This window comes from Streptomyces echinoruber (assembly GCF_014651135.1).
Taxonomy (GTDB): Bacteria; Actinomycetota; Actinomycetes; order Streptomycetales; family Streptomycetaceae; genus Streptomyces; species Streptomyces echinoruber.
The window spans coordinates 115,344-173,014 of the sequence record NZ_BMWH01000007.1 but is presented as its reverse complement, the minus strand read 5'-3'; the positions used below and the strand labels follow the sequence as shown (position 1 = coordinate 173,014).

47 protein-coding genes and 2 pseudogenes (1 of these 49 only partly in view) are annotated in these 57,671 nt (G+C 71.7%); 30 read left to right on the top strand and 19 right to left on the bottom strand.

Going from position 1 to position 57,671, the window contains the following annotated elements:
• The 6 genes from IE225_RS12380 to IE225_RS12355 form a co-directional block, all read left to right on the top strand.
• On the top strand, positions 1–562 hold the final stretch of the coding sequence (locus tag IE225_RS12380; protein ID WP_190057489.1) for a TIGR02677 family protein. It extends 1,067 nt beyond the left edge of the window; 562 of the gene's 1,629 nt are visible here — the last part of the coding sequence; its start codon lies off the left edge, out of view; its stop codon occupies positions 560–562.
• Positions 559–1,884 (top strand): TIGR02678 family protein, encoded by a 1,326-nt coding sequence (locus IE225_RS12375; RefSeq protein ID WP_190057488.1) that lies wholly within the window; start codon positions 559–561, stop codon positions 1,882–1,884. Before IE225_RS12380 ends, IE225_RS12375 begins: the two co-directional genes overlap by 4 nt.
• Positions 1,881–6,119 carry a TIGR02680 family protein gene (locus IE225_RS12370; RefSeq protein WP_190057487.1) on the top strand — a complete coding sequence of 1,413 codons (4,239 nt, stop codon included), beginning with the start codon at positions 1,881–1,883 and terminating at the stop codon, positions 6,117–6,119. Before IE225_RS12375 ends, IE225_RS12370 begins: the two co-directional genes overlap by 4 nt.
• Positions 6,116–7,387, top strand: a complete 1,272-nt coding sequence (locus IE225_RS12365) for a TIGR02679 family protein (RefSeq protein WP_190057486.1) — start codon at positions 6,116–6,118, stop codon at positions 7,385–7,387. Before IE225_RS12370 ends, IE225_RS12365 begins: the two co-directional genes overlap by 4 nt.
• Before the next feature lie 149 nt (positions 7,388–7,536).
• Complete coding sequence (locus IE225_RS12360; RefSeq protein ID WP_190057485.1) at positions 7,537–8,367, top strand: IS5 family transposase; 831 nt, start codon at positions 7,537–7,539, stop codon at positions 8,365–8,367.
• Positions 8,364–8,786, top strand: coding sequence for a hypothetical protein (locus tag IE225_RS12355; RefSeq protein ID WP_190057484.1), 423 nt, complete (start codon positions 8,364–8,366; stop codon positions 8,784–8,786). Before IE225_RS12360 ends, IE225_RS12355 begins: the two co-directional genes overlap by 4 nt.
• Positions 8,787–8,890: 104 nt before the next feature.
• On the opposite strand, the gene IE225_RS12350 is transcribed toward IE225_RS12355, so the two are convergent.
• The 3 genes from IE225_RS12350 to IE225_RS12340 form a co-directional block, all read right to left on the bottom strand.
• On the bottom strand, positions 8,891–10,042 hold the full coding sequence (locus IE225_RS12350) for a hypothetical protein (RefSeq protein ID WP_190057483.1): 1,152 nt from the start codon (positions 10,040–10,042) through the stop codon (positions 8,891–8,893).
• A 287-nt stretch (positions 10,043–10,329) separates the two neighbouring features.
• On the bottom strand, positions 10,330–10,782 hold the full coding sequence (locus IE225_RS12345; RefSeq protein WP_190057482.1) for a DUF5615 family PIN-like protein: 453 nt from the start codon (positions 10,780–10,782) through the stop codon (positions 10,330–10,332).
• Positions 10,779–11,420 carry a DUF433 domain-containing protein gene (locus IE225_RS12340; RefSeq protein WP_190057481.1) on the bottom strand — a complete coding sequence of 214 codons (642 nt, stop codon included), beginning with the start codon at positions 11,418–11,420 and terminating at the stop codon, positions 10,779–10,781. The genes IE225_RS12345 and IE225_RS12340 overlap by 4 nt, the downstream gene beginning before the upstream one ends.
• 322 nt (positions 11,421–11,742) lie before the next feature.
• On the opposite strand from IE225_RS12340, the pseudogene IE225_RS12335 reads away from it, so the two are divergent.
• From IE225_RS12335 to IE225_RS12330, 3 genes and pseudogenes are all read left to right on the top strand, one after another.
• A pseudogene (locus tag IE225_RS12335) lies at positions 11,743–11,937 on the top strand (IS1380 family transposase); the annotation flags it as partial.
• Between the two features lie 281 nt (positions 11,938–12,218).
• Positions 12,219–12,338, top strand: a pseudogene (locus IE225_RS33065) (IS5/IS1182 family transposase); the annotation flags it as partial.
• 370 nt (positions 12,339–12,708) lie between these two features.
• Positions 12,709–13,578: a hypothetical protein gene (locus tag IE225_RS12330; protein ID WP_190057480.1), complete on the top strand. Its 870-nt coding sequence runs from the start codon at positions 12,709–12,711 to the stop codon at positions 13,576–13,578.
• Positions 13,579–13,875: 297 nt separating this feature from the next.
• Here IE225_RS12330 and IE225_RS12325 read toward each other — a convergent pair whose 3' ends face one another.
• Both IE225_RS12325 and IE225_RS12320 read right to left on the bottom strand, forming a co-directional pair.
• Positions 13,876–15,228, bottom strand: a complete 1,353-nt coding sequence (locus IE225_RS12325) for a COG1361 family protein (protein ID WP_229879475.1) — start codon at positions 15,226–15,228, stop codon at positions 13,876–13,878.
• Between the two features lie 113 nt (positions 15,229–15,341).
• Positions 15,342–15,824, bottom strand: coding sequence for an ATP-binding protein (locus tag IE225_RS12320; RefSeq protein WP_229879474.1), 483 nt, complete (start codon positions 15,822–15,824; stop codon positions 15,342–15,344).
• Between the two features lie 246 nt (positions 15,825–16,070).
• Here IE225_RS12320 and IE225_RS12315 point away from each other — a divergent pair, with 246 nt between their 5' ends.
• The 4 genes from IE225_RS12315 to IE225_RS12305 all read left to right on the top strand — a co-directional run bounded on the left by IE225_RS12315 (position 16,071) and on the right by IE225_RS12305 (position 19,056).
• The gene (locus IE225_RS12315) at positions 16,071–16,985 is read left to right on the top strand and encodes a helix-turn-helix domain-containing protein (RefSeq protein ID WP_190057543.1); all 915 of its coding nucleotides are present in this window, start codon (positions 16,071–16,073) and stop codon (positions 16,983–16,985) included.
• Positions 16,948–17,079 carry a DUF397 domain-containing protein gene (locus IE225_RS33060; protein ID WP_229879473.1) on the top strand — a complete coding sequence of 44 codons (132 nt, stop codon included), beginning with the start codon at positions 16,948–16,950 and terminating at the stop codon, positions 17,077–17,079. The genes IE225_RS12315 and IE225_RS33060 overlap by 38 nt, the downstream gene beginning before the upstream one ends.
• A 97-nt stretch (positions 17,080–17,176) precedes the next feature.
• On the top strand, positions 17,177–18,265 hold the full coding sequence (locus tag IE225_RS12310) for an ATP-binding cassette domain-containing protein (RefSeq protein WP_229879471.1): 1,089 nt from the start codon (positions 17,177–17,179) through the stop codon (positions 18,263–18,265).
• The gene (locus tag IE225_RS12305; RefSeq protein ID WP_190057478.1) at positions 18,262–19,056 is read left to right on the top strand and encodes an ABC transporter permease; all 795 of its coding nucleotides are present in this window, start codon (positions 18,262–18,264) and stop codon (positions 19,054–19,056) included. The genes IE225_RS12310 and IE225_RS12305 overlap by 4 nt, the downstream gene beginning before the upstream one ends.
• A 105-nt stretch (positions 19,057–19,161) precedes the next feature.
• Here the strand turns inward: IE225_RS12305 and IE225_RS12300 are convergent, their stop codons facing one another.
• Positions 19,162–22,323: an ATP-binding protein gene (locus tag IE225_RS12300; RefSeq protein ID WP_190057477.1), complete on the bottom strand. Its 3,162-nt coding sequence runs from the start codon at positions 22,321–22,323 to the stop codon at positions 19,162–19,164.
• Positions 22,324–22,767: 444 nt separating this feature from the next.
• Here IE225_RS12300 and IE225_RS12295 point away from each other — a divergent pair, with 444 nt between their 5' ends.
• Positions 22,768–23,409, top strand: coding sequence for a class I SAM-dependent methyltransferase (locus IE225_RS12295; RefSeq protein ID WP_190057476.1), 642 nt, complete (start codon positions 22,768–22,770; stop codon positions 23,407–23,409).
• Between the two features lie 143 nt (positions 23,410–23,552).
• Here the strand turns inward: IE225_RS12295 and IE225_RS12290 are convergent, their stop codons facing one another.
• Complete coding sequence (locus IE225_RS12290; RefSeq protein WP_190057475.1) at positions 23,553–23,957, bottom strand: DUF5994 family protein; 405 nt, start codon at positions 23,955–23,957, stop codon at positions 23,553–23,555.
• 367 nt (positions 23,958–24,324) lie between these two features.
• Here IE225_RS12290 and IE225_RS12285 point away from each other — a divergent pair, with 367 nt between their 5' ends.
• The 6 genes from IE225_RS12285 to IE225_RS12260 all read left to right on the top strand — a co-directional run bounded on the left by IE225_RS12285 (position 24,325) and on the right by IE225_RS12260 (position 30,514).
• A complete protein-coding gene (locus tag IE225_RS12285) occupies positions 24,325–24,699 on the top strand; it encodes a MerR family transcriptional regulator (protein ID WP_190057474.1) in 375 nt (124 codons plus the stop codon).
• Positions 24,700–24,917: 218 nt separating this feature from the next.
• Positions 24,918–25,121, top strand: a complete 204-nt coding sequence (locus IE225_RS12280; protein WP_007383480.1) for a cold-shock protein — start codon at positions 24,918–24,920, stop codon at positions 25,119–25,121.
• A 382-nt stretch (positions 25,122–25,503) separates the two neighbouring features.
• A complete protein-coding gene (locus IE225_RS12275) occupies positions 25,504–26,913 on the top strand; it encodes a DEAD/DEAH box helicase (protein WP_190057473.1) in 1,410 nt (469 codons plus the stop codon).
• 116 nt (positions 26,914–27,029) lie between these two features.
• A complete protein-coding gene (locus tag IE225_RS12270) occupies positions 27,030–27,509 on the top strand; it encodes a DUF5994 family protein (protein WP_229879470.1) in 480 nt (159 codons plus the stop codon).
• Positions 27,510–27,806: 297 nt separating this feature from the next.
• On the top strand, positions 27,807–29,816 hold the full coding sequence (locus IE225_RS12265) for a hypothetical protein (RefSeq protein WP_190057472.1): 2,010 nt from the start codon (positions 27,807–27,809) through the stop codon (positions 29,814–29,816).
• Positions 29,817–30,049: 233 nt separating this feature from the next.
• On the top strand, positions 30,050–30,514 hold the full coding sequence (locus IE225_RS12260) for a GatB/YqeY domain-containing protein (protein WP_190057471.1): 465 nt from the start codon (positions 30,050–30,052) through the stop codon (positions 30,512–30,514).
• A gap of 79 nt (positions 30,515–30,593) precedes the next feature.
• On the opposite strand, the gene IE225_RS12255 is transcribed toward IE225_RS12260, so the two are convergent.
• Complete coding sequence (locus IE225_RS12255; RefSeq protein WP_190057470.1) at positions 30,594–32,882, bottom strand: transglycosylase domain-containing protein; 2,289 nt, start codon at positions 32,880–32,882, stop codon at positions 30,594–30,596.
• A gap of 633 nt (positions 32,883–33,515) precedes the next feature.
• On the opposite strand from IE225_RS12255, the gene wblA reads away from it, so the two are divergent.
• The gene (gene wblA / locus IE225_RS12250) at positions 33,516–33,854 is read left to right on the top strand and encodes a transcriptional regulator WblA (RefSeq protein WP_190057469.1); all 339 of its coding nucleotides are present in this window, start codon (positions 33,516–33,518) and stop codon (positions 33,852–33,854) included.
• 454 nt (positions 33,855–34,308) lie between these two features.
• Here the strand turns inward: wblA and bagB are convergent, their stop codons facing one another.
• Together bagB and bagA are read right to left on the bottom strand one after the other, a co-directional pair.
• On the bottom strand, positions 34,309–35,790 hold the full coding sequence (gene bagB, locus IE225_RS12245; RefSeq protein ID WP_229879469.1) for an ATPase BagB: 1,482 nt from the start codon (positions 35,788–35,790) through the stop codon (positions 34,309–34,311).
• Positions 35,787–36,764 carry an ATPase BagA gene (bagA, locus tag IE225_RS12240; RefSeq protein ID WP_190057468.1) on the bottom strand — a complete coding sequence of 326 codons (978 nt, stop codon included), beginning with the start codon at positions 36,762–36,764 and terminating at the stop codon, positions 35,787–35,789. The genes bagB and bagA overlap by 4 nt, the downstream gene beginning before the upstream one ends.
• Positions 36,765–36,836: 72 nt before the next feature.
• Here bagA and sp36 point away from each other — a divergent pair, with 72 nt between their 5' ends.
• The 4 genes from sp36 (at position 36,837) to IE225_RS12220 (ending at position 39,667) form a co-directional block, all read left to right on the top strand.
• Positions 36,837–36,995, top strand: a complete 159-nt coding sequence (sp36, locus tag IE225_RS12235) for a Sp36 family protein (RefSeq protein ID WP_003991873.1) — start codon at positions 36,837–36,839, stop codon at positions 36,993–36,995.
• Positions 36,992–37,465 carry a RidA family protein gene (locus IE225_RS12230; RefSeq protein WP_190057467.1) on the top strand — a complete coding sequence of 158 codons (474 nt, stop codon included), beginning with the start codon at positions 36,992–36,994 and terminating at the stop codon, positions 37,463–37,465. Before sp36 ends, IE225_RS12230 begins: the two co-directional genes overlap by 4 nt.
• A 278-nt stretch (positions 37,466–37,743) precedes the next feature.
• Positions 37,744–38,610 (top strand): NUDIX hydrolase, encoded by an 867-nt coding sequence (locus IE225_RS12225; protein WP_190057466.1) that lies wholly within the window; start codon positions 37,744–37,746, stop codon positions 38,608–38,610.
• Between the two features lie 226 nt (positions 38,611–38,836).
• Complete coding sequence (locus tag IE225_RS12220; protein WP_190057465.1) at positions 38,837–39,667, top strand: MBL fold metallo-hydrolase; 831 nt, start codon at positions 38,837–38,839, stop codon at positions 39,665–39,667.
• Positions 39,668–39,815: 148 nt separating this feature from the next.
• Here IE225_RS12220 and IE225_RS12215 read toward each other — a convergent pair whose 3' ends face one another.
• The gene (locus IE225_RS12215) at positions 39,816–40,490 is read right to left on the bottom strand and encodes a Crp/Fnr family transcriptional regulator (protein WP_029382547.1); all 675 of its coding nucleotides are present in this window, start codon (positions 40,488–40,490) and stop codon (positions 39,816–39,818) included.
• 275 nt (positions 40,491–40,765) lie between these two features.
• Here IE225_RS12215 and nth point away from each other — a divergent pair, with 275 nt between their 5' ends.
• The 3 genes from nth (at position 40,766) to IE225_RS12200 (ending at position 43,830) form a co-directional block, all read left to right on the top strand.
• Positions 40,766–41,752 (top strand): endonuclease III, encoded by a 987-nt coding sequence (gene nth, locus IE225_RS12210; protein ID WP_190057464.1) that lies wholly within the window; start codon positions 40,766–40,768, stop codon positions 41,750–41,752.
• An 85-nt stretch (positions 41,753–41,837) separates the two neighbouring features.
• Positions 41,838–42,533, top strand: coding sequence for an NUDIX hydrolase (locus IE225_RS12205; RefSeq protein WP_190057463.1), 696 nt, complete (start codon positions 41,838–41,840; stop codon positions 42,531–42,533).
• Positions 42,534–42,630: 97 nt separating this feature from the next.
• Positions 42,631–43,830: a MarP family serine protease gene (locus tag IE225_RS12200; protein WP_190057462.1), complete on the top strand. Its 1,200-nt coding sequence runs from the start codon at positions 42,631–42,633 to the stop codon at positions 43,828–43,830.
• A gap of 75 nt (positions 43,831–43,905) precedes the next feature.
• Here IE225_RS12200 and IE225_RS12195 read toward each other — a convergent pair whose 3' ends face one another.
• The 6 genes from IE225_RS12195 to IE225_RS12170 all read right to left on the bottom strand — a co-directional run bounded on the left by IE225_RS12195 (position 43,906) and on the right by IE225_RS12170 (position 52,619).
• Entirely contained in the window at positions 43,906–44,085 is a 180-nt protein-coding gene (locus IE225_RS12195; RefSeq protein WP_190057461.1) for a hypothetical protein, read from the bottom strand.
• Between the two features lie 128 nt (positions 44,086–44,213).
• A complete protein-coding gene (locus tag IE225_RS12190) occupies positions 44,214–45,173 on the bottom strand; it encodes an alpha/beta fold hydrolase (RefSeq protein WP_190057460.1) in 960 nt (319 codons plus the stop codon).
• Positions 45,170–45,661, bottom strand: a complete 492-nt coding sequence (locus tag IE225_RS12185) for a phage holin family protein (RefSeq protein WP_190057459.1) — start codon at positions 45,659–45,661, stop codon at positions 45,170–45,172. The genes IE225_RS12190 and IE225_RS12185 overlap by 4 nt, the downstream gene beginning before the upstream one ends.
• Positions 45,662–45,750: 89 nt before the next feature.
• Positions 45,751–47,265 carry a Na+/H+ antiporter NhaA gene (gene nhaA / locus IE225_RS12180; protein WP_190057540.1) on the bottom strand — a complete coding sequence of 505 codons (1,515 nt, stop codon included), beginning with the start codon at positions 47,263–47,265 and terminating at the stop codon, positions 45,751–45,753.
• Positions 47,266–47,545: 280 nt separating this feature from the next.
• Complete coding sequence (gene acs / locus IE225_RS12175; RefSeq protein WP_190057458.1) at positions 47,546–49,501, bottom strand: acetate--CoA ligase; 1,956 nt, start codon at positions 49,499–49,501, stop codon at positions 47,546–47,548.
• A 499-nt stretch (positions 49,502–50,000) separates the two neighbouring features.
• Positions 50,001–52,619: a SulP family inorganic anion transporter gene (locus tag IE225_RS12170; protein ID WP_190057457.1), complete on the bottom strand. Its 2,619-nt coding sequence runs from the start codon at positions 52,617–52,619 to the stop codon at positions 50,001–50,003.
• A 285-nt stretch (positions 52,620–52,904) separates the two neighbouring features.
• Between IE225_RS12170 and IE225_RS12165 the strand changes: the two genes are divergently transcribed.
• Entirely contained in the window at positions 52,905–54,179 is a 1,275-nt protein-coding gene (locus IE225_RS12165) for a polysaccharide deacetylase family protein (RefSeq protein ID WP_190057456.1), read from the top strand.
• 65 nt (positions 54,180–54,244) lie between these two features.
• On the opposite strand, the gene IE225_RS12160 is transcribed toward IE225_RS12165, so the two are convergent.
• A complete protein-coding gene (locus IE225_RS12160) occupies positions 54,245–55,288 on the bottom strand; it encodes an ATP-binding protein (RefSeq protein WP_229879464.1) in 1,044 nt (347 codons plus the stop codon).
• 101 nt (positions 55,289–55,389) lie between these two features.
• On the opposite strand from IE225_RS12160, the gene IE225_RS12155 reads away from it, so the two are divergent.
• Positions 55,390–56,214 carry a Fic family protein gene (locus IE225_RS12155; RefSeq protein ID WP_190057454.1) on the top strand — a complete coding sequence of 275 codons (825 nt, stop codon included), beginning with the start codon at positions 55,390–55,392 and terminating at the stop codon, positions 56,212–56,214.
• A gap of 454 nt (positions 56,215–56,668) precedes the next feature.
• Here IE225_RS12155 and IE225_RS12150 read toward each other — a convergent pair whose 3' ends face one another.
• On the bottom strand, positions 56,669–57,502 hold the full coding sequence (locus IE225_RS12150) for an HAD family hydrolase (RefSeq protein ID WP_190057453.1): 834 nt from the start codon (positions 57,500–57,502) through the stop codon (positions 56,669–56,671).
• Between the last annotated feature and the right edge of the window lie 169 nt (positions 57,503–57,671).

The following is a 57,671-nucleotide window of genomic DNA, read 5'->3' as shown; positions in this document are numbered from 1 at the left end:
GCTGTACGGCGCCCGCCATGTGGGCATACCCCCGGCCACCGACGAGGTGGTGCCCGCCCATACGAGCTGGTGGACCGGCCCGGTGGTCGAGGTGCCGGTGGCCCTACGGGAGAGGGGCAGCCGCGCGCAGCGGGGCCGGGCGTCCTCGGTGGAGGACCACTCCGCGCAGAAGCAGCGGCTGCGAAAGGCCGCCCGCCGGCGGGCCGCGGCCCGGGCCGCGGCGGCGGACGAACTGCGCAGCGCCTCGGGCCGGTTCGCCGAGGTGCGGCTCACCTCGGCAGCGCTCGGCTTGCTTCTCGAGCTGCTGGCCACCGCACTCGGGAACGCGCAGCTCCGACGCCACGCCGACGCAGGCGGGGAGCGGGCAGCGGAATTCGACCTGGACGCGGCGCACAGCGAAGACACCGAGCTGGGCATCCGGCTCACCGTGCGACGCATCGCGGGCGCGCGGTGCGTCCTGCACTCGGCCGACGGCGACCTGCTGCTGGACGACTTGGAGCTGGATGTGGGCCGTGCCTCCTCCGACACCGCCGATGGTGAAGCGGAGGTGAGCGTGTCGTGACCCTCCCCTCGACGCACGACGTCGCCCTGGCCGCCGAACGCCGCAGCGCCGCCCGGCTGCTGCTCGCCCATCCGCTGGTCACGTCGGACGGCCCCCACGCCGACCTCTTCCCACTGATCCGCAGGCACGCCGACTGGCTGGGCAAACGGTTCCAGCAGGTGCTCGGCTACCGTCTGCTGGTCGACAGCTCCTACGCCCGGCTGTTCAAAGCAGGGCTGGGGGCAGGCGCGGGACACCGGCTGGAGCGCTCCACCGGCACCCCCTTCACCCCGCACACGTACGCCTGCCTGGCGCTGGCCCTGTCCGTGCTGGTGACCGCCCCCGAACAGATGCTGCTGTCACAGCTGGTGGCCGACATCAGGGCCGCCGCGGCCGACGCGGGCATCGAGCTGGCGGAGACGGGCCGGGCGGCCGGGAAACGGACCCTGGTCGCGGCGCTGCGCCGGCTGGTCGAGTGGGGCGTCCTCATCGAGACCGAGGGCCAGGTGGCCGCGCTCGCGCAGGAAGCGGGCGGAGAGGCCCTGATCACGGTCGATCGGGAGCTGGCCCGCGTCGTCGTCGCCGGACCGCTCGCCCAGGCCCGCGACGGCGCCGACCTGGTCCGACGAGCGGCGGACCCGGGATTCGGCGGGCCTCGCACCTATGTGCGCCGGATGCTCGTCGAGACACCCGTCGTCTACCTCGACGAGCTGACCGACGCCGAACGTGACTGGCTGCGCACCCGGCAACGCCGGGAGGCCCAGGCGTTCTCCGAACTCCTCGGCCTGGAGATGGAGATCCGCGCCGAGGGGGTGGCTCTGGTGGACCCCGAGGACGAGCTGACGGATCTGCGTCTGCCGGGCACCGGAACCGTCGCGCAGGCCGCGCTGCTGCTGGTGGAACGGCTCGTGGAGCGACTTCGGCCGCAGGAGCCCGGACATCCGGCGACCGGAGGGACGCTCGTCATCGGAGTGGCTGTTCCCGACGGACTGGTGGACGACCTGCTGGCCGAGTTGGTCACCGAGTACGGGCAGCGCGGCAACTGGCAGCGCGGCTACCTGGAGGACCTCCCCGCCCTGCGGGAGGCCGTGCTGGACCTGCTGGCCCGCATGCGGCTGATGGCCCGCGCCGGCCGGCTGCGTGCCGAGGGCGAAGGGCTGCCGGAGGGGTACGCCGAAGAGGCACCGGAAGGACGCACGGTGACCGATGTCCGTGGGGCACGGCCCGGCGACGACGGCTGGGTGCTGCTGGCCGCGGCGGCCCGCTACGCCACCCACGTCACCGTGCGCCCCGCCACCGCGGTCGGCAAAAACGCCGACGTTCAGAAGGAGTTGCCGCTATGACCGCCGATGCGCGTGGCCTCGTCCCGCTGCCGCGTTCCGGCCCCGCGACGACCGCCGGCACCCGCTTCCGGCTGCACCGCGCGGGCATCCAGAACGTCTGGCAGTACGACGACCAGGAGTTCGTCTTCGGCGACGGTCGGCTGTTGTTGCGCGGCAAGAACGGCGCGGGGAAGTCCAAGGCGCTGGAAATGCTGCTCCCGTATCTGCTGGACGGCGATTCCCGGGCACTGGACGCGACGGGCACCGGCCGGACCACACTCGCCTGGCTGATGCTGGACGGGTTCGAGCAGACCAACCGCCTCGGCTACCTGTGGGTGGAGTTCCGGGGCGCGACCGACGGCGGCGACCACCGCCATCTGACGCTCGGCGCCGCCATCCGTGCCTCGAAGTCGACGCAGAAGGCGCTGCCGACGTTCTTCGTCACCCCACTGCGCATCGGTGAGGACCTGCGTCTGGTCGAAGGCGGCAAGCCCCTGCCGGTCGACCGGCTCAAGGAGATCGTCGGCTCCGACAACACGACCGAGCGTGCGGTCCTCCACCGCTCCCGGGTGGCCCGGGAACTGTTCGGCATCACCGACGCGACCCGCTACCGCAACCTCACCCAGCTCCTCCACCGGCTGCGGCGCCCCACGGTCGGGGACCGCATCGAGCACGGGGGACTGGCCTTGCTGCTGAGCGAGACCCTGCCGGGACTCGACGAGGACGTGGTCGAGAAAGTGGCGCGCAACCTCCACGACCTCGACGCCGTCCGGGACGAACTCGGCCGCCTGGAACGCACCGACGCGGCGCTGCGCACGTTCCTCACCAGTTACCGCGGCTACCTGGCCGGAGTCCTGCGCACCTTTGCCCAGGCGGTGAGCCGGGAGCTGGACGTCCTCACGCAGCGACGCCGGGCGGCCGGAGACGCCGCACAGCGGACCGGCGAACTGAGGACGCGGGAGGAGGAGGCGGAAGCCCGGCTGGAAACCCTGCGCGAGGAGGAAGAGGCCGCCCGGACCGATCTCGCCGCCCTGCACGCCAGTCATGCCTATCGCAGCCTGCGCGAACTGTCGGAACGCCGCAGCACGGTGGAGGCGCTGCACATTGCCGCCACGGCCGCCTTCACCGCCCTGGGCAACGCACACGACGCGGAGGAGGGCGCGGCGGAGCGGCTGGCCGACGGGGTCGAACACCTCGGGAGCCGGCTCGCCGAACTGGGCACCGAACACCGGGAACTGCTGACGCAGGCGGAGAAGGCCGGACTTCCCACCGGCCATCTCGGCGCGGCGGTGGCCCTGCTCCGCACAGGCAGCTCCCAGGCCGCCGAGACGGAGCTGACCGCTCCGGACGGGGAGACGCACCTCGTGCGGCACCGGTCGGTCGTCCGCGTGGACACGGCCGCGGTGCAGCACGGGCTGCGGTCCTGGCAGGGACAGTTGGAGGACGCCGAGACGGTCGTGAAGAACCGGGCCCGGATGGTGCAGGAGGTGACGCGTCTGGCCGCGCGGGCCGAGGAGGCCCGGACCCGGGCGGTGCGGGCCGACACCGAGCGGGAACGGCTGGAGGGCGAGGCGGAAGAGGCCGCCGGCCGTCTCGATGCCGGCCGCGAGAAGGCTGCCGAGGAGAGCGGTGCCTATGCCCGTCGGGTCGCCGAGTGGGTGGCACGTACGCGGGCCGCCGTCGGGCCCGGCTGCCCGCCGCTGGACGCCGTCCATGCCGCGGTCGCCTGTGAGAGCTCCGCCGACGCCCCGTTCGCGGACCGCACGCTGCCGCCCGACATCGACAGCCAGGCGTGGCAGGTCGCTCATGCCGCGCTGGAGCCGTACGGCGAGGAACTCACCGAGCGCCGGGACGCCCTCGCGCTCGCCGTCAACCGACTCGGCGAAGAGCGCGACCGCCTGGCGAGTCGGAAGCGGGACTGGGAACGACGTACCGACCCCGAGCCGCCGGTCCCGTACCACCGCGTCGCCGAACGGACACCGGGCAGCGGAGCACCCTTCTACCGGCTGGTGGACTTCACGGACGACCTGGCCCCCGCCGACCGGGCCGGTCTGGAAGCGGCGCTGGAGGCCAGTGGAATCCTGGACGCGTGGGTCGGCGCGGACGGCACCCTCGTCGATCCCCGCACCCGTGACACACTTCTGCGTCCTGCTCCCGCGCTGCCGAACGGGCCGACCCTCGCCTCGGCCCTGCGTCCGGCGCCCCCACCGGGCTGCGGTGTCACCTCCGAGCAGGTGGCACACCTGCTGGCCGCCATCGCGCTCGCCCCGGCCGCGGAAACGACCGCTCACGACGCGGTGCACTACGACGGAAGCTGGCGCCTGGGCGTCCTCGGCGGCCGGCACCACAAGAGGGTCGCCGAGTACGTGGGAGCCGCCGTACGCGCCGAGACCAAGCGGCGCATCCTCGCCGAGCTGGAGGAGCGGCTCACCCAGACGGAACAGCGGCTGGCCGGCACCCGTCACGAACTCACCGAGGCCGATGCCCGGCGCCGGGCCCTCAGGGCCGCGGAGCAGGACTTCCCCCGGGCACGAAACCTCGCCGGCGCCTGGAGCAGGGTCGAGTCGGACGAGAGGACACTGCGTGACCTGACCGCCAAGGCGGTCCGCGCGGCACGGTCGGCCGAGGAGGCCCGCGCTCTCGCCGTGGCGGCGCGCACCGAGGCGGATGCCACCGCCACCGCCCATGACCTGCCCAGCGATCCCGCGGACCTGGACCGCGTCCGCACAGCGCTGGCTGCTCTGCTCAGCGGTGTCGGGCACCTTCGCAGGGCAATCGGCAGCACGGGTGAGCGGATCGGCGCCCACCGCGCCGATGCCGGGCGGTACGAGCGCGCCCGAAAAGACCGCCTGGCCGCGGAGGAGAACTACCGGCTCCGCCTCACCGGGCTGCGTACCGCGCAACAGGACCTGCGCACCCGCGAGGAGGCCATCGGGTCGACCGAAGAAGAGATCCTCACCCGCGAGCAGGAAACCAGGCAACGCATCGCCCACGCCGCCCGGGCAGTCCCGACGGCACAACGGACCCGGGACCACCTCCACGACCTGCGCGTGCGCGCGGAAGAGGAGGAAAAGCGCCTGCGCGAGGCTCTGACCGGCCAGGAGACGGCGGTCATCGACACCGGCAGCGCCCTCCGCGGCGCACTCGGCCGGCCGGAGGTGGTGCGTGGCGCCGGGCTGGACCGGTCGGCGCTGCCCGAGGACGTGGCGGACGATCCCGGCATGGATGTCCGCAGCCGTCTGCGAGCCCTGCGGGCACTGGCCGACGCCGTGGCACAGGCCCTCGGCCGCCCGAAAGGCGAGGTGTCGGACAGCACCCTGCTCAACCGGCACACCGACCTGCGCGACCAACTGGCCGGTGGCTACGACGCGCAACTGGAGGAACGCGACGGGATCAAGGTGTGCCGCCTGATCGACGACCACGGTTCCCACGACGTCGCGGTCGTGGGTGAGCGCGTCGCCGTCCAGGCCGCAGAGGCCCGGGGACGGCTCACCGAGCGCGAACGTGAGGTGTTCCAGCGGTTCCTGACCGGCGAGCTCGGCGACCATCTCTCGGCCCAGGTCATCACCGCGGTGAACCTGGTCGCGGCTCTCAACGACACCCTGCGGACCGTACGCACCTCCCACGGTCTCGGTGTGGAGCTGCGGTGGAAGCTGGACGAGGACGTGGACGCGGACGTGCGGGCCGCCGTCGAGCTGCTGCGCAGTCCGTCGAGCCTGCGCACGCGCGAGCAGACCGAGCAGCTCCGCGAGGTACTGCAACGCCGGATCGAGGATGCCCGGCGGGCCGACCCCTCAGCCGGCTATGCCGCCCATCTGCGCACCGCGCTGGACTACCGCGACTGGTTCCGCTTCCACACCTTCGTGGTCGAGGACGCCGCCCCGGGACGCAGGCGGAAACTGACCGGCCGCACCGGACTCAGCCAGGGCGAGCAGCGCGTGCTCTCCTACCTCGTGCTCTTCGCCGCGGCTGCCGCCCACTTCACCAGCCTCGCCGAGTCGGCACCGCACGCGCCGCGGCTGATCCTGCTCGACGACGCCTTCGCCAAGGTCGACGAACCCACCCACGGACGGCTGGGGCGGATCCTCGTCGACCTCGATCTCGACTTCGTCCTCACCAGTGAACGACTCATGGGCAACTGGCCGGAGGTGCCGTCGCTGCACATCTACGAGTGCCTCCGCGACCCCCATGTGCGCGGGGTGGCCACCCTGCACTACACCTGGAACGGCCGGCACCGGCGCCTGGTGTCCGTATGAGCAGACTGCCCGCCGCCACCCGGGACTGGCTGGCCGGGCCCGGGCTCACCCGGCTCTGGGAAGCGGTACGCAGGCGCCTGGAAAGCAACGGCGTGCAGGCCACCGGATCCCTCCGGCTGACCGCGGTGAACGCCCAGGAACGCAACGACCTGTCCCTGCTGCTGGGCAAGCCCCTCACAGGTGCCGCCGTGACCGTGCACCTCGACGCGCTCGACGCCCGACTGCGCACCTCGGCGGCCGGACTCGGGCTCCGAGAGGTCCTGCAGGAACTCGGCCCGCCGCTCACCGACCGCCGCGCCGTCCGCGCGTCCCACGCGGCGCGTCGCCGGCAGGTCTGGTCGTCGCTCGCCTCGGCACTGGACGCCTCTCCGCTCGCCGGCCAGGGCTGGACCCGACCGTGGTACGACCTCCTGCGCCGTACCGGCATTCCGAGAGGAGTGCCACCCGAAACGGCGATACGGACGCTCCAGCAGGCAGTCCAGGTCCTGACCGTCCTGCTCGGCCCGGAGCGGGGCGGTGCCCGCGGCCGAGGAGAGCTCGCCGCCCTGACGACCGGATCCGCGCACGGCCTGGACGACGGCACCTGGCTCGCACGCCTCGTCCAACGCGGCATCGCCCTCGCCCACGACACCGAGGTCCCCGGCGACGCGGCCGGCCGGCGCGCACTGTGGCGGCTGGTGTCCGTCACACCGGACGAGGTCTCCAGCACAGTGCTGACCTACGGACTGCGGCCCGCCGGCGAGGGCTGGCGGGAGCAAGCCCTGCGAGAGCGGGCCGCCCATCACGCCGAAGCTCACCTCACACCGCGCGATCTGCACGACCTGCGGCTGCACCTGCCTGCCGGAACAGTCATCCACATCTGTGAAAACCCGCGCGTGGTGGAGGCCGCGGCGGACGCGGCCTGCGTCCGGCCCCTGGTGTGCACCTCCGGCAGCGCCACCACGGTGGTCCTCACCCTCCTCGACGCCCTCGCCGCCACCGGCTGCCGTTTCGCGTACCACGGCGACTTCGACTGGCCGGGCATCGCTCTGGCGAACCGGATCATCCGACGCTACGGAGCCCAGCCATGGCGCATGGGCGCCGAGGACTACGAGCATCTGGCCGCTCGCAGCCAGGCCGAGGGAATCCCTCGGCTGCCGCTCGACGGCCGGCCCGTCGGCGCGGCCTGGGACCCGGACCTCGCCCCAGCCATGACCGCCCTCGGCGTCGCACTCCATGAGGAGGTCACCCTCGATCTCTTGGTGGCTGACCTGTCACGCCAGTCATAAAGGCGTCGGTGCCATGCCAACCGCGAGCAACCTGCCAGCTCCCCTCAGAGGGCGGTACGTGACGTGATGTCGTTTTTTATGTCCCCGGAACGTGTGGCGCGGCCCCGTCTGGGCTGATGGGGGAGTCCTGGCGTGCTGGAGTGTTCTTCGTGAGCGGCCGCCAGCCCTGCAAGAGCGACTTGTCCGACGAGCGGTGGGCCCTGATCGAGCCCGTCATCGCCTCCTGGAAGGCTCAGCATCCCTCCGTCAGCGGCCATCGGGGCGCCTACGAGATGCGGGAGATCGTCAACGCGCTGCTCTACCAGTTCCGTACCGGCTGCCAGTGGGACTGCCTCCCCCACGATCTGCCCCCGGCCGGAGCGGTGAAGTACTACTTCTACAAGTGGCGTGACGACGGCACCGGCCAGACCATCCACGACCTGCTGCGCTGGCAGGTCCGCGAGAGCCGGGGGCGCAAGGCGGACCCGAGCCTGGTGGTGCCTGACGCCCAGAGCCTGCACGCGGCCACCGGGGTGCTTGCCGGCACCACCGGAAGGGACGCGGCAAAAAAAGTCCCGGGCCGCAAGCGCGGCCTGGCAGTTGATGTCCTCGGCCTGGTGATCGCGGTGGTGGTGCCGGCCGCGTCCGCGCACGACAACGCCGCCGGCATCGCCCTGCTGGAGAAGGTCGCCGCCGACACCGACACGGTGCACAAGGCCCTGGTGGACCAGGGGTTCAAGACCGCCGTCATCGACCACGGCAAGAAGGTCGGCATCGACGTCGAAGTCGTCGAGCGCAACCCGGCAGCCAGCGGGTTCGTGCCGCAACCGATCCGGTGGCGAGTGGAGCAGGTGAACGGGATCTTGATGCTGCACCCCAGACTGGTCCGCGACTGCGAACACCGGCCCGCCTCGGCCGGGTCGGGGGTGTACTGGGCCATAAGCGACCGGATGTCCAGGATGCTCACCGCGACCTCCACCCCCACCTGGCGCGGCGCATGAACAATGACGAGCTCGCCCTGGGGGCGGTCCTCGCCCGTCTGGAGGAGCAAGAGCGTGAGATCGCCACGCAGGCCGAAGCGACGCGAGCGCGCATCACGGAACTCACCGCGCAACTGGAGGAGTTCGGCCGAGCCGCCGAAGAGGTGCGCATCACCCGCAAGACGCTGCTGGCGCTGCCCGAGCCGGCCTCGCCGACACCGCCGCCCGTGAAGCTGCCGGACCATCCGGCCTACCAGCAGATCATGGCGGTGTTCGCCGCAGCCGGCCTGCCGCTACGAGCGCGGCAGGTGTGTGAGGCGATGGACCTGGAGATCGCACCCAACAACGTCAACAACGTCCGGCTCAAGCTCAAGCGGCCGGCCGAACGAGGAATCCTGATCGAGTCCGAGCAGGGCTTGTTCACCAAGCCGCAGTCGTAGCCGCCCGGTCAGGCCACGACCAGCCCGACAGCCCCGCCCGAAAGCCCGAAACGGGCATCACGTCACGTACGGCCCTCTGATGAAGCCATAGGATTCGGGGCACCTCACTGCGCTGCCCCTTCGGATTCGTCCGCTGCGAACGGGTGGACGTATCTTCCTTCGTTGAACGGGGTGAACCACGCCTTGAACGACATGGGCGCTACTCCGAGAGCCGCCCCGACGGCGCTCTCGTCAATTCCGTCCATGGAATCGTCGTAGAGAAACTCGTGATCCATGTCCTCGTAGACGTTGTTCGCGAACGCGTCGAGAGCGGCCGAGACGCCGTCGTCGAGCAGCCCGAAGGTCTCCAGGGTTACGTTCGTCCTATTCAGCAGGAGCCTCAAGGCGAGCTCCTCGGCGACGCAGCTCAACTGCTGGAAGCTGCCGTCCGTGAAGCGTGTGGTCATGGCGATCACCGTCACCAGGAAGCGGCGGGCGAAGCGGGCGTCGTACTGGAGGGCGTATCGCTCGGGAAGGTCCTCGAAGTGCCACAGAGGTCCGTCGCATTCCGCGGCGTTGGTCTCCTCCTGCGTCAGGGTCTGCACGTCCTGGAACAGCTCGTCCACCAAGATGTCCGTCGCGTACACCAAGGCACCAGCAGCGAGTTTGGCGTCCTCCGGCGAAACGGCGAACTCACTGACGCTGTCTTCGTCCTCATCGTCTTCGTCCTCATCGTCTTCGTCATCGAGGACGCCGAACATCACGGGTGAAAAGGAGCGCAGTTCGTCTGCCAGAGCCAGCATCTGACGGCGTACGGTCTCGGCTTGTGCCTCCGCGTCGTAGTCGTCGTCTTCGGCCGTGGGAGGTCCCGCATGCCGGGCCTTACGGTCAGCCGGATCATCGGGCGGGGCGTCGGGGCCGTTGGCGGCGTCGAGACTCTCCTGTGCGAGCTCCGGGTGCAGTTCGACCTCGCATCGCTCGATGTGCCAGTCGGCCAACAGCTCAGAGCGTTCCAGCAGTTCACCCACGACCGACCGCACGGCTTCCTCGGCGAATTCGAGGGCTGGAGCGTCCACGAACACTTTCAGAAGCGCTCCGCCCGGGTAGACAGCCACGATGCTGTCGAGGAGATCGACTTCCATGCCGTCGGGTCCCTCGATGGCCTCGACCGAATCGAAACCGTCCTCGATGAGCGCCACGGCGCCCGCGCGCTGAAGTGGGTCCATCTCCGGAGCGCCCTCCGGAATGCGGGTGTCCACGGTCACTACGTATGTCACGCGTCCGATCCTGGCAGGAACGTGCCTCACGACGGGAAGGAATCCGCTCACGCGGTACGCACTGGTGCCGTCCTCGTCCGTGAAGGCCGTTGAGCGTGTCCCGGCGCATGTGCACAAGCTGTTGCGCATCGACGTGTACGAAGTGACGGACAACGACGTGGTACGTCGGCTGCCGACACAGACGGGTTTCTGTTCCGGACCACAGTGCCCCCAGGGCAAGGCGAGCCGGCCGCAGGGCAGCCGTTCGGTGCTGAGTCCGCGGAGCTGACGCCGCCGGGCGACCGGGCTCAGGATGTGGGCCAGTGCTTCGGCGGGAATGCCTTCGGGTCGGTGATCTGCAGACGGTTGTGGCGCGAGGGGTCGACGGCCGTGAGGAACACCAGCCGCTGCCCGTCGGCCCCTTCAAGTTCGGCGATGGCATGCGGCAGCGCGGCACACACGGTGGCTATCGCGGTGCCGAGGCCGACCAGGCCGCCGTGCTTGTTGTTCTGGCGGTACTGGATGCGGTGGAGTCCCGACCGCGCGATCGCCTCGACTTCCATGGGCCGGTTCAGTTGCTTGGCGTCATTGGTGATGATCGCCTGGAAGCCCTCCGCTTTGGCCTTCGCGTACAGCTCGATGTCCTTCGTTCCGGCCCAGCCGTCCAGCTCGTGGACGTGCACCACGTCGTGCGCGGTGAGGAGAATGCGCACGATCTCGGCCATGGGCCTGGGGACGTTCTCGTCAAGCAGCAGCTTCAAGCGGCGACCTGCCGAGAGCCATCGACGTAGCTGTCCACATAGTCACTGAAATCGACTGCATCGCGTGCGGCTGCGGCACTGACCCCTGGATAGAAGTCGCTGACCCGGTCCGGAGGGACACCGTCCCTCACTAGGGCGGCTACCTCTGCCGCCGGAATCCGCGTCCCTTCGATGACCGGCTCACCGCCGCGCACCGCGGAGTCGACGGCGACGTGGTCGCGCGGCTTCAGCAGGTCGGGGATGTGACGACCATCCTTGTAGAAGGGCGCGAGGACGTCCACCAACTGGTGGATGACCACGTTCCCGCCTCTGATCAGATCGACTGCCTGCTCGGGCTCCGCCAGATAGATCGTGTCCGGCCCCGCAACGAGAGCGTAGGCGGACAGGTGTTCTCGCTCCCCCAGGTCCTCCCGGAGCGTGTCCACGGCCCTGCGGATCTTCTGCAGCGACGTCTCCTTGCGGAGCTTCACGCAGGCCCGCAGCGCCACCACGTCACGGAAGGAGTACAGAATCGGGCGCGAGTCGGAGATCTCCGGCACGAGGAGCGCGCCCTGCTTACCGGAAGCACGGCGCCAGTGGGAGAGCTGCCGCAGCGTGGCGCCGGAAAGGGCCGCGGCGAGCTTGGGCTCATACGACACCGCGTTCCTCCTCTCCGCCCCCATTGGATCTTTGGTGACCGTACTCCATTCTCGTGCCCTCCGCCGAGATCGGAAAAGACGGGCTCCATTCGGGGTAATCGGAGCCCGTCTCCCGGCCATCGGTCCGGATCCGCCGTGCGATAGTCGGCCTGTGGACGACGAAATGGGAAGAAGTGCCTGCTGACCTGCGGTGATGGGAGTTCCCGCGCTTCCACCACGCTCGATCGGCAAGGCACCTCTGAGGTGAAAGTCTCCCACAGCCCAGCGGCGCTGTTCGCCGCGTTCGACGCCCCGGACCTGATCGCGCAGTGCACCGGGGAGGATGCCGATGCTCGCCCTGACCGGCACCGCCAGGCTCTGGGAGCCCCGCCGCCTGCGGCTCCGTCTTGTCACCACTGCTGGACAGTTCGTGATCACCGGCCGCCGACGGATCCTCCGCCTGGCCCGGCACTGGCCCTGGAGCAGCCACATCACCGCCGCCCTCGAACGGCTCGCGCTCCTGCCGAATCCCGGCTGACCAAGGGTTTTCCTGTCCCTACGACAGCAGCTCAACAGCCGGAGCAGTGGAACCCGGCGCCCTCACGAGGCGACACTCGTGCCCTCGGCCTGCACAGCCTTCGCCCACGGCACGAAAACGGTCCACCGACTCTGTCGGCGGACCGTCCACGAAACGTCGAGGCTAGGGTTGACGTCGAGATGCGCGCCCTGTGCTGGCGGGTGAAATGGGCTGGTCAGCGGCTGTGGTGACGAGGCAGGACCCTTCGTCGTTGGCGTGGTGATTCCACTCAGCACACCGGCGAACGGGCCTTCGCCCGACTCAAGTCCTGGCGCATCATGCGCAGAGCACGCTCCTCCACCCGCCGCATCAGCCGCACCGTCCAAGCCATCCGCGCACTGCTGACCTGCGACTATTCAGGAGGGAAGAGGTTCACTGGGACCTCTGAAGGCCGGGGTTGCCGGTCCGGGTGTCGTATGGATTGGAGTGCCGGTGAGCGGCCTCGGTGGGCTGGTCGGGCACGCGCGCGTGCCCGCGTAGCCAGGTGCCCGCGTGCCTGCGTAGCCAGGTGCCCGCGTGCCTGCGTGCCTGCGTGGCGCAAGGCGGCGCGTCGGTGGACCGCCGTCCATAGCCGCTGTGTTGCCGTGTCACGGCTGTGTCATGGCTGCGCCCTGAAAGGGCGACGGGCGTAACCCACGGGTGCCGGGGCTCCTCATAGTCAGCACAGAGCGGGAAACCGGTGGCGAACGCCGCCGGCTCCCCACCACCGTGCCCCGGAAGGAATCTCCTGTGATGAACCGCCACCTGCGCAAGACCGTCGTCGCCGCTGCCGCGATCACCGCCGGGCTGCTGATGACGGCGTGCCAGAACGGCACCGACGACAACGCGTCCGGCAAGAGCGGAACGGAGGCGGCGGCGGTCGCGAAGAAGACGCCGGGCTCCGGGAACCCGAAGGGCGTCAGCGGCTTATTCAAGAACGGCACGGTCACCTATCTCGCCCCGGGCAAGTACATCGTGTCCGTACCGGGCAAGGGCGACCAGCAGTTCCTGGTCGCCGACGACACCGAGGTCTACGGCGCCGGCACGATCTGCGGCGAGGCCGGGGCCAAGGTGGACGCGCCGTGCACGCTGGACCAGTTGGAGGCGGCCGCCAAGAAGGGCGCCGTGGGCGCCGACGTGACGATGAAGAACGGTGTCGCGACCCTGGTGACCGAGCGGCGTGCCGCCCGGCAGGGCTCCGGGTCCGAGACGGGTTCCGGGTCCGGGACGGGTTCCGGGTCCTCCGGTTCGGGTGCGGGCTCCGGCTCGTCGTCCGGCTCCGGCTCGTCCTCCGGCTCGGGCTCGTCCTCCGGTGAGAGCGCCGTCGAGGGCATCAACAAGGGCAAGGGGGTCAACGGCACCTGGTTCGGCAACGTCTCCTACCTGGCACCGGGCAAGTACACGGTCTCCGACCTGAAGGGCGTCGAGCAGCAGTTCTTCGTCTCCGAGGACACCAAGATCTGGGGTTACGGCGACATCTGCGGGGACACGAACACCAGTGAAGGCGGCCAGGGCGGCACCGAGTGCACCGAGGCCGAACTGGAGGCGGCTGCCAAGAAGGGCGTCAGCGCCGAGGTCGTGATCAGCAACGGCATCGCGACCACCATCCGCGACGACCACTGAGCCGCCCCCCCACGGCGAACCGGTGGACGGCCCCTGCGCCTCGATGCGGGCCCTCACCGTCTCGCGGTGACCCGGACGCGGGCCGACCGGAACGCGCGGTGCCCGAAGAAGGGGCGGCGCGCTGGATCGCAATGACCCTGCAGTCGGTGGTTCGGGGCGAAGAGGAGGAAGAGGAGGAAGAGGAGGAAGAGGAGGAACTGCGCGGGGCCGTCCGGCCGAGGGAACGTGCCGTAGGGCGCGGAGACGGAGGGACGGAAGAGGGGGGGGCGAGCCTCGGGCTCGCCCCCCTCGCTGCCGTCAGGCGGACGGGTTGACGACCACCTTGGCCGAGTTGTTCTTGGGGTTCGGGTCGAAGATGAAGGACGTGCCGTAGCTGGGGCGGGCGGCGACACGGCCCGTCGCGTCGGGGACGACCCGGTCGATGCGCAGCTGGAACGGGAAGCTGACCTTCAGGTCCGGCTTGGCCGACACCGGCAGGGTGCAGACGTAGTGGCCGGCGGCCTGGTCGTCGCCGGATCCCCAGGCGCTGTGGCAGGTGTCGGGCACGGACGTGGCGGTGGTGCCCTCCGGGAGGTAGAAGTCGAGCAGGGCGGCCGGTTCGCCGGAGCTGACGTTGCCGACCCAGGCCGGGCCGCGGTTGGTGAAGCGGAAGGCGGCGGTGACGGTGTCGCCGGCCGCGCCGCTCACCTCGGTGCCGTGCACGGCGAAGTCGGCGGTGTTGTCGGCGTCGATGCGCCAGGCGCCGCCGTTGTTCGAGCTGTCGAGGTCGGTGGCGTCGCCGCCGGGCTGGACCTCGTAGTCGAACCGCTCGTACAGCGCGTGGCCGGTGACGGCGAGCCGCAGCGGCTCCGGCAGCTCCACGGTGGCGCCGGGCGCGACGTCGGTGTCGAAGGAGCAGGTCACGTACGTCATGGACGGGTACTCGTTGTCGGCGTCGTCCGGCCCGGTGTAGGTGCACTGCGGGTAGCGGGTGACGATGTCGAGGCCGTACGTCGCCCACAGCCGTACGCGGAAGCCGTGGGCGGTCTCGTTGCCGGTGTTGGTGACGGAGAACGGCATGGTGAGCGTGGTGCCGGGCGCGACGCCGGTGACGTCCTGCGGGGCGCTGATGCCGAGGTCCGGCCCGGAGCCGACGGTGACGAAGGTCTCCGCGAAGCCCTGCGGGGCGACGAGCTTGCCGTCGGGGCCGCCGGTGGCCTCGGCGGAGTACTCGATCGCGCCCCGCGCTCCCACGGCGGCGCCGGCGGCGGCCCGCACCTTCAGTTCCACCTGTGCGCTGTAGCGGGTCGGCACGTCCCCGGTGTCGCAGACGGCGACGGTGCCGGCGTCGTTGGGCGTGCAGGTGTCGGGCCAGGACACCTCGGCGACCCCGGCGAGTCCGGAGGCGTCGACGGTCAGCCGTCCGTCGGTGACGGTGAAGTTGTCGTTGTCGTGGTACAGGCCCAGCGCCAGCGACCGGTACGGCGCGGTACCGCCGTCCGGAGCGACGGTGACCGCCTGCTCGTACGGCGCCTGGATCCACAGCCGATCGCTCTGCGCCTCGCCGTCGGCGAAGGCGGTCCCGCTCGCGAGACCGGCGACGACCAGCGCCCCCACGGCTCCGGCACATGCCCCATGACGCAGCATGCGCCCGACGGAGACAGAACTCATGACATCCCCCCAGATGGGACAGAAGACACCCCGGCGCATCTGCCGACGCCGGGCGCGAGTTGGACGACCTGCCGAGGCGGAAGGTTGTGGGGGAGGGGGAGAGGTGGCGCAGTTCACAGGCCGTTCGAGGGAGTGGTCGCGTCCGTCGGCACCTCCGCCCAGACCGTCTTGCCCACGGGGCGGCGCAGTGCGAAGCCCCAGCGTGCGGACAGGGCGTCCACCAGGAACAGGCCGCGGCCCGATTCGCCGTCGGGGTACGAGGAGGGCGGAGCGAGCGGCGGTCGTTTTGTCGCGGCGGCGTCGGAGACCTCGATCCGCACCAGGCTTGACATCTCGTCGAGGGCAAGACGGAGACCGAAGTCGCGCCCGGGAACGCGGCCGTGCCGCACCGCGTTCGCGGCGAGCTCCGCGACGACGAGGGCGACCGTGCACGACACCTCCGACGCCGGCGGGTGACCCCACTCCTCCATGCGCCGCACCGCGAGGCGCCGGGCGAGCCGCGCGCCCCGCGGCGAGGAGGCGAACTGCGCGACGAGCGACGGGGGTTCGGCGGTCCCGCCGTCGCGCAGGACGGCTTCTCCCACAGCTTCCCCCACGGCTTCTCCCACGGCGGTCTCGGCGCTCTTTCGCGGTTCTTCGCCCGAGGTGGTCGTTCCGGTCAGCACAGCGTGTCCGTCCTTGCCTGTGAGCACGGGGACGTCTCGCGAGGTAGGCGAGTCGTTACGTTCCGTGCCCAAGAATCGTCCGGCGGGCCTACGCTCGGAAGGTGACGCAGCATTACCTTTCGGATCGTAAGGAACGGAAGTGACGCCTTGGCCAACGGCATTGATCCCAGTGCGTCGATGGCGGCGCTGTTCGGGGCGCGCGTCCGCAGACTCCGTACGGCCGCCGGGCTGACCCAGGCCGAACTCGGCCGGCTGGTGCACGTCGTCGGCACCCGGATCACGCAGATCGAGCGCGCCTCCGGGGCGAAACCGACGCTGGAGCTGGCCCGGGCGCTCGACGCCGCTCTCGGCGCGGACGACCTGCTGGTCGAGCTGTGGCCGTATGTGTATCGGGAGGCGTTCCCGGACTGGTCGCGGAAGTTCATGGAGTACTCGGAGCGGGCGACGGCCGTCCGCGAATACGCGGCTCATGTGGTGCCTGGCTTGTTGCAGACGGAGGACTACGCGCGGGCGGTGCTGGGAGTCGGTCGAACACTCGGCAGCAAGGAGCAGTTGGAAGAGCGAGTCGCCCTTCGCATGGGGCGACAGGAGCGCCTCGGTACGCCCGACCGACCCGAGTTGTGGGTGGTCCTCGACGAGGCGGTGCTCAGGCGTCCCGTCGGCGGCCAGGCGGTGATGCGCGAGCAGTTGGCGCGGCTGCTCAGAACCACGGCGGAACCTCACATCACCGTGCAGGTACTGCCGTTCGACCAGGGCGAGCACGAGGTCATGGGCGGCTCGCTCACGGTGCTCACCATGCCGGACGGCTCGGAGATCGCCTACACGGAAGGCGCGCACTACGGCCAACTCATCGAGGATCCGGATGAGGTCAGGAGATTCGCGCTGACCTACGATCGGCTGCGGGCGGCGGCCCTGCCCCCGCTCATGTCACTCGGCATGATCCGATCCGTGATGGAGGGCAACCACCGTGGAGCGAAGGTCCCGTCCCGATCTGAACGACGCCGCCTGGCGCAAGAGCAGCTACAGCAATCAGGAAGGCGGCAACTGCGTCGAGGTGGCCGACGGGTTCCGGGACGTCGTCCCCGTCCGTGACAGCAAGGTCCCGCACGGTCCGGCGCTGGTTTTCGGGGCCGGTTCCTGGGCCGCTTTCATAGGTGAGTTGAAGGCCGGCCGGCATCGCGCCTGAGGTGATCGCGGCAGGTTTCAGTCCCCTGAAACCCGAGCCGGGGGACTGAAACCCCGCTGAAGTCGTTCTGAATCTCCCCGGCCGCACGCTCCGGGGCATGACGACGACGGACCAGGAACTCGCGATCGCGGCCACCGGGCTGCGCAAGTCCTACGGGGACAAAACCGTCCTCGACGGCATCGACATCCACGTGCCCGCGGGTACGGTCTTCTCCCTCCTCGGGCCGAACGGCGCGGGCAAGACCACGGCGGTCAACATCCTGTCCACCTTGATCTCGGCGGACGGCGGGCAGGCGCGGATCGCCGGGCACGACCTCGTCGCCGAGGCTCAGGCGGTGCGGGCCGCCATCGGGGTCACCGGCCAGTTCTCCGCCGTGGACGGCCTGATCACCGGCGAGGAGAACATGCTCCTCATGGCCGACCTGCACCACCTTCCCCGTGCGGAGGGCCGGCGGGTGATCGCCGAGCTGCTGGAGCGGTTCGACCTGGCCGAGGTCGCGAAGAAGCCCGCCTCGACCTACTCCGGCGGCATGAAGCGCCGCCTCGACATCGCCATGACTTTGGTCGGCAGTCCGCGGATCATCTTCCTCGACGAGCCGACCACGGGCCTCGACCCGCGTTCCCGCCACACCATGTGGCAGATCATCCGTGAGCTGGTCTCCGGCGGTACCACCGTCTTTCTCACCACCCAGTACCTGGAGGAGGCCGACCAGCTCGCCGACCGCATCGCGGTGCTCAACGGCGGCCGACTCGTCGCCCAGGGCAGTGCCGAGGAGCTCAAGCGGCTCGTCCCCGGCGGCCATGTGCGGCTGCGCTTCTCCGATCCGGCGGCCTACGAGCGGGCGGCGACCGCGCTGCGTGAGACGACGCGTGACGACGAGGCGCTGACCCTGCAGATCCCCAGCGACGGCAGCCAGCGCGAACTGCGCGCCATCCTCGACTGGCTCGACAGCGCCGGTGTCGAGGCCGACGAGCTGTCCGTGCACACCCCGGACCTGGACGACGTGTTCTTCGCCCTGACCGGCAGCTCCGTACCCGACCGGTCCACCGCCCCCGCCCGGCCCACCGGGTCCGCCGGGTCCACCGGGTCCACCGGGCCCACCGGGCCCATCAAGTCCGCCCAGTCCGCTCAGTCCGCTCAGTCCACTGAGTCCGCCCAGTCCGCCGGCAAGGAGACCGTCCGATGAGCGCCGCCACCCACGCCTTCCGCGACAACCTCACCATGCTGCGGCGCAACCTCCTGCACGCGCGCCGCTACCCCTCCCTCACCCTGAACCTCCTGCTCACCCCGGTCATCCTGCTGCTGCTCTTCGTGTACGTCTTCGGCGACGTGATGAGCGCCGGCATCAACGGCGGTCACGCGGACCGTTCCGACTACGTCGCCTACCTCGTCCCCGGCATTCTGCTGCTGACCGTGGCCATGACCTCGCTCGGCACCGCGGTGTCCGTGGCCACCGACCTGACCGAGGGCATCATGAACCGGTTCCGCACCATGGCGATCTCCCGCGCGTCCGTCCTGATCGGCCACGTGATCGGCAGCGTGATCCAGACGTTGACGGCTCTGGTGCTGGTCCTGGCCATCGGGGTGGCCGTCGGCTTCCGGCCCGACGCGACGCCGGTGGAGTGGATCGCGGCGGCCGGGCTGATGGCCCTGGTCAGCCTCGCGCTCACCTGGATCGCGGTCGGCATCGGACTGGTGAGCCCCAACCCCGAGGGCGCCAGCAACATCGGGACGCCGCTGGTGATGCTGCCGTTCCTGTCCAGCGCGTTCGTGCCGGTGGACGCCATGCCGGGCTGGTTCCGCTGGTTCGCCGAGTACCAGCCGTTCTCGCCCGCCATCGAGACCCTGCGCGGGCTGCTGCTGGGCAGCGGGATCGGCACCCGGAACGCGGCGTTGGCCGTCGCCTGGTGCCTGGGACTGACCCTGCTGGGCCACCTGTGGTCCAAGGCGCGGTTCAACCGCGAACCGCGGCGGTGAGGACACGGTTCAACTGTGAGCCGCGGCGGTGAGGGCGCGGTTCAACCGCGAGCCGCGGCGGTGAGGGCGCGGTTCAACCGCGAGCCGCGGCGGTGAGGGCGCGGTTCAACTGCGAGCCGCTGCGGTGAGTTCGCGCAGTGCCGTGGCCCGCAGCTCCTCCCGCCCCAGGGCGGCGTACGCCGATCGCGCGTCGGCGTACGCCGCCCGGTCGGCGTCCTCGGCCGCCTGCCGGGACCGGGCCGAGGACAGGGTGGGGAACTCCCGCATCACCGGCATCCGTTCCGCCAGCGCCACCAGCCGTACGGCCGTCGTGTCGCCCGCGGCCAGCCCGGCCAGGCCGAGCGCCAGCAGGACCGTGCCGTACACCGGCAGTTCCACCGGGGACCTGTCGTCCGAGGATCCGGACAGCATCCCGAGCAGCCGTTCCCGCAACCGCTCGGCCAGGTGGGCCACCGGCTCGAGCCGGCCGTGGAGCGCGTGCGCCGCCAGCGCGGTCGACTGCACCTGAAGCGACCACTGCTCCACGAACGGGTCGCCGGCCTGCATCCGGCTGCCCTCCCGCAACCGCTCCGCCGCCCGGCGCCACAGCCCGAGCCCGACCTCGGTCAGCCCCCGGGCCAGCGCGATCTCCGCCCGGGCCGCCAGGTCGGGGGCGTAGATCTGGGCGGGCTCCGGCTGCCGGTCCAGGGCGGCGAGCTCCAGCCAGTACTCCGCCTCGTCGACCTCCCCGCGCTGCAGGCAGGCGAGCACCAGCCCCCAGCGGACGCCGATCGCGTCCAGCCAGTCGCCGGCCTTGCCGGTCTCGCCGAGCGCGTCCAGCGCGTCCAGCGCGGCGCGCAGATGGTCGTACGCCTCCGCGCCCCGTTCGGTCTTCAGGCACAGCTCGCTGATCCGCCCGTGGCCGAGCAGGTGCATGGCCGGGTTGCCGAGCGGCTCCAGCGCGTCGAGCATCCGGCGGGCGAACCGGAGCGCGCGTTCCGTATCGTGCTCGGATTCCCACACGTAGCTGGCGACGCCCGCCGCGACACCCGCCAGCAGGGGCTCGTCGGCGTCGCACAGCTCCCGCAACCGCGCGTACCGCGGCGGGTGCATGTCCGGCACGGCGCACAGCACGACGGCCGCCGCCCGCATCAGGGTGTCCGGCGGGGCGGGCGGCAGCCGGCGCAGCGTGACGAGATGGCGTACGGCGTGCGGGCCGTAGCCCATGAAGAGGCTGGCGGTGCACGTCGCCGCCGCGCTGCGGGTCGGTTCGACGTCCTCGGGGCCGGGGCGGAAACGGGACAGCGGCCCGCCGGTGTCGGCGGCGAGCGCGGCGAGCCGGGCGTAGTGGGTGTCGGTGGCCCACAAGGAGGCCAGTACGGCGGTGACGGCCGCGATCGTGGGCCCGTCGTCGCGGGCCAGCGCGTACCGCAGCGCCAGGACGAGGTTGTCCTGCTCGGCCCGCAGGCGCATCCAGAAGGGCAGCGGATCGCCGCGGAACAGCACGTCGTGGTGGGCCCGGCCGAAATCCCGCGCCCAGGACAGGAACCGGTCGGTCACCCCCTCGTCCTCGCCGGCCTCGGCGCGCCGGGCGGCGCTGAACTCCCGCAGCGTCTCCAGCATGTGGAAACGCACCCCGGAAGGACTGTCGCCCACCTTGATCAGCGACTGGTCGGCCAGTTGCTCCAGCAGGGCCAGCGCGTCCCCGGTCTCGCCGAGCACGTACTGCGCCGCGTCCTCGGCGAAACCGCCGGGGAACACCGACAGCGCGCGCAGCGCCGCCCGGCCGTCGGGCTCCAGCAGGTTCCAGCTCCACTCGACCACGGCCTGCAGCGTGCGATGCCGCTCGGGTGCGTCGCGGGCGCCGCCGCGCAGCAACGCGAACCGGTCCCGCAGCCGGCGCGAGATGTCGGCCACGGAGAGCACCCGCACCCGGGCCGCGGCCAGCTCCACGGCCAGCGGCAGCCCGTCCAGATGGCGGCAGATCTCGGCCACCTGATCGGCGGGCAGCTCCACGCCGGGCCGGGCGGCCCGCGCCCGCTGCTCGAAGAGCTCGACCGAGGTCTCCAGGGGGAGCTCCGGCAGGGCGTACACGAACTCCGAGGTCAGCCCCAGCGGAGCGCGGCTGGTGGCCAGGATCCGCAGCTCCTTCGACCGCGCCACCAGCTCCTGCACGAGACCGGCCGCGCCGGCGATCACGTGCTCGCAGTTGTCCAGCACCAGCAGGGCGGGGCCCGGACCCAGCACACCGACGATGCCGCCCACCACGTCCTGGTCCGTGCCGCCGGCGAACTGCCGGCCCTCCCCGGCGCCGACGGCCGAGGCCACCTCCCCGGGCACGTCCTCGTCGGCGGTGACACCGACCAGGCTGACGAAGTGCACCACAGGCTGCTCGGCCGCCCGGCTCACCGCGTGGGAGAGACGGGTCTTGCCCAGTCCGCCGGGCCCGACGACGGTGACCACCCGGGCCCGACGCAGCAGCTCGGCCACGGCGGCGATGTCGGTGTCCCGCCCCAGCAGAGGGTTCGCCTCGTGCGGCACGCCGTGGCGGACGGGCGGCACGTCCGCCCGCAGCAACTCCTGGTGCACGGCCCGCAGGCCGGGCCCCGGATCGGTCCCCAGCTCGTCGCGCAGACCGCGGCGGTAGGCGTCGTAGCGGCTCAGCGCCGCCGCCCGCCCCGCCGTGGCGGCCTCGCAGCGCAGCAGCTCCGCCAGCACCTCCTCGTCCCGCGGCCGCTCCCGGACCAGCTCGGCCAGCGGCGCGGCGGCCTCCTCCCGCCGCCCCGTCCGGGCCAGCGCGAGCGCCCGGGAGCGGACCAGCGAACGGTGCGCCCGGAGCCGGTCCAGGCGCAGCGCCACCACCGGATCGTGCAGATCCTCCCCCGCTCCGGCGCCCACACCGCCGTCCCACAGGGCCAGGCCCGCCTCGGCCCGCGCCAGGGCGCCTTCGTGGTCCCCGGCCCGCGCGTGCTCGGCGCTCGCCGCCTCGTGCAGCAGCAGCGCCGAAGCGTCGACCCGCGTCTCCTCCAGCGCCAGCCGGTAACCCGCCGGGGTGCTCACGACCAGGTCCGCGCCCAGTAGCGCCCTCAGCCGCGACACCAGCACCTGCACCGCCTTGCCCGGCCGCTCCGGCAACTCGTCCGGCCACAGCCCCTCCACCAGCCGGCCGGTGCTGCAGCCGGTGCGCAACTCCTGCGCGAGCAACGCCAACAACCCGCGCAGCCGGGGCGCGGTGATCTCCCGTCCACGCCAGGCGACTCGGGGCAGCAGGACCAACTCGGTCGTCACAGGTGCAGATTAGGGGGTGTCCGGCAGGTTCATGTCCTGCCGGGGGCTGGCCGACGGGGCTGGCCGACGGGGCTGGCCGACGGGTCTGGCCGACGGGTCTGGCCGACGGGTCGGTCCGACGGGTCGGTTCGACGGGTTTGGCCGACGGGGCTGGCCGACGGGTCGGTCCGACGGGTCGGTCCGACGGGTCGGTTCGACGGGTTTGGCCGACGGGGCTGGCCGACGGGTCGGTTCGACGGGTTTGGCCGACGGGTCGGTCGTAGGCCCGGTCGTCGGTCCGGTCATCGGTCCGGTGGGGAGGCACTAGTGTCCTCGGCCATGACCGAACCCGCCTCGTCACCTGCGACGACCACTCCTGCCTCGCCGTCTGGGACGACCGCTTCTGCCTCGCCGGCCGTGCCGACCGAACCCGCCTCGCCGCCTTCGTCGCCTTTATCGTCCGGGGTGGCCGAACCCGCCTCGTACCTCGACGCGACCGCGGACGCCTACGACGCCGTCGCCGTCCGCTACGTCGAACTGTTCCGCGACGCGCTCGACGCCCTCCCGCTGGACCGCGCCGTGCTCGCCGCGTTCGCCGAACTCGTGCGGAGCACCGGCGCCGGGCCCGTGGCCGAACTGGGATGCGGCCCCGGGTGGGTGACCGCGCACCTGCGGGACCTGGGGCTGGACGTCTTCGGTGTCGACCTGTCGCCGGTGATGATCGAACTGGCCCGCAAGGCCTACCCGGACCTGCGGTTCGAGGTCGGTTCCATGGACGCCCTGGACCTGGCCGACGGCACGCTGCGGGGCATCGTGTCCTGGTACTCGGTCATCCACATCCCGCCGCGGGACGTGCCCGCGTACCTCACCGAGTTCCGGCGGATGCTCGCGCCCGGCGGCCACCTCCTGCTCGCCTTCTTCGAGTCGGAGGGCGGGCCGGTCGCGGCGTTCGACCACAAGGTGCTGACCGCCTACCGGTGGCCGGTCGACGAACTCGCGAAGCCGGCCGGCGAGGCCGGGTTCACCGAGGTCGGACGGATGCTGCGCGAGCCGGGCGAGGAGGAGCGGTACCGTCGGGGTCATCTGCTGATGCGCAGGGACGGGTGATACGCGGGGACGGGTGATACGCCGGGACGGGTGATACGCCGGGACAGGCGGACCGAGTGATCATCCGCCCGCGCGGGGCCCCCGCCCGCGGCGCCCGTCGCGCACCGCCCTCCACCGGCCCGCCGGCTCACCGGGCGAGGGCCTCAGGTCACGCTGTCCATCAGGCGCCGCGCGTCCGTCTCCGACGCGTCGGGCGGCACCACCAGGAGGTCCAGGCGGCCGCAGCCGGGGGCGAGGAGGCAGATGGTGGGCGGGTCCTGCGACGCGTGGGTCGTCCTGCACAGGCGGACGGGCCGGTCGGCGACGAGTATGCGAGCGGGGCCGGCGGGCCAGAGGGCGGAGCTGACCGTCACGCTGGTGATCTCACCGCAGTCGGGCGGCAACTCGGCCAGGAGCGCGGGGAGTTCGGCCGCCAGGTCGTAGGAGCGGGGCCACCACGCGCCGTCGATCGCCCGGGGCTGTCTGCCGTGCTCCGGTTGCGCCGCGAGCCGCAGGCGGGCCGAGGTCGCCGAGGTCGGGGAGTGGAGTGGAGGTGGGGCGGCGTCCATGACGGCTCCTGTGGGGTGTGCGGCCCGGCGCCGGGCGGCGTCCGTCCGAGGTGGGGTGGTCGGCCGGGAGGGGCTGACCGGTGCCGAACCGGGGGAGGGGAGCGGTGCCGTGCGAGCAGTCCGGTGCGTGGCGCGGCGGAGGTCCCGGTTACCTCAACCGTACGCCTGCTCCTGCCGCCGGGTGGCACGCTGCGGTTTCGCGTCGGACTCGGATTTGTCCCCGCGAGGGAGGGGAATCTGTGGTGGCTGGAGCACTTGTCCGGACCCGGGGAGTTAGGGTTGTCGCATCAGGCAGACGGTGCCGAAGCCCTCGGAGCGCGGGTGCCGCGCGCCCGGGTTCCTCGCCACGTCCCCGGAACAAGGTGCTATGCCCGCTGACAACTCCCCTGGCGCCGGCAACCTCGACGACGACGACTACCCGGCCTACACCATGGGGCGGGCCGCCGACATCCTCGGCACCACACCCGCCTTCCTCCGGGCCGTCGGCGCGGCCGGGCTGATCACGCCGCTGCGTTCCGAGGGCGGCCACCGCCGTTACTCCCGCCGCCAGTTGCGTATCGCCGCCCGTGCCCGCGAACTCGTCGACCAGGGCACTCCCATCGAGGCCGCCTGCCGCATCATCGCCCTGGAGGACCAACTCGAGGAGGCCCTCCGGCAGAACGAGGAAATGCGCCGCGAACTGGACGAGCGGGGAGCGGATGCCCGGCCCGGTGCGGATGCCCGGCCTGGTGCGGATACCTGACGCGGCCGATGCAGAAATACGCGGTCCGGCAGGTGGAGAATTTCGTACGGTGTGCGATTTTCCGGCAGCCTGTGCTAGCGTAGTGGCAGTTGCGGTTTTGGTTACCAAAGACATGTTTCTTTGCGGAGCTTTCCGGGATTCTCCGGAGGGGTGATCACAGCGGCGACTCGGGGTCCGCAAAGTGCGGATCCCGGCACTGCCCCCGAGGGAGATTCAATATGGCATCTGGCACCGTGAAGTGGTTCAACGCGGAAAAGGGCTTCGGCTTCATCGAGCAGGACGGCGGCGGCGCCGACGTGTTCGCCCACTACTCGAACATCGCCACCTCCGGCTTCCGCGAGCTTCAGGAGGGCCAGAAGGTGACCTTCGACGTCACGCAGGGCCAGAAGGGCCCGCAGGCCGAGAACATCGTTCCCGCCTGACGCTGACGCGAACCAGCGCCGGCGCTGACGCCGACGCGAACCATGTGGCTGGGGCCCGCACTTCGGGGTGCGGGCCCCAGCCCATTGTTTTCCCGCGTCTCCCGCGTCTCCCATTTCTTCCGCGCCTTCCACGTCTCCCGCGCCTTCCATGTCTCTCGCGTTTTCCTCTCGTTCGCTCCGGCTTCCTGATTCCCTCTCCTCCCCTCTCGGCCTCCCGGGTTTTTCCTTTCCGTTCCGCCTGGTCTTTTCCCCTCACTGACCGGACCGGTCGGTTCACGATTCTTCGGCTCGCCCTGGGATTCCTGGTGCGGTCCGCAACCGGAAGGAACGGGCTCGGGAGAAATCACTCGGCACGTGCCGCCGCTTCGAGGAAGGTTTCCCCATGAACAGAACCCCCACGGGCTCCGCGCGGGGCAGCCGCTCGCGCAGGAGCGGGAAGAGGGCGCGGCCCACCGCCCGCCGGGGGGAGTTCGCCCTGCCGGCCGTCCGCACCGAGGCGCTGCCGGCGGTGGAGGCGTTCGCCGACCTCGACATGCCCGGGCGCCTGCTGACCACGCTGCGCGCCAAGGGCGTGACCGCGCCCTTCCCGATCCAGGCGGCGACGCTGCCGAACGCGCTGGCCGGCCGTGACGTCCTGGGCCGCGGCCGCACCGGCTCGGGCAAGACGCTCGCCTTCGGCCTGCCCCTGATGGCCCGCCTGGACGGGCAGCGGGCCGAGTCCCGGCAGCCGCTCGCCCTCGTCCTCGTACCGACCCGGGAACTGGCCCAGCAGGTCACCGCCGCGCTCACCCCCTACGCCCGGGCCCTGCGGCTGCGGATCGTCACGGTGGTCGGCGGTGTGTCGATCGGTCCGCAGGCGCGTGCGCTGCGCGACGGCGCCGAGGTCGTCGTCGCGACACCCGGCCGCCTGCGGGACCTCGTCGAGCGCGGCGACTGCCGGCTGGACCGCGTCGGCGTCACCGTCCTGGACGAAGCCGACCAGATGACCGACATGGGCTTCCTGCCGCAGGTGACCGCCCTCCTCGACCAAGTGGGGCCCGACGGGCAGCGCCTGCTGTTCTCGGCCACCCTCGACCGCGACGTCGACCTGCTCGTCCGCCGCTACCTCCACGATCCCGTGGTCCACTCGGTCGACCCGGCGGCGGGCGCCGTCACCACCATGGAGCACCACCTGCTGCACGTGCACGACACCGACAAGCACGCCACCGCCACGGAGATCGCCGCCCGCGACGGACGAGTGATCATGTTCCTGGACACCAAGCACGCGGTGGACCGGATGGCCAGGCGCCTGCTGTCCGCCGGTGTGCGGGCCTCGGCCCTGCACGGGGGCAAGTCCCAGCCGCAGCGCACCCGGACGCTCACCCAGTTCAAGGACGGCCACATCACGGTCCTGGTGGCCACCAACGTCGCGGCCCGCGGCCTGCACGTCGACGACCTCGACCTCGTCGTCAACGTCGACCCGCCCGGTGACCCCAAGGACTACCTGCACCGCGGCGGCCGTACCGCCCGCGCCGGCGAGTCCGGCACCGTCGTCACCCTCGTCCTGCCGCACCAGCGCCGCGCGGTGGACCGGCTGATGGCCGACGCCGGCATCACCCCGCGCACCGCCCGGGTCCGTCCGGGCGATGCCGAACTGCACCGCATCACCGGCGCCCGGACGCCCTCCGGGATCCCCGTCACCGTCACCGCGCCGGCCGCCGAACGCCCCGATCCCTCCGGCCGCGGTCCCGGCTCCTCCGGCCGCGGTCGTGGCGGACGGGGCCGTCGGTCCTCCGCGCGCACACCCCGTTAGCCGCCCCCGCGGGAAGACGCGCGGGGCACCGGCAGCACCAACGCCCACGCCGACACCACACCAGGTCCGAGCGCACGACGAGGCCGGACGGCAAGGAGCCGTCGGAGAGGGGTCGCATGAAGGACGTCACCGGAAGCTTCGCGGCGGGCGCCCCGGCGGGCGGGTCGCGTACGTACCGGATGCCCGCGGCCAGGCTGAGGCTCCTTCCGAACGCCGGTCACGGCCCGCTGGACGGTGCCTGGTGGCCGCGCAGCCACGTGCTGGAACTGGAGCTGCCGGCGCTGCTCGTCGCACTCGGTCCCGGCCTCGGCACCGTCACCCGTGTCACGGTGGACACGGCGGCCTGGCCCGACGTCCCGCGCACGGTGATGGCGCCCGGTCACGTGATCGAGGTGGCGCTGTCGGGGGTCGTCACCGAGACGCACGCCATCATGCTGGACTGCGGCGCCGCAGGGCGCCGGGAGCTGCTGGTCGTCCCGCCCGGCGAGTCCGCCGCAGCGGCCGACTGGCTGCTGACCACCGCCGCCGACCCGCACAACGCGCTGACGGCCCCGCACCTGCTGGCGCTGGCCGAGGCGGGTTTCGGCACCACCTGACCGCCCGGCCCACGGCGGAACCGGCCTCCGGCGGAACCGGCCTCCGGCGGAACCGGCCTCCGGCGGAACCGGCCTCCGGCGGAACCGGCCTCCGGCGGAACCGGCCTCTGGAGGAAGCGGCCTCTGGAGGAAACGGACACCTCCCGCGGTGACGTGTTCCGCTCCGCCGCCGGCAGAAGATGAACATTTTCCGTACGCGAGGTGTACAACTCTCCCCGCGCTTCCCCTGTCGAACACGGCGAACTCAGGTCTGTCCGCGCGTCCGGCCGGAAGAACCACGAGGGGGGAGCACTGTCCATGATGATCCGTCGGTTGTGCGGAGTCCTGCGCGTGCGCGGGGCGACCGACCTGCTGCTCGCGCTCCTGCTCGGCGCCGGCTTCGCCGCGCTGCCCGTCTGCGCGCTGCTGCCGTCGCTGTGGGGCTTCGCGGCGGCGTCGGCCGTGACGTACGCCGCGGACGAGGCCCTGCACGCGCGGGCGCCGGGCTTCGTGCGGCGCCTGGCGACGCTGCACCTCGACCGCAGCATGCGGTTCGCCCTGCGCACGGTGATGCTGCTGGCCCTGGCCGGCCGGCTGGACGCGCCGGACGCGGTGCTGGTCGCCGCGTTCACCGTGTTCGGCGCGCACTTCGCGCTGACGATGCTGTACACGGCGGTGCACCACGCCATCCGCCGGCGTCGGGTGCTGCCCCTGGTGGTACGCAACCTGGACCTGAGCGCGCTGCCGATACCGAAGCAGCCGCCCGCCCTCCTCGAGAGGCGCTTCCTGCGCAAGCTGCTCCACCTGGACCTGGCGGCCCACGCCGGACTGCTGACCGCGCTGGCCACCGGCGCCCGGGGACCGGCCTGGGGCGGCCTCGCCCTCACCGCCGGCGCGAGCGTCGCGGCCGTGGTCGCGCTGCTGGGGCAGTACCGCAGGGCGCGCCGGATGCCCGGACGGGACGAGGTCTTCGCCCAGGTCAACCGCCGGCTGGCCGAGTACCGGCCCGAGGTGGCGCTGTACTTCAGCTTCGCCGCGGTCTCCCGGGACTTCATGTACCAGGTCAACATGTGGATCGAGACGCTGGAGCGGCTCGACCTGCGCCCGGTGATCATCCTCCGGGAGCGGGCCTCCTTCCGCTACCTCAGCCGCACCTGGATCCCGGTGGTCTGCGTGCCCAGGGCCGACGACCTGGCCGAGCTGGAGCTGTCCACCGTCCGCGTCGTCCTCTACCCGGGCAACGCCGGCAAGAACGTGCACATGCTGCGCGTCGCCGAGGCCAAGCACGTCTTCATCGGCCACGGCGACAGCGACAAGCTCGCCAGCAGCAACCGCGTCAGCAAGGTGTACGACGAGATCTGGGTGGCCGGCCGTGCGGGCCGCGACCGCTACCGGCGCGTCCGGCACGCCATCAGCGACAGCGCCATCGTCGAGGTGGGCCGCCCCCAGCTCGCCCCGATCCGCCTGCACGCCGACCACGTCCCCGGCCCGCTGCCCACCGTCCTGTACGCCCCCACCTGGGAGGGCTGGAGCGACGACGACTGCCACACCTCCCTGATCCCCATGGGCGTGCCCCTGGTCGAAAGGCTCCTCGCGGAGGAGGTGCGGGTCCTGTACAAGCCGCACCCGCTCACCGGCAGGCGCTCGGCCGAGGCGGCCGCCGCCGACCGGGCGATCCGGGAACTGCTGCGCGCCGACAACCAGCGGCGTGGCGCCGCCGAGGCGGAGGCCGCCCTCGCCGCCGCCGGACCGCGGCTGCGGGAGATACGGGCCCGCCTCGACGAACTGTCCGGCCGGCTCCGGGGCGACGACGCCCAGCAGATGCGCGAGGCGCGCGTCCCGGACCGCGCGGCCGCGGCCGAGTGGCAGGAGCTGTGCGCCGCATGGCACCGGATCTTCTGGGAGAGCCGGGGCCCGGTCCGACACCAGGTGGTCCTCGACCAGCTGCCGACGCTGTACGAGTGCTTCAACCAGGCGGACCTCCTCGTCAGCGACATCTCCTCGGTCGTCGCCGACTTCGTCGCCAGTCTCAAGCCGTACGTCCTCACCAACCCGCGCGACCTGCCCGACGAGGAGTTCCGGGCCGCGTACACCACGGCCGGCGGCGCCTACCTCCTCGACCGCGCGTGCACCCGCCTGCCGGAGATCCTGCGCTCGGTCCGCGCCCCGTACGACGACCCGATGGCGCCGCACCGCCGCGCCCTCAAGGAGTACGTCCTGGGCCCCGACCGCCCAACGTCCCTGGAGCGCTTCAACACCGCCTGCAACGCCCTGGCGGCCAAGGCGGCGGCGGAGCGCGCGGAGGCGATCGCGGAACAGGCGGCCTGAGACGGACGGCGGGCCGTCGGTCATTCGCCGGTCGCCGGGCACCGGGGGCCGATTGTCGGCCGTCGGTCATCGATCACCGATTGTCGGCCGTCGGTCATCGATCACCGGTCGTCGGCCGTCGGTCATCGATCACCGGCGTCGGTCGCCGACCTCCGACCTCCGGCTCGCGGGCGTGCGAGGGGCGCTCCCGGTAATTCCGCGCGCCCCATCGCGGCACCTGCGACAATTCAGCCATGACCACGCTCAAGTCCAAGCTGCAGGACGACCTGAACACCGCGATCAAGGAGCGCGACGAGCTGCGCTCCTCGACGCTCCGCCTGACCCTGGCCGCGATCACGAAGGAGGAGGTCGCGGGCAAGGAGAAGCGGGAGCTGTCGGACGACGAGGTGCTGAAGGTGATCACGCGGGAGGCCAAGAAGCGCCGCGAGGCGGCCGAGGCCTTCGCACAGGGCGGGCGGGCCGAGCAGGCCGAGCGGGAGAAGGCGGAAGGGGAGGTGCTCGCCGCGTACCTGCCCCAGCAGCTCACCGACGCGGAGCTGGAGGAACTGGTCGCGCAGGCCGTCGCCGAGGCGAAGGCGGGCGGCGCGGAGGGCCCGAAGGCCATGGGCGCCGTCATGAAGATCGTCAACCCGAAGGTGGCCGGCCGCGCCGAGGGCGGGCGGGTCGCCGCCGCGGTGAAGAAGGCGCTGGCCGGCTGAGCGGCCGGTCCGCCGACGGTCCGACGGCTGCGGTCCCCGCCCTGCGCAGGGCGGGGACCGCAGCCGTGTCGCGTCGCCGCTAGCGTCGGCGCCAGCCCCCGTTGCCGTTGCCGCCGCCGTTGCCCTGCCCCTGGAAGAAGTTGCCCGGCAGGGAGAACGAGGGCGTCGGGAAGGCGCCGCCGTCGTTGCCGCCGTCGCCGTTGCCGCCGCCGATCAGGCCGCCGAGGAAGCCGCCGTTGTCACCGTTGTTGCCATCGCCGTCGCCGTTGTCGTGGCCGTGGCCCTTGTCGCGGTCCTTGTCGTCGGGGATGTCGACGAGGTGGAAGGAGGGCGAGTCCTGGCCGGCGAGGGCGCCGGTCATGGCGTCCTTCCAGATCGGACCGGGGACCTGGCCGCCGTAGACGAGGTCGTGGTAGACGCCGCCGATGGTGATGTCCACCATCTTGACCTTCTGGGTGGCGCTGCCGACCCAGACCGCGCCGGAGAGGTTCGGGGTGTAGCCGACGAACCACGCGTTGCGGCGCTCGTCCGTCGTACCCGTCTTGCCGGCGTTGTCGCGGTCGGACAGGCCCGCCTCCCGGCCGGTGCCGGAGTCGACCACGCCGCGCAGCAGCGTGTTGACGGTGTCGGCGGTCGTCTCCGACATGGCCCGCGAGCACGTCGACTTGGGCACCGGCAGCGACTTCTGCCGGGTGCCGACCCGCCGGGTGACCGACTCGATGGCGACGGGGGAGCAGTACACGCCGCGGTTGGCGAAGGCGGCGTACGCGGTCGCCATGCGCAGCGGGGAGATGCCCACCGAGCCCAGCGCGATGGCGGGCCGCTCGGGCAGCTTCTCGCCGTCGCCCTGCACGACGTGCAGCGCGTCGGTCATCTTCCGCACCGGGCACAGGCCGATGTCGGAGATCATCTGCACGAAGTAGGTGTTGACCGACTTCGCCATGGCCTCCTTCAGCCGGAAGGGGCCCACCTCCGACTCGCTCTCGTTCTCGACCTTGGCGTGCTCGAGGTTCTTCCACGGCCGCCCGCTGCACGTCTGCACCGGGCTCGGGTACTCCATCTCGTACGGCGACGAGTACTCCTGCGTCGGCGGCCGCCCCTCCTCCAGGGCCGCCGCGGCGACGTACGGCTTGAACGTCGAACCGGTCGGGAAGCCGAAGTTGGAGCCGCCCATGTCCCGGTCGACGGAGTAGTTGTACTCCGTCTCGTTCTTGCCGTAGCCGTACGGCTTCGACTGACCCATCGCCAGGATCCTGCCGGTACCGGGCTGGACGAGGACGGCGGCCGCGGCGACCTTGTCGGACTTGTAGACGTGCTGCCTGATCGAGTCCTGCACCGACTCCTGGGCCTGCGGGTCGAGGGTGGTGCGGATCGTCAGCCCGCCCTGGTTCCAGATCTTGGCGCGCTCCTCGCGCGTCCTGCCGAAGACCGGGCTGTTGAGGAAGACGTGCTCGACGTACTTGCAGAAGAAGCCGGCGCCCTTCACGGCCGTGATGCAGCCGTTCTTCGGCTGGGTGAGGTGCAGGCCGAGCGGGGTCTTCTTCGCGCGGTCCGCCTCCTGCTGGGAGATGTCGCCGAGGTCGGCCATGCGCTGCAGCACGACGTTGCGGCGCCGGATCGCCTCCGTCTCGTCGTTGACCGGGTCGTAGCGGGTCGGCGACTGCACGATGCCGGCCAGCAGCGCCGCCTGCTGGAGGTTGAGGTCCTTGGCGTGTTTGGAGAAGTAACGCTGGGAGGCGGCCTCGACGCCGTAGGCCTGCTGGCCGAAGAAGGCGATGTTCAGGTAGTTCTCGAGGATCTTCTTCTTGCCGAGCTCCTTCTCGACCTGGATCGCGTACTTCAGCTCTTTGATCTTGCGGCCGAGGGTCTGCGCGGTGGCCTGCGCGACCTTCGTCGGGTCGTCGCCGGCCTCCTCGACGAAGACGTTCTTCACGTACTGCTGGGTGAGCGTCGAGCCGCCCTGGGCGACGCCGCCGCTCTGGGCGTTGCGGCTCAGCGCACGCAGCACGCCCTTGGGGTCGACCGCGCCGTGCTGGTAGAAGCGCGAGTCCTCGATCGCGACGATCGCCTTCTGCATGTAGGGCGAGATGTCCTTCAGCTCGACCAGGATGCGGTTGCGGGAGTAGACCTGGGCGATCTGGTCGCCCTCGCTGTCGAGGATCGTGGTGCGCTGGCTCAGCGGCGGGGTCTTGAGGTTGGCCGGGAGTTCGTCGAACCCCTCGACGGAACCCTTGGCCGCCAGCCCCAGCGTGCCGGCCGCGGGCAGGGCGATGCCGGCCAGCACCGCTCCCGCGAGCACACTGACACCGAGGAACTTGGCGGCCTGCTGCGTGGGCGAGAGGCCGCCGCCCGAGCGCTTCTTTGGCATGGGGGCAGCCTAATCGCAAGCCGGGGGCGTTCCGAGGGACCGCACGGTACGCGGTGAGGGACGGCACGCTACGTGGTGAGGGACTGCACGGTACGCGGTGAGGAGCCGCGCGGTACGCGGTGAAGGGCCGCGCGATACGTCCCGAACGTACCGATGCGGTACGGCACGGCGTGCCGGCGTCGGCCGCCTCCCTCGCCATTTGCCGGACAGGCGTACATGCATTGGCCTAAGCTTGCTCCCGGCAGTCACAGCAGTGCGGCCACGTATCCATACGTACGGCGGCCTCGAAACGTTCGGAATCTTCTCGGCCCTCTTCCACAGGGGCCTGCCACCGACGGATGCCGGGGATGCGCCGCGGGCGTGTTGACGGTGCGTCCGAATAGACCTCGTGTGTCACTTGACGTCCCCTGTGGCGCGCCGTATCGGTCCTGGTTCGCCGGGAACGTCGCGTATGTCGCCAGCTCACTCGCCCGGGTGATCTGCCGCTTACCCATAGTCCGTTCGGGCCATTCAAGATTGGGCCCGAAGGGGGTGTTGCACCGTGCCCGCCTTCCGTAACGTCCTCAACTGGCGGTGGTGAATATGCCGCCGCCGCCGTGGGGGAGCCTCGATTCGGGAGAGGACGGCGCCGGTATGGGCTGGGTTACCGACTGGAGTGCGCAGGCCGCCTGCCGCACTACCGATCCGGACGAACTGTTCGTTCAGGGAGCAGCGCAGAACAGGGCCAAGGCCGTGTGCACGGGATGCCCGGTACGCACGGAGTGCCTGGCGGACGCGCTGGACAACCGCGTCGAGTTCGGCGTGTGGGGAGGCATGACGGAGCGGGAGCGGCGCGCCCTGCTGCGCCGGCGGCCCACCGTCACCTCGTGGCGCCGGCTCCTGGAGACGGCTCGCATGGAGTACGAGCGCGGGGCGGGCATCTCCTCCCTCGACGACGACCGGGTGTACGAGAATTACGCGGCGGTGAGCTGACGGGCCTCGGGGAGTCGGCGGACCCTCGGTCCGCTGCCGCCGAAGCGCCCTCGGGCCGTGGGCCGTCCGCGTCCGTCCGGCGCCAGGGCCGTCGGGCCCATCTCCGGCCTCCGGGCAGCCGGGCTGAGCCGTACGCACGCTCGGGCGCCGTGCGCGCGTCGGACGCCGCGCGTACGGGGCAGACGCCGTCTGTACGTGTCGCCATCCGTACGTGTCGCTGTCTGTACGTGGTCTGTACGTGTCATCAGGCGTCACACGCACCCGTCACGCACCGCGCGCACGCCTCAGCGCCTTGCATGCTTCAGCGCCCTGCATGCCGCAGCGTCACGTACGCCTCAGCAGCATGGACGCCTCGACGTCACGTATGCCTGCGGCGTCACATACGCCGCAGCGTCGAACGCCGTGCGCGTCCGCCGCAGACGTGCGCGTACGCCTCAGCCGCACGCGTCCGCGCTCAGGCGTCGGCGGCCTCCGCAGCGGCCGGTGGTGCCGCCTGCTGCCCCGCCGCGGCCAGCCGTTCGCCGATGTCCCGCAGCCCCGCCAGGTCGTGGACGTCGCCGGGCAGGGCGGCCACCTCCGCCACCGCGACCTCGGGGTGCAGGGCGGTGAAGCGGTCCCGGGTGCGCTGCTCGCGGGCGATCAACTGCATCCGCTCGGCGTACAGCCTGAGCAGACCCGCGGTGAGCTGCTCCACCGACCGGCCCTGGTCGGGGAGCTGGTCCGGGCCGGGGGAGTCGGCCTCGGACCCTGACGCGGGCGCGGGAGACGCCGGGGATGACGTGGAGGATTCAGAACTGCCTTGTGTGTCGGGAGAGTTACGCAGTAGTGCCTTCCCGTCCTCCTGATCCACAATGCGGGAGTCCTCAAGATTTTCCGCGGCGGCGAGCGCCCGCTCGGCCGACAACCGGGCGGCGTCGCTGCCGTGGACCCGGTTGAGGACCAGGCCGGCCAGCGGCATCCGCTCCTCGGCGAGGCGCTCCACGAAGTAGGCCGCCTCGCGCAGCGCGTCCCGCTCGGGGGCCGCGACCACCAGGAACGCCGTGCCGGGCGCCTGCAGCAGCTTGTACGTGGCGTCCGCGCGCCGGCGGAACCCGCCGAAGGTGGTGTCCATCGCCGACACGAACGTCTGCACGTCCTTCAGGAGCTGACCGCCCAGCAGCTTGCCGAGGGTGCCGGTCATCATCGACATGCCGACGTTGAGGAACTTCATGCCGGCCCGGCCGCCCAGCTTCGCCGGCGCCGTCAGCAGCCGGATCAGCCGCCCGTCGAGGAAGGAACCGAGCCGCTTCGGCGCGTCGAGGAAGTCCAGGGCGGAGCGGGACGGCGGGGTGTCGACGACGATCAGGTCCCACTCGTCGGTGGCCCGCAACTGGCCGAGCTTCTCCATCGCCATGTACTCCTGCGTGCCGGCGAAGCCCGCGGAGAGGGACTGGTAGAAGGGGTTGGCCAGAATCGCGGCGGCCCGCTCCGGGTCCGCGTGCGCCTCGACGACCTCGTCGAAGGTGCGCTTCATGTCGAGCATCATCGCGTGCAGCTCGCCGTCGCCCTCGGTGCCCTTCACCCGGCGCGGGACGTTGTCCAGCGAGTCGATGCCCATGGACTGGGCGAGCCGCTTGGCCGGGTCGATGGTGAGCACGACCACCTTGCGGCCGCGCTCGGCGGCGCGCAGGCCCAGCGCGGCGGCCGTGGTCGTCTTGCCGACACCGCCGGAGCCGCAGCACACGATGATGCGGGTCCCCGGGTCGTCGAGCAGCGGATCGACGCGCAGCGCACGCGCGGGCGCCAGGTGACGGACGGGATCGTGCACACCCGCGGCGGAGGCGGAGGACGCCGAGGACTCTCCGGTCGTCGGGGAGGACGTCGGGGACTCTCCGGTCGTCGGGGAGGACGCCGCGAGGCGGTCGGTGTCGCGTCCGTGGGCCGGGTCCGGACTCATGAGATCCCCTGTCTGCGCAGCTCGGTCGCCAGTTCGTACAGTCCCGCCAGGTCCATGCCCTCGGCGAGCAGCGGCAGTTCGTGCACCGGCAGACCCAGCTCGCCCAGCACACCCCGCTGCTCCTGCTCCAGGACGTACCGCTCGCGGTACTCCTCGGCCTGCGCGAGCAGCGGCTCGACGAGCCGCTCGGCGTGACCGCCGCGCCGCGCCCCGCCGAGCCCGGCGGACGACAGCGCCCGGGCGACGGAGGCACGCGGGACCGCCCGCACGAGTTCCAGATCGGCCGCGTCCAACACCTTTGGCCGCACCATGTTGATGATGATCCGGCCCACCGGAAGCCGCGCCGCGCGCAGCTCGGCGATACCGTCCGCGGTCTCCTGGACCGGCATCTCCTCCAGCAGCGTCACCAGGTGCACGGCCGTCTCCGCCGACTTCAGCACCCGCATCACGGCCTGCGCCTGGTTGTGGATCGGGCCGATCTTCGCCAGGCCCGCCACCTCGTCGTTCACGTTCAGAAAGCGCGTGATGCGGCCCGTGGGCGGGGCGTCCATGACGACGTAGTCGTACACGAACCGCCCGCGCCGGTCCTTGCGGCGCACCGCCTCGCACGCCTTGCCGGTCAGGAGCACGTCGCGCAGCCCGGGCGCGATGGTGGTGGCGAAATCTATGGCGCCGAGCTTCTTCAGCGCCCGCCCCGCGCCGCCGAGCTTGTAGAACATCTGGAGGTAGTCCAGCAGGGCCAGCTCGGGGTCGATGGCCAGGGCGTACACCTCCCCGCCGCCCGGCGCGACCGCGATCTTGCGTTCCTCGTACGGCAACGCCTCCGTCTCGAAGAGCTGCGCGATGCCCTGGCGGCCCTCGACCTCGACGAGAAGCGTCCGCTTCCCCTCCGTGGCGAGGGCCAGCGCGAGGGACGCGGCCACCGTGGTCTTGCCGGTTCCGCCCTTGCCGCTGACGACCTGGAGCCTGCTCACGTATTCGAGCGTAACCAGTCGGTGCACTCCCTACGCGGGAGCCTGTGGACAACAGCGGCTACAGTCAGCCGCATGACCAAGTGGGAATACGCAACCGTGCCGCTGCTCGTCCATGCCACGAAGCAGATCCTGGACACCTGGGGCGAGGACGGCTGGGAGCTCGTGCAGGTCGTGCCCGGGCCGAACAACCCCGAGCAGCTCGTCGCCTACCTGAAGCGGGAGAAGCAGTGAGCGGCGCCGTCGAGGCCAGGCTCGCCGAACTCGGCCTGACCCTGCCGGAGGTCGTGCCGCCGCTGGCCGCCTACCAGCCCGCCGTGCGCTCCGGCCCGTACGTCTACACCGCCGGGCAGCTGCCCATGGTCGACGGCAAGCTGCCGGTCACCGGCAAGGTCGGCGCCGAGGTCACCCCCGAGGAGGCCAAGGGCCTGGCCCGCACCTGCGCCCTGAACGCGCTCGCCGCCGTCAAGTCCGTCGCGGGCGACCTCGACCGCATCGCGCGCGTGGTGAAGGTCACCGGTTTCGTCGCCTCCGCGGCGGACTTCACCGGCCAGCCCGGCGTCGTCAACGGCGCCAGCGAGCTGCTCGCCGAGGTGCTCGGCGACAAGGGCGTGCACGCGCGCAGCGCGGTGGGCGTGGCGGTGCTGCCGCTGGACGCCCCGGTGGAGGTCGAGATCCAGGTGGAGTTGACCGACGCCGCCTGACCGCTGTGCGACCGGGGCCGCGGTCGGCCTCGCGGCCGGAGCTTCACGGCCGGGGCCGCGGCCGGGCCGCGGCCGGTTTTTCATGATCGGTTCCGCGGCCGGTCCGTAGTCGGTGTCCGCGGCCGGTCCGCGGCCAATTTTTTACGACCGGTTTCGCGACGGGTCCGCAGCCGGTTCCACGGCCGGGTCCGTGACCGGCACCGGGCTCGGGAGCGGGCTCGGGACCGCCGGTGATCGTGCCACTCGAACATCCGCCCGGTACGGGATAGCCTCCGGCCATGGCAAACGGGCAGTGGTACCCCCCGGAGTGGCCGGACCGCATCCGCGCGCTCGCGGCCGGCACCCTCACACCGGTCGCCCCCAAGCGCGCGGCCACCGTCCTGCTCCTGAAGGACACCGACACCGGGCCCGCCGTGCACATGCTGCGCCGGCGCGCCTCCATGGCCTTCGCCGCGGGCGCGTACGCGTACCCGGGCGGCGGCGTCGACCCGCGCGACGAGCACCACGTCCGCTGGGCGGGCCCCACGCGCGCGTGGTGGGCACACCGGCTCGGCGTCGACGAGACCGCCGCCCAGGCGATCGTCTGCGCCGCCGTGCGGGAGACGTACGAGGAGGCGGGCGTCCTGCTCGCCGGCCCCACACCCGACACCGTCGTCGGCGACACCACCGGCGACGACTGGGAGGCCGACCGCGCCGCCCTCGTCGCGCGCGAGCTGAGCTTCGCCGAGTTCCTGGACCGCCGCGGCCTCGTGCTGCGCTCCGACCTGCTGGGCGCGTGGGCGCGCTGGATCACCCCCGAGTTCGAGCCGCGCCGCTACGACACCTGGTTCTTCGTCGCCGCCCTCCCCCGGGGCCAGCGCACCCGGAACGTCTCCACGGAGGCCGACCGCACGGTGTGGATCCGCCCGGCCGAGGCCGCGGCCGCCTACGACCGGGGCGAGCTGCTGATGATGCCGCCGACGATCGCCACCCTGCGCCAGCTCCTGCCGTACGCCACCGCCGCCGAGGCGCTCGCCGCGGCGCCCGGCCGCGACCTGACGCCGGTGCTGGCGCAGGCCCGCCTGGAGGACGGCGAGATCGTGCTGTCCTGGCCGGGCCACGACGAGTTCACCCAGCACGTCGCGCCGGGCGGGACGCCCGGGTGACCGGTCCCGGCGCCACCGCGGGCCGCACGAGAACGACGGAAGCGGCACCGGCAGCGGAAACGCCAGAAGCAACAGAAGCGCCAGAAGCAACAGAAGCGTCAGAAGCAACAGAAGTAGCGAAAGCGGCTGAAGCGGCGGAACCGGCTGAAATCAGCGGAATCCGCATACCGCGCCGTGCGCCGAAGTCCGCCCAGACCGGCAAGAATGGCCAGAGAGGTCCCTACGCATGACGGACGCACCAGTGCTTCCCGGCCGGCCGCGGGGCGAGGTTCGCACCGGTCCCGCCACCGCGCGGGCCGTCAACGTCCTCGCGCCCAACCCCTCCGCCATGACCCTGGACGGGACCAACACCTGGATCCTGTCGGAACCCGGCTCCGCCCTGGCCGTCGTCGTCGACCCGGGTCCCCTGGACGAGGGCCACCTGCGCCGTGTCGTCGAGGTCGCCGAGCAGGCCGGCAAGCGCATCGCCCTCACCCTGCTCACCCACGGCCACCCGGACCACGCCGAGGGCGCCGCCCGCTTCGCCGAACTGACCGGCACGCGCGTGCGCGCCCTCGATCCGGAGCTGCGGCTCGGCGACGAGGGCCTGGGTGCCGGGGACGTCATCGAGGTCGGCGGCCTGGAGCTGCGGGTCGTACCCACCCCGGGCCACACCGCGGACTCCCTGAGCTTCCACCTCCCGGCCGACCGCGCGGTCCTCACCGGCGACACCGTGCTGGGACGCGGTACGACGGTCGTCGCCCACCCCGACGGCCGGCTCGGCGACTATCTGGACTCGCTGCGGCGCCTGAGGTCGCTGACGGTCGACGACGGGGTGCACACGGTGCTGCCCGGACACGGCCCCGTCCTGGAGGACGCGCAGGGCGCCATCGAGTACTACCTCGCCCACCGCGCCCACCGCCTCGCCCAGGTGGAGACGGCCGTCGAGAACGGCCACCGCAGCCCGGCCGAGGTCGTCGCCCACGTCTACGCCGACGTCGACCGCTCCCTGTGGCCGGCGGCGGAGCTGTCGGTGCGGGCGCAGCTCGTCTACCTGGAGGAACGCGGGCTGATCTAGCCCCGTACGGGAGCCTCCGCACGGCACGGACAAGGGCCCGCCTCCCCGGGGAGGCGGGCCCTTGCGCGTACGTCTGGGACCGGGCGCGCGTACGACCGGGACCGGGTGCGCGTACGACCGGGGCCGGGCCGACCTGGACCGGGCGGCGTCAGCGCGAGCGCTTGGCGAGCCGCTCCACGTCCAGCAGGATCACCGCCCGCGCCTCCAGGCGCAGCCAGCCGCGCTGGGCGAAGTCGGCGAGGGCCTTGTTCACGGTCTCGCGGGAGGCGCCGACCAGCTGGGCGAGTTCCTCCTGCGTGAGGTCGTGCACCACGTGGATGCCCTCCTCGGACTGCACGCCGAAGCGGCGGGACAGGTCCAGCAGGGCGCGGGCCACGCGGCCGGGCACGTCCGAGAAGACGAGGTCGGACATGGCGTCGTTGGTCTTGCGCAGCCGGCGGGCGACGGCCCGCAGGAGGGCGGCGGCCACCTCGGGGCGCGCGTTCAGCCAGGGCTGCAGGTCGCCGTGGCCGAGACCGAGCAGCTTCACCTCGGTCAGCGCGGTGGCGGTCGCGGTGCGCGGGCCCGGGTCGAACAGCGACAGCTCGCCGATGAGCTCGCCGGGGCCCACGACGGCGAGCATGTTCTCGCGGCCGTCGGGCGACGTGCGGTGGAGCTTGACCTTGCCTTCGGTGACCACGTACAGACGGTCGCCCGGGTCGCCCTCGTGGAACAGCGAGTCGCCGCGGGCGAGAGTCACCTCACTCATGGAGGCGCGGAGCTCCGCGGCCTGCTCGTCGTCGAGCGCCGCGAAGAGCGGGTTGCGCCGCAGAACGTCGTCCACGAGTTCTCTCCTTGTCGACCTGCTCGGGGAACGTGCTCCCCCACTTGCACAGGGGACCGTGGTCCCCATTTTGCCGGACGATCCAAACAGTGTGATCTGTCACAAGGATGCCGCACCGGTGTCCGTGGGTATGCGGCAGGGGTCCGATCGGGGACCGATTCTCCGGGTCCCGGGCGGATGTCGGCGCCGGGCTTTAGGCTGGCCGGGTGTCCGAAACGCCGGTGAGAGCACAGGCCGAGGGAGCTGGGCGGGTGGTTGTACGGCAGGATTCCGCTTTGGGCGAACAAGGGTCCGAGGGCGGTGGAGAACCGGCAAAACCGGCGAAGGCTGCGAAGCGGGCGACTGTGAAGAAAGCGTCGGAAAAGGGGGTGGCGGCCTCGAAGAAGACGCCAGCCGGCACGGCCGCACCCGGGTCCGCCGGGAAACCCGCCAAGCCCGACAAACCCGCCAAACCTGTCAAATCCGCCAAGCCTGCCAAGCCTGCCAAGGAGGAGTCGCGCACCGCGCTCGTGCGCCGGGCCCGGCGGATCAACCGCATCCTGGCCGAGACGTACCCGTACGCCCACCCGGAGCTGGACTACGACAACCCCTTCCAGCTCCTGGTCGCCACGGTGCTGTCCGCGCAGACCACCGACCTGCGGGTGAACCAGACGACGCCGGCGCTGTTCGCGAAGTACCCGACCCCGGAGGACCTGGCCGCCGCCAACCCGGAGGAGGTCGAGGAGATCCTGCGCCCGTGCGGCTTCTTCCGCGCGAAGACGAAGTCGGTGATGGGCCTGTCGAAGGCGCTGGTGGAGGAGTTCGGCGGCGAGGTGCCCGGCCGCCTGGAGGACCTCGTCAAGCTGCCCGGCGTCGGCCGCAAGACCGCCTTCGTCGTGCTCGGCAACGCCTTCGGCCGGCCCGGCATCACCGTCGACACGCACTTCCAGCGGCTGGTACGGCGCTGGAAGTGGACCGACGCGACCGACCCCGACAAGATCGAGGCCGCCGTCGGCGCGCTCTTCCCCAAGAGCGACTGGACGATGCTGTCGCATCACGTCATCTGGCACGGCCGCCGCATCTGCCACGCCCGCAAGCCCGCCTGCGGCGCCTGCCCCGTCGCGCCGCTGTGCCCGGCGTACGGCGAGGGCGAGACCGATCCGGAAAAGGCGAAGAAGCTGCTGAAGTACGAAAAGGGCGGCTTCCCCGGCCAGCGCCTGCGGCCTCCGCAGGCCTACCTCGACGCCGGCGGCAGGCCCGCGCCTCCGCTGGGGGCCGGATGACGGACGGGACGGCAGGTCCCGTCCCCCGGCCGGAACGATCTCCGGGCCGTCGCACGTTGGATCCAGCAGAACGACGGGGGTGGCGATGACACGCGCGAGCGACACGCAGGGCAGCCCGGTGGCGCTGTCCACGCAGGGACTGCCCAAGTGGCTGGCCCCGGTCGTGCGCGCCGCCGAGACCGTCCAGCCGCCGCAGCTCAGCCGCTTCCTGCCGCCCGAGGACGGTGCCGGGCGGCAGTCGGCCGTGCTCATCCTGTTCGGCGAGGGGGAGCGCGGCCCGGAGCTGCTGCTGATGCAGCGGGCGAGTTCGCTCCGGTCGCACGCCGGGCAGCCGTCCTTCCCCGGCGGCGCGCTCGATCCGGAGGACGGCGATCCGGACGGCGAGGGCCCGCTGCGGGCCGCGCTGCGCGAGGCCCGGGAGGAGACCGGCCTGGACCCGGCGGGCGTCCAGCTCTTCGGCGTCCTGCCCAAGCTGTACATCCCGGTCAGCGGCTTCGTCGTGACCCCGGTGCTGGGCTGGTGGCGCGAACGCAGCCCGGTGGGCGTCGTCGATCCGCGCGAGACCGCCCGCGTCTTCACCGTGCCCGTGGCGGATCTCACCCACCCGGCCAACCGCGCCACGACCGTCCACCCCAGCGGCCACCGAGGCCCGGCATTCCTGGTCGAATCGACCCTGGTGTGGGGGTTCACGGCCGGGGTGATCGACCGGTTGCTGCACTTCGCGGGCTGGGAGGAGCCGTGGGACCAAGGGAGGCTGGTCCCGCTCGACTGGCGCTCATGACAGGGTGACCCCGTGCTGTTGTGCTACTCCGGAGAGCGCTTCCGGACCCCCGGCCGACCTGTAGTGATCGCGAACGTGAGAGGCGAGGCTTGACGCGGTGAACGTGCTGGACATCCTGCTGCTGGTCGCCGCCGTCTGGTTCGCGGTCGTGGGGTACCGCCAGGGCTTCGTCGTCGGCATCCTGTCGGTGGTCGGCTTCCTGGGCGGCGGCCTCGTCGCCGTGTACACGCTGCCGGTCGTCTGGGACGCCCTGACGGGCGACGCGGAGGTCGGCACGACCGCCGCCGTCGCCGCCGTGGTCGTCGTCATCGTGTGCGCCTCGGTCGGCCAGGCCCTCACCACCCACCTCGGCAACAAGCTGCGCCGCTACATCACCTGGTCCCCGGCCCGCGCCCTGGACGCCACCGGCGGCGCCCTCGTCAACGTCGTCGCCATGCTGCTCGTCGCGTGGCTGATCGGCTCCGCGCTCGCCGGCACCACGCTGCCCACGCTCGGCCGGGAGGTCCGCACCTCCAGGGTGCTGCTCGGCGTCTCCCGGGCGCTGCCCGCGCAGGCGGACACGTGGTTCGCGGACTTCTCCTCGGTCCTCGCGCAGAACGGTTTCCCGCAGGTCTTCACCCCCTTCTCCAACGAGCCCATCAACGACGTGCGGCCACCCGACCCGGCCCTGGCCGGCAGCCCGGTCGCCACCCGCGCCAAGCGGTCCATCGTCAAGGTCACCGGCACCGCGCGCAGCTGCGGCAAGGTCCTGGAGGGCAGCGGCTTCGTCTTCGCCGACCGCCGGGTGATGACCAACGCGCACGTCGTCGGCGGCGTCGACGAGCCCACCGTCCAGATAGGCGGCGAGGGCCGCAAGTACGACGCCAAGGTCGTGCTGTACGACTGGCGGCGGGACATCGCCGTCCTCGACGTGCCCGACCTGAAGGCCCCGGCCCTGCGGTTCACCTCCACGGACGCGCGCGGCGGCGACGGCGCGATCGTCGCGGGCTTCCCGGAGAACGGCTCCTATGACGTCCGGGCCGCACGCGTACGCGGCCGCATCACGGCCAACGGCCCGGACATCTACCACCGCGGCACCGTGCGCCGCGACGTGTACTCGCTGTACGCGACCGTCCGTCAGGGCAACTCCGGCGGCCCGCTGCTCACCCCTCAGGGCCGGGTGTACGGCGTGGTGTTCGCCAAGTCCCTCGACGACGCCGACACCGGCTACGCGCTCACCGCGGACGAGATCCGGCAGGACATCACCCGGGGCCGTACCGCCGACCAGCAGGTGGACAGCGACAGCTGCGCCCTGTGAGGGGCGGGCCGTGCCGGCGGTGCGCGGGGAAAGCGCGGGAGAGAGAGGGGGAGAGGCGTGCCGTGCGGCGGGCCGTCAGCCGCGGGAGTGGCGCAGCCGCACCGAGACCCAGCGGGCCCGGCGGCGCAGGATGTGCGGTATGCCCACCCGCGGGTCGGTGCCCGTCATCTGCGGGGTGCCGCGCTGGTGGGAGTTGAGAGCGTCGCCGGAACGGCGATCGCGCGCTGCGTCACTGTAGTCGTGCGTCCAGCCCATACCCGGACGTGTGCCCCCGCCCCAAGGTCGATAACCCAGCCGGAGGGCCCCAATTGGCCTATGCGCGCGGCAAGTATCCGTTCGCCGTATGCGCGTTCGACGTCCGGATACCGGGCGTACCGACACGGTCACCGATCGGGTTCGGGATCTTTCAGCCAGTTGACCAGTTCGGTGGAGAACGCGACCGGATCCTCTTCGTGCGGGAAGTGCCCCAGCCCGTCGAAGAGCCGCCAGCGGTAGGGCGCCTCGACGTACTCCGCGGAGCCCGCGGCGCTGCGGGCGCGGACCACCGGGTCGAGGGAGCCGTGCAGGTGCAGCGTGGGCACGCGCACGGGCCGCTTCATCCGCCGGTTGAACTGGATGCCGTCCGGGCGGGCCAGCGAACGCACCATCCAGCGGTACGGCTCGATCGAGCAGTGCGCGGTGGAGGGGATGCACATCGCCCGCCGGTACGTCTCCACGGCCTCGTCGTCGAGCAGGCGCGGGCCGGACCACTCCCGGATCAGGCGGCCGACGAGCGCCCCGTCGTCGGCGGTCAGCTGCCGCTCGGGCACCCAGGGCCGCTGGAACCCCCAGATGTGGGAACTGGCGGCGGTCTGCTTGACGTCCCGCAGCATCGCCGCGCGCCAGCGCCGGGGATGCGGCATCGAGACGACCGCGAGCCGCCGTACCAGCTTCGGCCGCATCGCGGCCGCCACCCACGCCAGGTAGCCGCCCAGGTCGTGCCCGACCAGCGCGGCGTCCGGCTCGCCCAGGGAGCGGATCACGCCGGTGATGTCGAGGGCGAGGTTGGCGGGGTCGTAGCCGCGCGGGGTGCGGTCGCTGCCGCCGACGCCCCGCAGGTCCATCGCGACGGCCCGGAAACCCGCCTCGGCGAGCGCCGGCAGCTGGTACCGCCAGGTCCACCAGAACTGCGGGAAGCCGTGCAGCAGCAGGACCAGCGGTCCGTCACCGAGCTCGGCGATGTGGAAGCGGGCGCCGTTGGCGGCGACGTCCCGGTGGGTCACCCGGTGACCGCCGGGGATGCCGATGCGTACGACCGAGGCGACCGAGGTGGGGTGCGCCGAAGGGGTGGCGGGGTCCGTCATGACGACGAGCGTGCCACAGTGTCGAGGGCCTCGGGCCTGCGGTGCTCCAGCGCGTGCACCTCGCGGGGGTGCGGCTTGGCCTTCTGCAGCACGCCCGCCGTCTCCTTCATCGACGCGGCGACCTTCTGCGGGCCCTTGCCCTTCTGGGCCTTCTTCGCGAACACCACGCCGATCAGCGTCAGCAGGCCGGCGACGAGGACGTTCGCGGCGAACGACAGCAGGAAGCAGACGGCCAGGTTCCAGCCGCTCCAGGTGCGGATGCCGTAGGCGAGCGCGAAGTTCAGCATCGGCAGGGAGAACACCAGCACCGCGCCCGCCAGCGAGAACGCGCCGCCGCTGGCCGCGCCCCGCTTGACGTCCTGCTTGAGCTGCGCCTTGGCCAGCGCGATCTCGTCGTGCACCAGCGCGGACAACTCGGCCGTCGCCGAGGCGAACAACTGGCCGATGGTGCGTTCGGCGCCGACCGGGCTGCCGTCGGGTGCGCTCATCGCGGTCTCCCTCTTCTGCGTACGGTTCCGTCTTCTGCACGCTTCTGCGTGACTGCGTACGGTCCCGTCTTTTGTACCGTCTCGTCAGATCATGCCGGACCGTCGTTCTTCCCGCCTGCCCCGCCCGGCACTTCGGCAAGCGCACGTCGCGCGGCGGCCTTCTGCGCGGCGGCCTTCTGCGGGGCGGTCTTCTGGGCGGCGGCCTTCTGCGCGGCGAGCCGGCGGTGCTCGGCGGCCCGGCGCTCGTGAATCTCCGCCATGCGCAGGTGGTACGCCGGGTCGTCCTGCGCGTAGATGTCGGGGACGCCGTCCTCGTCCTCGTCGCGCTCCTCGGTCTCGCACAGCCGGCGGTACTTGGCGTTGCGTATCTTCAGCAGGACCGTCGCCGCGCCCGCCGAGACGAGGGAGCCGAGCAGGACGGCGGCCTTGACCTCGTCGGCCAGGGCCGCGTCGCCGGCGAAGGCCAGCTCGCCGATGAGCAGCGACACGGTGAAGCCGATCCCGGCCAGCGACGCCACCGCGAACACGTCGGCCCAGGCGAGGTCCTCACTGAGCGACGCCCGGGTGAACCGCGCCGTCAGCCACGTGCCGCCGAAGACGCCGAGCGCCTTGCCGACGACCAGGCCGAGGACGACACCGAGCGTCTCCGGCCGGGCGAACACGTCGGCCAGCGCGCCGCCGGAGACCGACACGCCCGCGCTGAACAGGGCGAACAGCGGCACGGCCAGGCCCGCCGACAGAGGGCGGACGAGGTGCTCGACGCGCTCGCCCGGGGAGCGGTCCTCGCCCTCGCGGGGCGTGCAGCGCAGCATCAGGCCCATGGCGACGCCGGCGATGGTCGCGTGGACGCCGCTGTTGTACATCAGCCCCCAGATGACGAGGGCGAGCGGGACGTAGACGTACCAGCCGCGCACACCCGCGCGCAGCAGCAACCAGAACACCGCCAGGCCGGCCGCGGCGCCGGCGAGCGCGGCGAAGTCCAGGTCGCCGGTGAAGAACACCGCGATGATCAGGATGGCGAACAGGTCGTCGACGACGGCGAGCGTCAGCAGGAACGCCCGCAGCGCGCTGGGCAGCGAGGTGCCGATGACGGCCAGCACGGCGAGCGCGAAGGCGATGTCGGTGGCGGTGGGCACCGCCCAGCCGGCCAGGGAGCCGCCGCCCACGGCGGCGGTGAGCGTGGAGACGAGCGCGGGCACCGCCATGCCGCACAGCGCCGCCACCACCGGCAGCACCGCGGCCCGCACGTCGCGCAGGTCGCCGGCGACCAGCTCGCGCTTGAGCTCGATCCCGGCGACGAAGAAGAACAGCGCGAGCAGCCCGTCGGCGGCCCAGTGCTGGACCGACAGGTCGAGTCCCAGGGCGGCCGGGCCGAAGTGGTGGTGCGCGACGACCCGGTAGCTGTCGCCCAGGGCCGGGATGTTGGCCCACAGCAGCGCGGCGATCGCGGCCGCCAGCAGCAGCACGCCGCCGACGGTCTCGGTGCGCAGGGCGTCCGCCACGAAGGTGCGCTCGGGCAGCGACAGGCGTCCCAGGAGTCTGCGGACGGGGGCGGCGGAGCGGGACCGGTCGGTGCGGGAGCGGCTGGTGCGGAAGCGGCCGATGGGGGAGCGGTCGGTGCGGGGCGTGGTCACGGGAGCCTCCGTCGTCGGGCAGGAGGGAGCAGCTTGCCGACCAGACTTCCCGGCACACCTGATTTAATTAGTTTACCTAAGGTGTGGCGCCGGGGCCAGTGCTCTCCGGGCCGGACATGGAAGGGCACCCGGTGCCGCCTCGGCCACCGGGTGCCCCTCGGGAGGCGGTCCTACTCCCGCCTCCCGCCGTGCTCACGCGTCCACCGCCGTACGGCCCCGCGGCTTCGGGGCCGTACGACTCCCTCTGCCGTCAGTCCTCGCTGGGCGCCTTGGGCAGCTTGGCCTGGATGAGGTCCATCACCGTGGAGTCCGTCAGCGTGGTGACGTCGCCGAGTTCGCGGTTTTCGGCGACGTCGCGCAGCAGGCGGCGCATGATCTTGCCGGAGCGGGTCTTGGGCAGCTCGGCGACCGGCAGGATCCGCTTGGGCTTGGCGATCGGGCCGAGCGTGGCGCCGACGTGCTGGCGCAGCTCGGCGACCAGGTCCTCGGTCTCCGCCACCGCGCCGCGCAGGATCACGAAGGCGACGATCGCCTGCCCGGTCGTCTCGTCGGCGGCACCGACGACGGCCGCCTCAGCCACCGACGGGTGGGAGACCAGCGCCGACTCCACCTCGGTGGTGGAGATGTTGTGCCCGGACACGAGCATGACGTCGTCGACCCGGCCCAGCAGCCAGATGTCGCCGTCCTCGTCCTTCTTGGCGCCGTCCCCGGCGAAGTAGCGGCCCTCGAAGCGGGACCAGTAGGTGTCGACGAACCGCTGGTCGTCGCCCCAGATGGTGCGCAGCATCGACGGCCACGGCTCGGTCAGCACCAGGTAACCGCCGCCGCCGTTGGGCACCTCGTTGCCCTCGTCGTCCACCACGGTCGCGGAGATGCCGGGCAGCGGGCGCTGGGCGGAGCCCGGCTTGGCCTCCGTCACGCCCGGCAGCGGCGAGATCATCATCGACCCGGTCTCGGTCTGCCACCAGGTGTCCACGACCGGTGTCCGGTCGCCGCCGATGTTCTTCCGGTACCACACCCACGCCTCCGGGTTGATCGGCTCGCCCACCGAGCCCAGGATGCGCAGGGAGGACAGGTCGAACTTGGCGGGGATGTCGTCGCCCCACTTCATGAACGTGCGGATCGCCGTCGGCGCGGTGTAGAGGATCGACACCTTGTACTTCTGGACGATCTCCCAGAAGCGGCCCTGGTGCGGGGTGTCCGGGGTGCCCTCGTACAGCACCTGCGTGGCGCCGTTCGACAGCGGCCCGTAGACGATGTACGAGTGCCCGGTCACCCAGCCGACGTCGGCGGTGCACCAGTACACGTCGGTCTCCGGCTTGAGGTCGAACACCGCCCAGTGGGTGTAGGACGTCTGCGTCAGGTAGCCGCCGGAGGTGTGCAGGATGCCCTTCGGCTTCCCCGTCGTGCCCGAGGTGTAGAGGATGAACAGCGGGTGCTCCGCCTCGAACGCCTCCGGCGTGTGCTGTGCCGGCTGCCGGCCGACCAGGTCGTGCCACCACACGTCCCGGCCCTCGGTCCAGGCGACCTCCTGGCCGGTGCGGCGGACCACCAGCACGTGCTCGACGTTGCCGGCGCGCTGGACCGCGTCGTCGACGGCCGGCTTGAGCGCGGACGGCTTGCCCCGCCGCCAGCCGCCGTCGGCGGTGATGACCACCCGCGCGTCGGCGTCCTGGATGCGGGTGGCGAGCGCGTCGGCGGAGAAGCCGCCGAAGACGACCGAGTGCGGGGCGCCGATGCGGGCGCAGGCCAGCATGGCGACGACGGTCTCCGGGATCATCGGCATGTAGATCGCGACCCGGTCGCCCTTCCGCACGCCCAGCTCGGTGAGGGCGTTGGCGGCCCTGCACACCTCGTCCTTGAGCTGGGCGTAGGTGATCGCGCGGCTGTCGCCGGGCTCGCCCTCGAAGTGGACGGCCACCCGGTCGCCGAGGCCGGCCTCCACGTGCCGGTCGACGCAGTTGTACGCCACGTTCAGCGTGCCGTCCTTGAACCACTTCGCGAACGGCGGGTTGGACCAGTCCAGGGTCTCGCTCGGCTCCTTGGCCCAGGTCAGCCGGCGGGCCTGCGCGGCCCAGAAGCCGAGCCGGTCAGCCTTGGCCTGTTCATACGCCTCCGCGGTGACATTGGCGTGGGCGGCCAGGTCTGCGGGGGGTGCGAACCTGCGCTCTTCCTTCAGCAGGTTGGCCAGGCTTTCGTTGCTCACGACATCTCCCGTAAGTGAGGGTGTCCGCTGTGTCCCAGACCACAGCTCACCAGACCGGACGGCTCGGTGACAAGGGCTGATCCGGTAATTGGTTTAGACCTGTGTGCGGTCGGGTGAATGATCCGTCAACCGAGGTCACGGACGGGATGGGGGCGGGGTTCAGGTGTAAGGGGTCACATGTGCGAAGGGCGAGTGTTGGTAGGGGAGGGGGTGGACTCGGCCGTGCTGGGAAGCGGATCCGGCCGGTCGGGGGGCGGGTGCTGGTAGGTGGGGCGGGGGCTGGTGGGCGAGAACGGAGCGGGAACTCGTCGGTGGCTGCTTGTTCGGGGTCGGCGGGTGTTTCACCGATACCGGTGACTGCTCCCTCCGGGGGCTTCCCCGGGATGCCCGCCTCTTTTCTGGATGTTCTGGATGTCTGTTTCCTCCCGCCCCAACTCTGTTGTTCACCGGCTCGCGTTGGCGTGAGTGGCCGTGAGCGGCCGTGAGTGACCCGGTTGGCTCAGCCGGAGCTGTGCGTCTGCTCCGTGCGGGTCTGTCTCCTCGAACCTCTCGAACCTCTCGGACCCGAGCTGCTTCCTGCCCCCGAGTGGGTGGTTTTCGTGCTCGTCGGGTCCGCCGTCACCCGGGTGAACACCGCTTCCCCGTCCTCTTTCTCGGTGAGCAGGTACGCCTGTGCCTCGCCCACGTCGAAGTACATCCCGTGCACCTCCAGCACCCCGCCTCGCACGGCCCGGGCCACCGCCTCGTGCGCCCGCAGGTGGTCCAGCTGCTGGACGACGTTGGCCAGGCACAACTGCTCCACCGCGTCGGCGGGCCGCCGATCGGCCAGCCTCGGCCGGGGCCGAACGCCTCCGGACAACCGCTCCAGGCTGGGCCGCCCGTGTCTCAGCCAGCGCCTGAGCGGGGTACGGGCGCCCGAGGGACGGGAGGTGAGCAGCGCCTGCATGGCGCCACACCCGGAGTGCCCGCACACGGTGATCGACCGCACCTTCAGCACATCCACCGCGTACTCGATCGCCGCCGCCACCGAGTCGTCTCCGCTCTCCTCGCCGGGCAGCGGTACCAGGTTGCCGACGTTGCGCACGACGAAGAGGTCGCCGGGACCACTGGCGGTGATCATCGACGTCACGAGCCGTGAGTCGGCGCAGGTGAGGAAGAGCTGCTGGGGACGCTGTCCCTCGCGGGCCAGCCGCGCCAACTCGTCCCGCACCAGCGGTGCGGTGTGGCGCTGGAACGCGCGGATTCCCCTCGTCAGCGAGTGGCCGCCGGCGCCACCGGCCGGGTTCGGGCTGCCCGGGGGCTTCGGGAGTTCGGGGAGCTCTGGGAACCCTGGGAGTCCTGGAAACTCTGGGAGTTCCGGGAGCTTCGGGGCGGCGGACGGCGCCGTTGCGATCGAGGGCTCCGGGCGGGCGGGGCGGGGGTGCGTGTCCGGCTGAGTGGGTGTGTCCGGTCGATCAGAGGACTTCAGTCGGTCAGAGGACTCCGGTTGTTCAGAGGACTCCAGTTGTTCAGAGGACTCCGGTCGAGCGGGGAACTCGTGGGCGGGCGGGGCGTGGAGTTCGGCGGAGGCGGCCGACTCCCCGGAAGGGGCACGGACTCCGGCGCACAGGCCGGTCACCCGCGCGGTGCCGCCCCGCGCGGTGTGCGTCTTCTGCCAGTCCTGCAGTGACTCGTACACCGCGTGGTCCATGAACGAACCGTCCAACTCCACGATGGTGTGGGCACCTTGGGGCACGAGGTGCAGGACCCGGCTGAGCCGCGGCACCGCGAGGAACGTCAACTGGCCTCGGACGCGTACGTGGTGGACTCCTTCCTTCTCGTCGTGCGTGATACGGGTGCGGGTGAGGCGGTGGAGGGCGACGGCGACGGCCACGGCGACTCCGAGCGCCACACCCTCCAGGACGCCGAGGAGCACCACGCCGAGGGTGGTGGCGGCGTACACCAGTGCCTCGCGGTGGCGGGTCACCGTGCGGATGTGGTGCAGCGACACCATCTGGATGCCGACGGTCAGCACCAGGGCGGCGAGGGAGGCGAGCGGGATGAGTTCCAGGGCCGGGGCCATCAGCAGCGCGGCGACTACTACCAGAACGCCGTGCAGCACCGTGGAGTTCCGGCTGACGGCACCCGCCCGCACGTTCGCCGAACTCCGCACGGCGACGCCGGCGACCGGCAGTCCGCCGAGCGCCCCCGAGATGACGTTGGCGGCGCCCTGACCGAGCAGTTCGCGGTCGAGGTCGGAGCGAGGGACGCGGACGGCCGTACCGGGGCGGCCGGCGGCCAGTTTGTCCACGGCGACCGCGCCCAGCAGCGACTGCACGCTGCACACCAGCGTGGTGGTCAGCACGGCGGCGACGAGGCCCGGCAGCGGGCCCTCGGGCAGTCCGGCCAGGGCGTGGCTGCGCCAGGACGGCAGGTCCACCCTGGGCAGGGTGAGGCCGGTGAGCGCGGCGGTGGCGGCGGCTCCGGCGACGGCGACCAGCGCGGCCGGAACCGTGCGCAGCAGGCGGCCCGCCCGGCCGGGCAGCCGCGGCCACGCCAGCAGCAGGGCGAGCGTGAGGACGCTGATCGACACGGCGGCGGGGTGCAGGGCCGCCAACTGGGCGGGCAGAGCGCGGATGTTGTCCAGGACGGAGCTCTCGGGGCTGCCGCCGAGGACGATGTGCAGCTGGGCGACGGCGATCGTCACGCCGATGCCGGCGAGCATGCCGTGCACGACAGCCGGGCTGACGGCGAGCGCGGTGCGTGCCACGCGCAGGCAGCCCAGGCCGAGTTGGGCGAGGCCGGCGAGGACGGTGATGGCACAGGTGGTGCGCCAGCCGTAGCGGTGGATCAGGTCCGCCGTGACCACGGTGAGTCCGGCGGCCGGTCCGCTGACCTGCAGCGGGGAGCCGCCGAGCCGGCCGGCGACGATGCCGCCGACGGCCGCGGCGACGAGGCCGGCCTGCAGGGGCGCGCCGGTGGCCAGCGCGATGCCGAGGGACAGGGGCAGGGCGATCAGGAAGACCGCGACGGCGGCCGACACGTCCGCGCCCGCGATGCGGGGGCGGCGGCGCGGGGGTGGCGGTGGACTGTGGGGTTGGTGGGTGCGTTCGGCTCGGGTGGGGACGCAGGCTGTCATGGTTCCCGTCTCCTCCGTCGGTTACGGCGTACAGCGGCGGGATGAAGTGGCACAGTTCAAGGACTAGTAAATGAATAGTAATGTCGAGTAAAGGCTAGGCATAGTCTTTCTGTGCGAATGGGTCAATGAATCACTCAAGTGGATGAATAAATCATTTAATCGGCTTGTCTTGCTCATTCCTTCTCTGATCCGTGCGACCTTGGCGGCGCTGTCGGCACTTCCGGTGCGTCACCGGAAAACGCCCTCGTCAGCGTTGGTCGAGAGAAGGAAGAAGGTGAGCGGGACATGGCCGCCACCCAGAGGATCGCCGTCGGTGCCGTGGCCGCGGCGTGCGCCGTGTCGCTGGCCGGTTGCGGGGCGGGCGCCGGCGACGGGGTGAGGCAAGGAGCCCCCGGTCCGCAGAAGGCGGAACCCGCGGCCCCCCGGCCGGGCAGCGCCGTCCAGCTGATCGGCGACGGCTCCACCGCCTACACCGGGCCCCAGCCTCATCTGCCCCGCCCCGAACGGCTGAAGCCCGGCCAGAGGCCGCCGCAGTTCGTGGTGTTCTCCTGGGACGGCGCCGGTGAGGACAGCCAGAAACTGTTCTCCCGTTTCCGCCAGGTCGCCAAGGACAATCACGCGACCATGACGTTCTTCCTCAGCGGCGTCTATCTGCTGCCCGAGGAGAAGCGCGGGCTGTACCGGCCGCCGCGGCACTCGCCGGGCCGCTCGGACATCGGTTTCAACAACGAGCAGGGCATCGCCGACACCGTCCGGCAATTGCGCCTGGCGTGGCTGGAGGGCAACGAGATCGGCACCCACTTCAACGGCCACTTCTGCGGCGCTGACGGCGGCGTCGGCCAGTGGTCGGTGGAGGAGTGGAAGAGCGAGATCGAGCAGGCCAAGCAGTTCGTGAAGTCGTGGAAGACCAACACCGGCATGAAGGACGCGGCCCCGCTGCCCTTCGACTACGACCGGGAACTCGTCGGCGCCCGCACACCCTGCCTGGAGGGGCAGAAGAACTTCGTCAGGGCAGCCCGCGAGCTGGGCTTCCGCTACGACAGCAGCGGCGTCAACAACCAGGTGTGGCCCCGGAAGAAGAACGGCCTGTGGGACCTGTCCATGCAGCTCGTGCCCTTCCCCGGACACTCCTACGAGCAGTTGACCATGGACTACAACTTCATGGTCAACCAGTCCGGCACCCGGACCCAGGGTGATCCCGCCCAGTACGAACGCTGGGGCAACCAGATGCGCGACAGCCTGCTCAAGGGCTTCGCCCGGGCCTACGACGGCAACCGTGCGCCTCTCGTCATCGGCAACCACTTCGAGTCCTGGAACGGCGGCACCTACATGAAGGCCGTCGAGAAGGTCGTCCAGGACGTGTGCGGCAGGCCCGAGGTGCGCTGCGTCTCTTTCCGGCAGCTCGCCGACTGGCTCGACGCCCAGGACCCGGAGGTGCTGGAGAAGCTGCGCGGCCTGCGGGTCGGCGAGGCCCCGAAGCAGGGGTGGGCGGCCTTCCTGTCGGACCGCCCGGCCCCGGCTCCGAAGGGCGTACCCGGGGGGCCGGCGGAGAGGCGTTAGCTCCGGCGACGGGTGCCGCGTGCCGCCGGTCGCGCGCGGGCGGTCGCGCCCACGACCGGCGGCTTTCAGGCGGTCGCCACGGTGTCCGCGGCCCGGCCGGCGCCCCGCGCCCCCTCGGCGCCCGGCGCGTCCTCGGCGCCCGGCGCGTCCTCCCGCAGCACGAACCCCGGATCCACCTGCTCCGCCAGATCGGCGCCGGTGCGCGCGTTGCCCCAGGACTGGGCGTTCTTGAGGTGGAAGTGCACCATCTGCCGCGTGTAGCGCTCCCAGTCCCGAAGCCCGTACGTCGCGTCGGCGGCCGCCCGCAGGACCTGCAGGGCCCGGCGGTTGGCGTCCTCCAGGAGCTCGAACCGGGGCGGCCGGCCCTTCTCCATGGCGCGTACCCAGTCCGAGTGCCCCACCGTGACCAGCAGGTCGTCGCCGACCTCGGCGCGCAGGAAGTCGAGGTCGTCCTGTCCTTGCACCTTGTTGCCGACGACCTTCAGTGTGACGCCGAAGTCGCGGGCGTACTCCTTGTACTGGCGATAGACGGAGACCCCCTTCCGGGTGGGCTCGGCGACGAGAAACGTGATGTCGAAGCGGGTGAACATGCCGGAGGCGAAGGAGTCGGAACCCGCCGTCATGTCGACCACGACGTACTCGTCGCGGCCGTCCACCAGGTGGTTCAGGTACAGCTCCACCGCTCCGGTCTTGGAGTGGTAGCAGGCGACGCCCAGGTCGGCGTCGGTGAAGGGGCCGGTGACCATCAAACGGACCGCGCCGCCGTCGAGTTCCACCGCTCGTGCGCAGGCGTCGTACACCGGGTTGTCCTCGCGCACCCGCAGCAGCCGCGAGCCCGTGCCGGGCGGGGTCGTCTTGATCATCGCCTCGGCGGAGGGGATGCGCGGGTTGGAGCCGCGCAACCAGTCCTTGATCAGCGGGAGCCGGTCCCCCATCGCCGGCAGTGCGGCGGCCTCCGCCTCGTCGAGACCCAGTGCCGCTCCCAGGTGCTGGTTGATGTCGGCGTCGATCGCGACGACCGGTGCGCCGGCGGTCGCGAGGTGGCGGATGAACAGGGACGACAGGGTGGTCTTGCCGCTGCCGCCCTTCCCGACGAAAGCAATTTTCATGTTCACAAAGAGTAGTCGTGTGATTGCTGTGCGTGGCTAGCGGGAGTGAAGAACACCACTCCTTCGAGGGGCCGCGCAAGGGCGCGCGTAGGGTCGTACTCATGAGTACGACAGGCGCGACCGCCGACCCGCTCGCCGCCCTGGGTGCGCTCCCGGGGGTGGCCGACTCCGTGGAGTCCGTCCGCAAGGCCGTCGACCGGGTCTACGGGCACCGGATCATGCGGCGCCGCAGCAACGAGATCACCTCCGAGGCGGCGCTGCGCGGCGCGCGCGGCTCGGCGGCGCTGTCCGGGGCCGACTGGGCCCTGGAGGAGGTGCGGCGGCGCACGGACTTCGGTGGGGACGCCGAGGCGCGGGTGATGGGCGCGGCGCTGCGACTGACCGCCGAGGCGGGCCAGTTGCTGACCATCTGGCGGCAGTCGCCCCTGCGGGTGCTGGCCCGGCTGCACCTGGTGGCCGCGGCCGGCAAAGAGGACTGGGTCGGCAGGCCGCGCCGGGAGGGGGAGGCCGTCGACGAGCCCCTGATCGAGCTGCCGCTGCCGAGCGCGGCCGAGGTGTCCGGCCGCCTGGACGGGCTCGCCGAGCTGATCGTGGCGGGCAGTTCCGCACCCGCGCTGGTGACCGCGGCGGTCGTGCACGGCGAACTCCTCGCGCTGCGCCCCTTCGCCTCCCACAACGGCCTGGTGGCGCGCGCCGCCCAGCGGATCGTCCTGGTCGGCAGCGGCCTGGACCCCAAGGCCGTCTGCCCGGCCGAGGTCGGGCACGCCGAGCAGGGGCGCGAGGCGTACGCGGCCGCCCTCGCGGGCTACGTCTCCGGGACGCCGGAGGGCATGGCGGCCTGGATCGCCCACTGCGGCCGGGCGGTGGAACTCGGCGCGCGCGAGTCGACGGCGGTGTGCGAGGCCCTGCAGCGGGGCGCCGCCTGAGGCGGGCGGGGCGGCCCGTTTGCGGGCAGCCGCTCGGGAGTGCGCGTCGCGGGCCCGGAAAAGGGCCGGAACGGTAAAAGGCCCCCGGCGGGGGCCAGACAGAGTTGCGGCGGTACGACTCGTCGTACCGCCGCTGGCATGATCACCGAGTTACCAAGCGTCCTCGAATCGTGCCCATCAGGTCGGGAACTTCGCCCGTCACCTGGTGCGGCTGGCCCGTAATCGACGGGTCGACGTCGCGTGGGTGCTCGGTGTTCATGCTCGGTCCGTGGAGCCGAATACGTCTGGGGGTGATCCTCCCGGATGTCCTTGCCTCTCGCGGGCCTTCAAGACCTTTGTACTCCTGACCCGGAACAAGCGGAAGACCTCACTGCACTTTTTACTTTCAGGTTCAAATAGGAACTGAGCGGGCGGAATTGGGTTCTGGGGCGGTCGCGGTGGCCGGAAAGCCGGGTCAGGCGATCGACGATCGGCGCCGGCTCGCGAACCACACCAGTCCGGCGGTGGCCGCCGCGGCGCCCACCGCCACGGCCGCGACCAGGGCGGGCCGTGGTGACACGGAGAACGTGTGCAGCCGCCGCTTGAGCCGGACCGGACGGTGGAAGTCCAGCACCGGCCAGCCGCGGGCGGCCGCCTCCTTGCGCAGGGTGCGGTCCGGGTTGACGGCGTACGGGTGGCCGACGGCCTCCAGCATCGGCAGGTCGGTGCTGGAGTCGCTGTAGGCGTAGCAGTGGGCCAGGTCGTAGCCCTCGGAGGCGGCGAGCTCCCGGATCGCCTCCGCCTTCGTCGGGCCGTAGGCGTAGTACTCCACCTCTCCGGTGAAGCAGCCGTCCTCGCCCACGACCATGCGGGTGGCCACCACTCGGTCCGCGCCCAGCATCTCGCCGATCGGCTCCACGACCTCGGCGCCGGACGTGGACACGATCACCACGTCACGGCCGGCGGCATGGTGCTCCTCGATGAGCGAGGCGGCCTCGTCGTAGATGATCGGATCGATCAGGTCGTGCAGCGTCTCGGCGACGATCTCCTTCACCTGCTGCACGTTCCAGCCCCGGCACAGCTTGGACAGGTACGTGCGCATGCGCTCCATCTGGTCGTGGTCGGCGCCGCCGACGAGGAAGACGAACTGGGCATATGCGGTACGCAACATGGCCCGGCGGTTGATCAGGCCGCCTTGGTAGAAGGACTTGCTGAAGGTGAGCGTGCTCGACTTCGCAATGACCGTCTTGTCCAGATCAAAGAAGGCCGCCGTGCGGGACAAGGAGTGGTTTTCCACGCCCCTGAGCATAGGGGCAGCCCATTCGGCGTAAGGTATGGCGCGTGGGTTTGCCTGAGACGGCTCTCGGGTACACCATGGAAGTCACGGATCGTTCGCGACCGTGCTAACCCGGTCCGACTCCTCCCCCCCCGAGTCGGCCGTGGAGACGACCCCCGCTCTCCCCCCCGGCGGGGGTCGT

Bases quoted from the DNA above. Each gene is read 5' to 3' on its own strand.
- sp36 (WP_003991873.1), top strand. From the start codon at position 36,837: ATGACCAAGTGGGAATACGCAACCGTGCCGCTGCTCGTCCATGCCACG.
- IE225_RS12220 (WP_190057465.1), top strand. From the start codon at position 38,837: ATGACGGACGCACCAGTGCTTCCCGGCCGGCCGCGGGGCGAGGTTCGC.
- IE225_RS12185 (WP_190057459.1), bottom strand. From the start codon at position 45,661: ATGAGCGCACCCGACGGCAGCCCGGTCGGCGCCGAACGCACCATCGGC.
- IE225_RS12290 (WP_190057475.1), bottom strand. From the start codon at position 23,957: ATGGACGCCGCCCCACCTCCACTCCACTCCCCGACCTCGGCGACCTCG.
- wblA (WP_190057469.1), top strand. From the start codon at position 33,516: ATGGGCTGGGTTACCGACTGGAGTGCGCAGGCCGCCTGCCGCACTACC.
- IE225_RS12170 (WP_190057457.1), bottom strand. From the start codon at position 52,619: ATGACAGCCTGCGTCCCCACCCGAGCCGAACGCACCCACCAACCCCAC.
- IE225_RS12370 (WP_190057487.1), top strand. From the start codon at position 1,881: ATGACCGCCGATGCGCGTGGCCTCGTCCCGCTGCCGCGTTCCGGCCCC.
- IE225_RS12315 (WP_190057543.1), top strand. From the start codon at position 16,071: ATGGCGGCGCTGTTCGGGGCGCGCGTCCGCAGACTCCGTACGGCCGCC.
- IE225_RS12310 (WP_229879471.1), top strand. From the start codon at position 17,177: ATGACGACGACGGACCAGGAACTCGCGATCGCGGCCACCGGGCTGCGC.
- IE225_RS12260 (WP_190057471.1), top strand. From the start codon at position 30,050: ATGACCACGCTCAAGTCCAAGCTGCAGGACGACCTGAACACCGCGATC.
- IE225_RS12280 (WP_007383480.1), top strand. From the start codon at position 24,918: ATGGCATCTGGCACCGTGAAGTGGTTCAACGCGGAAAAGGGCTTCGGC.
- IE225_RS12255 (WP_190057470.1), bottom strand. From the start codon at position 32,882: ATGCCAAAGAAGCGCTCGGGCGGCGGCCTCTCGCCCACGCAGCAGGCC.
- IE225_RS12365 (WP_190057486.1), top strand. From the start codon at position 6,116: ATGAGCAGACTGCCCGCCGCCACCCGGGACTGGCTGGCCGGGCCCGGG.
- IE225_RS12355 (WP_190057484.1), top strand. From the start codon at position 8,364: ATGAACAATGACGAGCTCGCCCTGGGGGCGGTCCTCGCCCGTCTGGAG.
- bagB (WP_229879469.1), bottom strand. From the start codon at position 35,790: ATGAGTCCGGACCCGGCCCACGGACGCGACACCGACCGCCTCGCGGCG.
- IE225_RS12225 (WP_190057466.1), top strand. From the start codon at position 37,744: ATGGCAAACGGGCAGTGGTACCCCCCGGAGTGGCCGGACCGCATCCGC.
- IE225_RS12165 (WP_190057456.1), top strand. From the start codon at position 52,905: ATGGCCGCCACCCAGAGGATCGCCGTCGGTGCCGTGGCCGCGGCGTGC.
- IE225_RS12330 (WP_190057480.1), top strand. From the start codon at position 12,709: ATGAACCGCCACCTGCGCAAGACCGTCGTCGCCGCTGCCGCGATCACC.
- IE225_RS12285 (WP_190057474.1), top strand. From the start codon at position 24,325: ATGCCCGCTGACAACTCCCCTGGCGCCGGCAACCTCGACGACGACGAC.
- IE225_RS12155 (WP_190057454.1), top strand. From the start codon at position 55,390: ATGAGTACGACAGGCGCGACCGCCGACCCGCTCGCCGCCCTGGGTGCG.
- IE225_RS12195 (WP_190057461.1), bottom strand. From the start codon at position 44,085: ATGGGCTGGACGCACGACTACAGTGACGCAGCGCGCGATCGCCGTTCC.
- IE225_RS12275 (WP_190057473.1), top strand. From the start codon at position 25,504: ATGAACAGAACCCCCACGGGCTCCGCGCGGGGCAGCCGCTCGCGCAGG.
- IE225_RS12265 (WP_190057472.1), top strand. From the start codon at position 27,807: ATGATGATCCGTCGGTTGTGCGGAGTCCTGCGCGTGCGCGGGGCGACC.
- IE225_RS12205 (WP_190057463.1), top strand. From the start codon at position 41,838: ATGACACGCGCGAGCGACACGCAGGGCAGCCCGGTGGCGCTGTCCACG.
- IE225_RS12190 (WP_190057460.1), bottom strand. From the start codon at position 45,173: ATGACGGACCCCGCCACCCCTTCGGCGCACCCCACCTCGGTCGCCTCG.
- IE225_RS12305 (WP_190057478.1), top strand. From the start codon at position 18,262: ATGAGCGCCGCCACCCACGCCTTCCGCGACAACCTCACCATGCTGCGG.
- IE225_RS12270 (WP_229879470.1), top strand. From the start codon at position 27,030: ATGAAGGACGTCACCGGAAGCTTCGCGGCGGGCGCCCCGGCGGGCGGG.
- IE225_RS12160 (WP_229879464.1), bottom strand. From the start codon at position 55,288: ATGAAAATTGCTTTCGTCGGGAAGGGCGGCAGCGGCAAGACCACCCTG.
- IE225_RS12325 (WP_229879475.1), bottom strand. From the start codon at position 15,228: ATGAGTTCTGTCTCCGTCGGGCGCATGCTGCGTCATGGGGCATGTGCC.
- IE225_RS12150 (WP_190057453.1), bottom strand. From the start codon at position 57,502: ATGCTCAGGGGCGTGGAAAACCACTCCTTGTCCCGCACGGCGGCCTTC.